Consider the following 57114-nt stretch of genomic DNA (forward strand, 5'->3'; position numbering starts at 1 on the left):
GCATCCGCTGTTCGTCGTCGGGTGACTCGATCCACGCGCGCCAGGCCGCCATCGCCGGTCCGCCCGGCAGGTAGACGGGTGCGGGCGGAACGCCGTCGAGCAGGCCGGTCGCCACCGACGAAGACCCATGCAGGGCGTGGTGGGTCGCCAGTTCCCAGCGGTATTCGAAGGTCAGGCCGGAATCGACGCCCATGCCGCTGGCGACCATCAGTTCGAGCATCGCCACCCACGCCTCGGTGTCGCCCTGGGCGAAGTGCAGCGCCGCCGAGCCCTCGACGATGTGGCCGGCTACCCACTCGGAGCCGTTCCGGGCGGCCAGCGCGCGGGCCTCGGCCAGGTGCGCGGCCGCGGCGGCGAGGTCGCCGCGGAGCGCCTCGCACTTGATCAGCCAGGAGGTGACCTCGGCCTGCACGTCCGGACGGCCGGCCTGCACGGCCAGGTCGCGGGCTTCCAGCATCTCGGCCTGACCGCGCACCAGGTTGCCGGCCCAGGCGTCGCCGAGACCGATCATCGCGAGCAGGCGGGCCCGGGCGGCCGGGTCGAAACTCAGGCGATCGACGTAGCCGGCGTACTTCCGTCGGGCCTCGTGCGGGCGGATCAGCGTCAGCGTCACGAAGATCGCGCACTCGAGGTAGAGCGGGTCCTCGTGCAGGCCCAGGGTGTCGAAGAGGTCCAGCGCGTGTTCCAGGTGCGCCTGAGCCGACGGAGAGCCCGCACGGGAGAGGGCAACCCCGGAAACCACCGACACCAGGAACGGCTCCTGGTCGACAAAACGGGACATTTCAACAACCAGCGGCTGCAGGTCCGTAGCCCCGGAATTGCGGGTCAGAACCAGGAAGGCCTGGAACAACAGGCGCGGGTCGGACGACTGAAGCGCGGACGAGACCAACGCCTCAGCTTCAAGATCGCTGGACACGTACGAACTCTAGGTACTAGGGATTTCCCCGGTGTATCGACCAAGCGGTGATCAACAAACTTTGAGCTGTCAAACATGTCGACCGAAAGCCGGAGCGATGACTGTCGACAGTGCACTGCCTTTGCCGTACGCGATCACCGGGCTGGCCACCCTCATCGGACGAGTACTGACGATCAACGAATGGGCGGAGGCCGCCAAGATCCCGGCGCGCACCGGGGGACTCATGAGCGGCGAACTGGTCGAGCGAGTGCTCGGTATCCAGGGCAAAAGCTGGGATCCGTGGACCTTCGCCGACCTGGGACGGATCGCCGAGGTCGGGCGGGAGGCCTTACTCTCGGCCGACCTGGAACCGCGGGACATCGACGCGATGATCTTGGTGACCTGCTCGCCGTACGAAATCATGCTGGACCAGGACGCCTTCCGGATGGCCCGGGAATTGCAGCTGCCGGACGACGTCGTGCCGATCCAGATCGGCGCGGGTTGCGCGGGTCTTGCCCGCGCGGCCGCGCTTGCTGCCCGAATGAACTCACGGAACGCGCTGATCGTCACCTACAACGCGCCGTCCCGGATCACCGGCGATCTGGAGGGCGGCGTCAACCCGATCTACCTGCGCAACTACGCGCATCCGCTGGGCAAGAGCCTGTGGGCGTCGGCCGGAATCTTCTCGGACGGCGCGGCGGCCCTGGTGCTGAGCCGCAACGACGACGATCGGGGGTTGGTGCTCTACTCCCGGGACTCGCAGTCGTTCGGCGACGAGCCCGGTTTTACGGATCCGCTGATCCACCACTTCGGCGGCGGTTCCCGGCATCCTTACGGCACGCCGAAGGCCGCGGAATTGGCCTGCTATGGCATGAATGGTCCGGCGGTGAAGCGCTACTACACGCAGGGCATGATGCTGAACCACGCCGCGCTCAACCACGCCCTGCCGGGCTACGTGGATCGCGTGAAACGGATCTACACGCATCAGGCCAGCCCCGCGCTGGTGGAGTCGTTCGCCCGGCTCGCCGAACTGCCGGCCGACAAGGCCCCGACCAACGCCCGCCGTTTCGGCAACCTGGTCAGTGCCAGCACGGCCAAGATGCTGCACGACGACCTCTACGCGGGCGACGTAGCCAACGGCGACCTGATCTGCGTCTCGGTGGTCGGCTCGGGCCCGGAACGCGGCGCCTACGTGCTCCCGCTGAACACCGCCAAGATCGTCCAACCGGCCACCGGAGAAGCCTGACCGAGGGGCGCCGTCGAGGGGGCGGCGAAGGTGTTGCATCGGCACGGCCTGGGGGGACGCGCCGGTGCAACACCACACCAAACCCATATAAATACGAGGCAGCGATCAGTCCCCGCCTACCTGCGCAAGGAGGGCGGCCCTTCAGGCCGCAGCGCGACTTTCGCGTGAAGCGATGGCCCAAAGGCCCAGACCGCCAGGCCGGCCAGGGACACGCCGGCGGCCAGCACGCAGGCGCCGGTCCAGCCGTAGCGGTGATGCAGCAGGCCGGTGGCCGCCGAGGACAGGGCGCCGCAGGTGAAGACCGTGGTCATGAAGACCGTGTTGATGCGGGCTCGGGCGTCCGCCCGCAACGCGTAGATCTCGTGCTGGCTCATCACCTGGTGGGCCTGCACCGCGAAGTCGAGCAGGAAGCCGGCCACCGCCAGCACCACGATCGAGCCGTGCCCGACGGCGGCCAGCCCGGCCATCAGGGCGGCGAGCAGCAGGGCGCCGCCGCTGGCCGGTACGCCGTACCCCCGGTCGGCCAACTTTCCGGCCAACGGCGCGGCGGTCGCTCCGCCCGCCCCGACCAGCGCGAAGATCGCGATCTGGGCCTGGCCGAAGCCGTGTTCGCCGATCAGCTCGTAGGCGATGGCGGTCCAGAAGGCGCTGAACGCGCCGAACAGCAGACCCTGGCAGAGCGCCCGCCGGCGCAGCGTCGGCTCGGTGCGGACCAGATCCCACACGGTACGCAGCAGTGAGCCGTACCCGGCGGTGTGTGACGGCTGCCGAACCGGGATCATCCGCCGCAGAACGACCGCCAACCCGACCATCAAGGCGGCCGAGATGAAGTAGATCGCCCGCCAGCCGAACAGGTCGGCCACGAAGCTGGACACCGTGCGGGCCAGCAGGATCCCGAGCAGCAGGCCGCCCATCACTTTGCCGACCAGGGCGCCGCGCTGATCTTCCGGGGCCAGATGCGCCGCCAGCGGAACGAGGATCTGGGCGACCACCGAGGTCACCCCGACCAGGACCGAAACGACCAGGAACAGCGAGTACGCCGGCGAGACCGCGGCCAGGAGCAGGGCGGTCGCCGTCCCGGCCAGCAGGCGGGTGGTGAGCTTGCGGTTCTCGGCCAGGTCACCGAGCGGCAGCAGGAAGAGCAGGCCCAGCGCGTACCCGATCTGGGTGAGGGTGACCACGATCGTCGCCGCGCCCTGGCTCACGCCGAAGGCGTCGGCGATCAGGTCGAGCAGGGGCTGCGAGTAGTACAGGTTGGCCACGGTCAAGCCGCAGGCCAGGGCCAGCACTACAACAAGGGAACGGCGCACTCACGCCAGTCAACCCGCTCGCGGCACCCGCCGCGCGGGTCAGTGAGCCAACTCTCCCGGGCGGTGCGTGGTGACGAACCGGGCGATGTACGCGTCGAGGCTGTTCTGCGGGCGCCAGCCCAACTCGCCGGCCCGGGTGGTGTCGGCCTGGCCGCGCACCCGCTCGCCGCGCAGCGCCGGCACCAGCTCATAGTCGACGCCGAAGAGCTTCGCGACCTCGATGACCGGCCACTCGTGGCCCATGCCGAGCAGGTAGCCGTCGCCGCTGCCCTTCTGGGCGACCAGCACGATGCCCCGGACGATGTCGTCGACGTGGGTGAAGTCGCGGGTCTGTGTACCGGGCGACACCACCGGCAACGGCTCACCGCGCAGGTAGTGGTCCTCGAAGATGCCGATCACCGTGGCGTAGCGGCCGGCCGTGATCTGGCCCGGCCCGTACACGTTGTAGAAGTAGGTGATCGCGTAGTCCAGCCCGTACCAGGACGAGTAGTTCCGGATGTACTCGATGTTCTTGGCCTTGGTCCACGCGTACGGGTTGAGGTTCTCGTCCTGCCCGTCGTTGCCGAACTTCGAGCTGGAACCCGCGTAGATCAGCTTCGACCCGTTGGCCGAGGCGAACTTGACCACCTCTTTGGTGCCCAGCAGGTTGAATTCCCAGGTCAGATCGTGGTCGTCGAAGGACTGCACGATCCGGGAGTATTCGCCGAGGTGGAAGACGATCTCGGGGCTGGGCAGCCCGCGCTCGGCCCAGGTCTTGGCCAGGTCGACGGTGGAGCCCTCGATGTAGGTCACCCGGGGGTCGTTGACGTGATTTTCCGGGACACCGGTGAAGTAGTTGTCGAGCGACACGATCGCGGCGGCGGGATAGTCGGTGAGCAGGGCCCGGATGAGATTGGTCCCGACAAATCCGGCACCACCGGTCACCAGCAGTGTTTGGCTCACAAACGTCCTCCGAGTCCCGAGTTCAGCGGCCCAGGCTACCAACAGAATGCGGCCCCACCCGAATTCAACGAGTGGGGCCGCAATCGGATGATTTACCAGGTGGAGGGGGCCGGGGGCGCCACTACCGGGGGACGGTCGTTGCAGGTGATGGTGTTCGGAATCATCCACGGGGCGAGCCAGCCGCCGTCGTTGCCGCCCAGGTCGGCGACCTTGAACTCGGAGCCGGCCGGGGTGAAGTTGAACGATCCGCAGTTGTTGACGCCGACCGCGCCGACGTTGCGGGCGTCGACGTTCTCGAAGGTGGCCGACCCCGCGACCCGGGCACTCAGCACACTCGTACCCGTACCGTCGACCTTGATGTTTTTGAAGTGGGTGTTGGTGATCGAGTAGAGGTCCTTGACCGGCCAGTCGGCCACCAGCATGACCGCGTTGTACGTGTTGTCCAGGAAGTTGTCGCCGACCACCTGGATGTCCGCGTCGATGTTCCTCTCCAGCGCGTAGAGCCAGATCGCGCCGAGTCCGATGTTCCAGTTCAGCTCGTAGGTGCCGGCCCGGACCGTGGTGTTGTCGGTGAACCAGAGGTGCCCGGCGAACGGCTGGGCCCCGAAACGGGAACCGGCGTGCAGGGCGCTGCCCTCTCGGATCGGGTCGGCGATCAGGTTGCCGGAGACCGTGATGTCGGTGCCGCCGTAGATCGCGATGCCGTTGGCCAGCACCGGCGTCTGCACGGTGTTGTGGTCGAACGTGTTGTTGGCGTTGGTCGTGCCCTCGGCCCACATGGCCAGAGCGTCGTCGCCGGTGTTGCGCAGGAAGTTGTTGCGGGCGACCGAGTTGGTGACCCCGGTGTGGAAGTTGAGGCCGTCGGCGATCTGGTCGACGATCACGTTGTTGGTGACGCGGACGTTCGACATCGGACCGTCGAACCACAGACCCACCTTGGTGTGGTGGATGTAGAGGCCGTCGATCGTCGAGTCGGTCATCGCGCCGCCGATGCCGTTGACCTGGTCGGTGTCGATCCGCTCGCGAACGTCACCCTCGATCGCGAAGCCGCTCAGGTGCACGTTGCGCGAACCGCCGTCGGCGACGTACTTACCGTAGAAACCGACGCCCGAATGGACCGAGTTGTCCGGTGCCGGCGCAGGCAGCGCAATCGAGCGGCCCTTGATGATCGTGTACCAGTTACCGGCTCCCTCGATCGTCACGTCGTCGACGACGATGTGCCGGTTGACCTGGAAGACACCCGGCGGGACGTAGACCTTCAAATGCGTCTTGCGGGCGAAGGCGATCGCCTTGTCGAAGGCCGGCGCCGAGTCCCGCCGCCCGGTCGGGTCGGCCCCGAACAGCAGCACGTTCGCGGCCAGCAGGTTGATCTTCGGAGCGCCCACCAGCTCGGAGTCGAGCAGGTCGATCACGGTCCAGGCGGCGGCCGACGACGCGGTCAGCCGGACCTTCTCCCCCGCCTGGTAGGTCGCGCCGAGCAGCAGCCGCTGCTCGTCGTAGAAGTGGCTGGGCCGGAACGGCTTGGTGATCGCCGGCGTCGGCGAGGTCGCGGCCGGCACGCAGGCGCACTCGGTGATCCACCAGTCCGGGTGCAGCAGGTCCGCGGCCGGGTCGTTGCTGAACGGATATTGGTTGTAGAGCCACGAGTACTGCGAGGTCAGCGACAGGGTCCGGGTGGTGTTGCGGACCTTCACGGCCAGCGGCGCGGTGATCCCGCCACCGTTCGGCGCGTCCGGAATGCTGTACCGCACGGTGATCGCGTTGGCCGCCTTGGGCAGCGTGAACTCGACCCACTGGCCGGGCGCGAGCTTGACCGCGGTGCGGCCGGACGCCTCGGCGGGCAGCGTGTAGGCGGTGCGGTCGGGGCCGATGACGGTGCCGTTGGTGGCGGCGTTCTCGGCTTCCTGCTCCTGGAAGGCCACGCTCGCACCGCGCCCGGCGACAAGCGCCGGGTCGATGGCCGCGCGGGTGACTTTCGCTTGCGCTTTTTCCGAGGCGTACGCGGTGCCGGTCGCGCCGACCGCAATGGCGAGGCCGGCCGCCACTGCGGCGGCCAACCGAGATCTCTCCAGAAACATGGACGGAGCTCTTTCTCGAGGGGAGCGACCCTCCAAGCGGGACGGACGCCGGGAGGTGCAGTGACCATAGAATCGCTGTGACGCAGTCCACAAGGTTCGGTCGCATATTTTCGGGAGATTGTTCGGTGGTTACATGAGGCCATCGTTTTCTTGCGGGCTGGCTGCCGCGATCCTGGTGCTTTCACTCAGCGCTTGCAGCAATCACCCGCTTCGGTGGGAACCGGTCGATCTACCCGGATCCGGCGGCGCCGACCTGCGCGATGCCGCCGACTGCGACGGCCGGTGGTGGGTGGCCGGCGGCCTGCGCGCGGCCGACGGCAGCACCCGGCCGGCCGCCTGGACCGGCACCGACGCGGGCTGGCAGCCGGTCCCGTTCGACCCGTTGCCGACGAGCTACTACGGCCCGCGACAGGTGATCACCAGCGTGGCCTGTGCGAACGGGCGGGTCGCAATGGTCGGCGCGGTGCCCGGCGGCGCCCACGGCAACCCCCGGGTCAGCACCTGGCGGCTCGCCGGCGACCGGATGGTGGAGAACCCGGCGCCGTTCGAGACGTACGGCGGGGACACCGCGGTCGACGTCGGCCCGATCGCGGCCGGACCGGCCGGTTTCGCCATCGCCGGCAACCGGACCAGCGGCGCCGCCGCCTGGCTGTCCCCCGACGGCCGCACCTTCACCCTGCACGAGAACGACTCCGGGCTGGCCGGCGACACCGCCGCCCGCGACTCGATCACCCTGCCGGACGGCCGGTGGGCGGTGTTCGGTGGTGTCGGTGGGAAGGCTGCCGCGTTTCTTCCCCAAGATCAGGGTTGGACCCGTGAATACCCACCGGCCGAGGACGGGGTCACCGAGATCCAACGGGTGGTCCGGCAGGGCGACGAGGTGGTCGCGGCCGGCATCCACGACACCGAGTTCCAGATCTGGCACCGGCGCGGCGGCACCTGGACGGCCGGCGAGACGTTCGGCGGGGACCCGGCCGGCGTCCGGTCGCTGGCCATCGCGGGCGGGCGGCCGGTGCTGGTCGGCGGCGGGCTGTGGATCGACGGGAAGAGCACCACCGCGCCCGGCACCCCGGTCGCGGTGGCCGGTCGTGGCGACGTGCTGCTGCTGGTCGCGACCGACCGGATCTGGCGGGCAAAACTCTGACTCTTGGCGTTTTCGTCAGATCTTCCGGTCACCGACCGATTGCAAGCGGTGTGAAACCATCGGCACCCTCGGACGGCACCCAGCTGGTGCACGTGGGCCGTCAGCCGATCTTCGACGTCCACGGCGACGTCGTCGCCTATGAGCTGCTGTTCCGCGGCAGCATGGACGCCGTTGCGGCCGGCCGGCAGGACACCTACGCGACAAGCACGGTAATGGTGAACGCGTTCACCGAGTTCGGCATCCGCGAGGTCGCCGGCGACCGGCTCTGCTTCATCAACCTGACCCGGGAGTTCCTGGTCGGCAACATCGCGCTGCCGTTCGGCCCGGAACAGGTCGTCCTCGAGGTCCTGGAGACCGTGCAGATGGACGCCGAGGTGGTCGCCGGGATCACCGCGCTCAGCAACGCCGGCTACCGGATCGCGCTCGACGACTTCGTCTGGGGATCCGGCCACGAGGTGCTGTTCGGCCTGGCCTCATACGTGAAGCTGGACCTGCTCGACGGCGACCTGTCCCGCCTCGACGAGGTGGTCGACGCCTGCCGCGAGTACCCCAACATCCAGATCGTGGCCGAGCGCCTGGAGACCGAGGAGCAGCTGGCCATCGCCGAGAAGTACGGCATGGAACTGCGCCAGGGCTATGCGCTCAGCCACCCCCAGGTGCTCACCGTGGCCAGCCTGTCCCCGTCCCGGCTGCGCCGGCTGGAGCTGGTCGGCGCGCTCAGCGACAGCGACCCGGACCTGCACAAGATCGTCAACATCATCGCCAGCGACCCGCCGCTGTCCCTGCGGGTGCTGCGGGCCAGCAACTCGGTCGCGGCCGGGCACGCCAACCGGGTCTCCTCGGTGCGCCAGGCCGTGGTCATGGTCGGCCTGCCGCACATCCGGCAGTGGGCGCTGCTGATGGCGCTGGACGACGCGTCCAACACCACCGAGGAGCACATGCTGGCCGTGCTCACCCGGGCCCGGCTCTGCGAGAACATCGCCACCTGGTTCGGTGCCTCGTCGGACGGCGCGTTCATGGCCGGCGTGATCAGCGGCGTGGCCCACCTGCTGGAGATCCCCCCGGAGTCGATGTCCGAGCAGTTCCCGCTGGCGCCCGCGATCGTGGCCGCGCTGACCGAGGGCACCGGCCGGCTGGGCCGGGTGCTGCGCGCGGTGGACGCCTACGAGAAGGGCGAGTTCGGCACGTTCGACCTGGCCGGCCAGTACATGGACGCGGTCCGCTGGTCGACCCGGGCGCTGGCCCAGTCCAACCGGCTGGCTGCCGCCTAGAGCTCGGCCGCCCGGGCCAGCAGGGCCCGGCGCTCGACCTCCGAGGGCGCCACCGCGGCCGCCTCGCGGAACAGGTCAGCGGCCCGGTCCCGGTCGCCGGCCTTGGCGGTCAGGTCGGCCTCGATGGCGACCGCCGGGTAGCCCTCGAAGCCGGCCAGCAGCGCCAGACCCGACTGCGGGCCGAACGCGTAGCCGTGCGCCACCGCCCGGTTCAGCTCGACCATCGGCGTGGGCTGGATCCGGGCCAGTTGGTCGTACCAGCCGGCGATGGACCGCCAGTCGCTGCCGGCCGCGCCATGACCGGCCGCGATGTGAGCCTGGATGGCGTACGGGCCGGTTACCGGCGTGCGTTCCAGCAACGCCCGCCCCTCCGCGATCGACTCGTGATCCCAGCGGGACCGGTCCTGCCGATCCAGCGGCACCAGGTCACCGACCGCGTCCCGGCGCGCGTGCCGCCGCGAGTGCTGCAGCAGGAACAGCGCCAGCAGCGCGGCCACCTCCGGCTCGGCCGGCATCAGCCCGGTCAGCAGCCGGGCCAGCCGGATCGCCTCGTCCGCGAACGCCGGTTCGCCGTCCGCGTCGTACCCCCGGGTGAAGAGCAGGTAGAGGACGGCCAGGACCCCGGGCAGGCGCTCGGTGAGCGCCACGCCCGAGGGCACCCGGTACGGGATCCGCGCCTCGGTGATCTTCGACTTGGCCCGGGTGATCCGCCGGGTCATGGCCGACTCGCTGACCAGGAAGACCCGGGCGATGTCCGCGGTCGGCACTCCCCCGACGGTCCGCAGGGTCAGGGCGACCCGGGCCTCGAGCGCGAGCGCGGGATGGCAGCAGGTGAAGATCAGCCGGAGCCGGTCGTCCTCGATCTCGTGCTGCTCACCGGGGTGGAAGAGCATCGCGACCTCCCGGAGCTTGGCCTGTTCGACGGAGGAGCGGCGAAGCACGTCGACGGCCCGGTTCCGGGCGACCGTCATCAGCCAGCCGCCCGGGTTGTCGGGTGTTCCGTCGCGCGGCCACCGCTCCAGGGCGGCCGCCATCGCCTCCTGGGCGCAGTCCTCGGCCAGGTTCCAGTCCCCGGTCAGCCGGATCAGGGTGGCCACGATCCGGCCGTAGGAGTCGGGGAGATCCGTCATCCGTGGTACGGGCGGAGCTCGAGCCGGCCGTTGTAGGCCATCGGGTGCGCGGCGGCCACCGCGATCGCCTCGTCGAGGTCGGCGCACTCCAGGATGTCGAAGCCCACGATGACCTCCTTGGTCTCGGCGAACGGCCCGTCGCTGAGCAGAACCTCACCGCCGCGGACCCGGACCGTGGTGGCCGACGACGGGCTCACCAACTGGTTGCCGGCGACCCGGCGGCCGGACGCGTCGTTCTCGGCGACCCACGTGAAGATGTCCGGGACGATCGACTCGTCGGTCTCCGGCTCGGTGTCGGTGCAGACGAACATCATGTACTTCATCGCTGTCCTCTTCCCTCAGGTTGACTTCCACCCAGGTGACGAACGGCCGGACCCGATCCGGACAGCCGGTCGAAAAAACTTTTAGAAAGGTGCGTTGAACGGCGTGATCACCTGCACGGCCGCCGGGTGCGACCGGACCGGGCCGGGCAGCGCGCCCTGCGCCCGCAGGATGGCCAGGCCCGCGTTCCGTACGTCGGCGCGCAGGTCATGATGCAGGACCGCGGAGAGTTTGTGTGCCCGCAGCAGCGCGGCATTGGTGTCGTCGAGGCCGTGCGCGACGAAGACGTCGTAGATGCGGTGCTGCTCGGCGTAGGCGTCGACGACCCGGGCAGCATTCCCGGCCGGCGCGTAGACCGCCCGGATAGCCGGGTTGCCGGCCAGCACCTGGTCGACCGCCGCCGCCTCGATCAACCGGCGGGCGGTCATCGCGGCCCGGAAGCCGGCCACCCGTTCCTCTTCGCCATCGTCGCCGGCGCCGCGCACCACAAGCACCTCCCCGGCCCGGTCGGCGAGCCACTGGCCGACCAGGTAGGCGGCGGTGGCCCCGGCATCGGCCTGGTCGATGCCGGCGAACGCGACCCGCTTGCTGTCCGGCAGGTCGGTGCCGAGGGTGACCACCGGCACCTCGGCCCGGCCGATCGCCTCGACGATCTCCGGGGTGTCCGGCGCGGTCAGGAGCACGCCCTGCGACCTGGCCCGGGTCAGCACGTCCACGGCGGCGGCCACCGGGTGGAAGCGGGGACTGAGCACCACCGGGAGCTCGGTCTCGAGGACCAGCCGGACAGCGTCAGCCGTGTTCTCCGGGACGACGACGTCGATCGGGAAGCCTTCTTGTCCCAGGGCCGCGATCGCCCGGTGGACCTCGCGGGCCGTGCTCTCCCGCACCCCGCCGCGCTGATGCAGCACGCGATCCACGGTGGCCTCGCTGAGGCCGGCCCGGGCGGCGATCTCGCGAATCCGGTACGGGTGCTTCACGCCGTACAGGATGAGGGGTTTTTGAGGTTTTATGGAAGGTCTTTGATGCTTACGAGTGCGACTTGGGGCTGAGGTCGTCCACCAGAGTGACGATCCGGCGGTACTCGGTCTGGATCGCGGCGAGGACCAGATGGCGCTGGGTATCCGGCAGGTGCGGGTTGTCCAGCAGCTGGTCAAGGCCCTCGCCGAGGCCCGCGAGGGGCGCGCGGAGGGTCTCCGCGGCCTCCTTGGCGAAGTGCTCGGTCGCCTCCTGGGCCGCGTCGCTGGCGAGTTGCTCGCGGTCGGGGATGTTCATCCGGTCCAGCGCCTCGTTGAGCGCCAGGCCGAGGTCGGCGACCTCGGGCGGACTGGTGACCACCGGCAACCGCTGGGTCGGGGCGTCCGGCGAGATCGCCTGCGCGCCCTGGGCGAGCTTGACCAGCGGCCGCATCACGAGGCCGCCGACGAACCAGGTGCCGACCGCGGCGATGATCGCGGCCAGGACCACAATGAGATCAATCATCCTGACATTTCCGTCATGTTGATCCTCCACATCTCGGAGGTCGATCAAGACCTGCAGCTGTACGCCGGTCTTGAGCGTTTCGGCCCATGAGCGCCAATGTGAACCGTCTTCAGCGGTAACGGTGGAATAGCCGTCCTTGACCGGGTCCGAGAACTTGGTCTTGGCGCCGACCAACGCCTTCTGTCCGGAACCGTCCAGCAGGCGCACCGCGAAGGTGCCGTCGGTGGGCAGCGAGCCGGACTTCGTCGCGGTCGTGCGCACCTGCGCCGCGCGGGTCGCGAGAGTCGCGTCCACCGCGTCGCGATCGCGATGATCGGCGTACAGAACGATCGCCAGACCGGCCAGCGCCACCACCAGGGCGACGACCGCCGTGATGGCTAGCGTCAGTTGTACGCGAATGGTCCTGGGCCGGAAAACCCGAGGTAGCGGCTCTGGCACGTCCCTACCTACCGTCGAAATACGTGGGGGGCGGCTAAGAATCGCAGGCTCGGGTTACGCTGTAAAGGCCCGGCCGAGAGGCGCTGCAACGGACCCAAGCTCATCTGTGGGGTCCGCCACGCTCGGCCGCCGGCTTGCTGACGCAAGGGCGCCTCCTGAGAGGGAGGAGCCCTCTTCGTGTCCGAAAAACTGCAGGTCGTCGATGGCCTTGAGTTCGCAGTCGCCGACCTCACGCTGGCCGAAGCCGGTCGCCACCAGCTCCGCCTGGCGGAGTACGAAATGCCCGGCCTCATGTCGATCCGCGAGGAGTTCCGCGAGTCGCAGCCGCTCAAGGGTGCCCGGATCGCCGGCTCGCTGCACATGACCGTGCAGACCGCCGTGCTGATCGAGACGCTTGTCGCCCTCGGCGCCCAGGTCCGCTGGGTCTCCTGCAACATCTTCTCGACCCAGGACGAGGCGGCCGCCGCGGTCGTCGTCGGCACCGGCTCGGTCGACAAGCCGGCCGGTGTCCCGGTCTTCGCCTGGAAGGGCGAGACGCTGGACGAGTACTGGTGGGCCACCATGCGCCTGCTCGAGTTCGGCGACGGCCTCGGCCCCAACATGATCCTGGACGACGGCGGCGACGCCACCCTCCTGGTGCACAAGGGCGTCGAGTTCGAGGCGGCCGGTGCCGTCCCGCAGCCCGGCGAGGGCGACAGCCACGAGTACACGATCATCCTCGAGACGCTGCGTGCCTCGCTGGCCGACGACCCGCAGCGGTTCACCAAGATCGCCGCCGAGATCCGCGGCGTCACCGAGGAGACCACCACCGGTGTGGCCCGGCTCTACAAGCTGGCCAAGGAGGGTGGCCTGCTCTTCCCGGCCATCAACGTGAACGACTCGGTCACCAAGAGCAAGTTCGACAACAAGTACGGCATCCGGCACTCGCTTGTCGACGGCCTCAACCGGGCCACCGACGTGATGCTGGGCGGCAAGCTCGCGCTGGTCTGCGGTTACGGCGACGTCGGCAAGGGCGCGGCCGAGACGCTGCGCGGCCAGGGTGCCCGCGTCGTGGTCACCGAGATCGACCCGATCTGCGCGCTGCAGGCCGCGATGGACGGCATGCAGGTCGCCCGGATCGAGGACGTGCTCGGCGACGTCGACATCTTCGTCACCACCACCGGCGGCACCGACATCATCACCGCCGAGCACCTGGCCGGGATGAAGCACAACGCGATCGTCGGCAACGTCGGGCACTTCGACGACGAGATCGACATGGCCGGCCTCGCCAAGGTGCCGGGCGTTAAGAAGATCGAGATCAAGCCGCAGGTGCACGAGTGGGCGTTCCCCGACGGCCACTCGGTCATCGTGCTGTCCGAGGGTCGCCTGATGAACCTCGGCAACGCGACCGGTCACCCGTCGTTCGTCATGTCGAACTCGTTCTCCAACCAGGTCATCGCGCAGATCGAGCTGTGGACCAAGCCCGGTGAGTACGACAAGCAGGTCTACGTGCTGCCGAAGCACCTGGACGAGAAGGTGGCCCGGCTGCACCTGGACGCCCTGGGCGTCAAGCTGACCACGCTCTCCAAGAAGCAGGCGGAGTACCTGGGCGTCGACGTCGACGGCCCGTACAAGCCGGAGCACTACCGCTACTGATCTTTCTAGGTTTGTGACGGGCCGCGCTGTATGGCGCGGCCCGTCATAGAAAGATGGAGCAGGTGCACCATCTCGAGGAAATCCTGCTCTATGTCCTGATAACCGTGGCCGTCATCGTGGCGACCCGGTGGGTTTCCCGCCGGACCGGGCTTCCCTCGGCCGCGCTGCTCACCATCGTCGGCATCGTCTATGCCTTCCTGCCCGGGGAGAACATTCCGCTCAACCCGGAACTGATCCTCACCCTGGTGATCCCGCCGCTGCTCTACAACGCGGCGCTGGACTCCTCCCTGCTCGACATCCGGCACAACCTGCGCATCGTGATCAGCCTCTCGGTGCTGCTGGTGCTGGCCACCGCGATGCTTGTCGGCGTCGGTTTCCACCTCTGGGTGGCCGGGGCGACGCTCGCCGCCGGGGTGGCCCTGGGTGCCGCGATCGCCCCACCCGACCCGGTGGCCGCGCTCGCGGTCGGGCGCCGAGCCGGTCTGCCCGGCAACCTGATCACCCTGATCCAGGGCGAGGGCCTGCTCAACGACGCGACCGCGCTGACCATCCTGGCCGTCGCCATCGATTCGGTGGACGGCGTCGGGTTCTCCTTCCCGGTCGCGATCGGCCGGTTCGCGATGTCGGCGGCCGGCGGGGTGGTGGCCGGCGTGATCGTCGCCTACGCGGTGCGGCTGCTGCGCAACCTGCGCGAGGACCCGATCAGCGCCAACTCGATCTCGCTGGCCACCCCGTTCGCGGCCTACCTGCTCGCCGAGAGCGTGCACGTCTCCGGTGTGCTGGCGGTGGTGGTGGCCGGCCTGATCATCGGGCACAACGCGCCCCGGCACTCCACCGGCGCGAGCCGGCTGCAGACCAGCGCGGTCTGGCGGCTCGTCGACTTCGTCCTGGAAGGCTTCGTCTTCCTGCTCATCGGTCAACAGTTGCCGGAGGTCGTGGACCACCTGCACGAGTACGAGACCAGCACCATCGTGATCGCGGTGTCCGTCTCGGTCGGTGCCGTCCTGCTCCTGCGCCCGTTCTGGCTGGTGGTCACCCAGCTGCTGCCCAGCCGGATGCACGCCCGGCTCGGCGGCTCGTCGGACGGGCGTGAGGACAAGGCCCTCGACAAGCGCGAAGTGGTGGCGCTCAGCTGGGCCGGCACCCGCGGCGTCATCTCCCTCGCGGCGATCTTCACCCTGCACGAGAACGTGCCGGACCGCGACCTGTTGCAGTTCTGCGCCTTCGTGGTCGTGCTGGTCACGCTGCTCGGGCAGGGGCTCACCTTCGCGCCGCTGGTGCGCTGGCTCGGCCTGCGCGCCAACAAGGCCGACCTGGCCCGGGAGCGCAACGAAGCCCGGTCGGCGGCGGTGCAGGCCGCGATCGACCGGCTCGACGAGATCAAGCAGGAGGAGCACGACCACATCGAGGACAAGGCCATCGAGAGCATGCGCAAGCAGCTGACGATCCGGCTCGAGCGGTACCGCCGGCGGCTCGACCTGATCGAACGGTCCGAGTCGGATGAGGTGCCGGTGTCCCCGCAGTACGAAGCCGCGCTCGTGGTGCGCCGCGAGGTGATCGACGCACAGCGCGAGGAGCTGCTGCGATGGCGGGACGCCGGCAACCTCACCGACGAGGGCTTGCGGGTGCTGGAGCGCGAGCTCGACCACGAGGAACGGCTCGCCGAACGTTCCTGACGTTTCCTAGTCGGGCAGGTTGCGCCGCCGCAGGCCGAACAGGCCGGCGGCGGCCAGCGCCGCCGCGACCACCAGCAGGGTGATCACCGGCGTCGCCGAGACGGTGCCGCCGGTGAGGTGCGGGACATGGGTGAACGGCGAGATGTCCAGCAGCCACTGGCTCGCCTGCAACGTCTGCCCCACCAGCAACACCAGCACGCAGATCACCGGGGCCGCCCAGGCGACCAGGGACAGCCGCGGCAGCAGCCCGAACAGCAGCACGGTCAGGCCGGCGAGCACCCAGACCGCGGGCAACTGCAGCATGGTGCCGCCGAGGATCCGGCCGAAGTTGCCGTCGGTGGCGACCAGGCCGGAGACCAGGCCCTCGGCGAACAGGGCCAGGGCCGGGCCGAGCAGCGCGAACAGCAGGTGGCTGGCGGCCCAGGCGAACCGGGAGACCGATGTGGTCAGCACCGCCTCGGCGTGCCCGGCAGTCTCCTCGTCGCGCAGCCGCAGGGTGGCCTGCACGCCGTAGCAGGCCGCGATCAGCCCGACCGTCCCGGCGATGCCGGCGAAGTAGCTGTCCAGCAGTTGGCCGGCGCCGTTGCCGCCGGCCAGCCGGTCGAAGATGTCGGTCAGGCCCTGGTTGGACTCGGCGATGTCCAGGACGCTGCCGCCGACCCCGCCGAAGATCAGGCCGAGCAGAGCGAACCCGGCCGTCCAGCCCAGCAGCAGGCCGCGGTGCAGTCGCCAGGCCAGCCCGAGCGGGTGACCCAGCCCGGCCGGCGCATTGGCCGGGCCCAGGCGCGACGCGACCAGTCCGTCGCCCAGGTCACGGACCTTGCGCAGCTCGACCGCGACGTTGGTGGCGATCGCGGCGGCCAGCACCGACATCACCACCGGCCACCAGTTCACCGGCCCGTACGGGAAGATGTGCGTCACCCAGCCGAGCGGCGAGACCCAGGACAGCCAGGTCAGGCCGCCGTCGCCGATCGCCGAGATGTCGCCGCCGACCCGCAACGCGTACGCCACACCGAGCACCACCACCGCGATCGACCGGGCCGAGCGGGCGCTGCTGGTGAGCTGGGCGGTGATGGCGGCCACGGCCGCGAACATCAGGCCGCTGACGGTGAGCTCGGCGCCGAACGCCAGCGAGCCGCCGGTGTTACCGGTCTTTCCGGCCATCGAGACGAACGTGAGCAGTCCGATCAGCACGCTCGCGGTCGCCGTGACGATAAGCGCGGCGGCCAGCTGCGCGTGCCGGCCGACCACCGTCGCGCCGAGCAGCTCGGTGCGACCGGCCTCCTCGTCGGCGCGGGTGTGCCGGATGACCGTGAGCAGCGCGGCCAGGCCGATCACCATCGGCACGAAGCCGACCCGCCAGCTGGTCAGCACCGCGAGCGAGTCGCCCTGGAGCAGTCCGTACAGGGCCACGAGCCCGGCGTTGTCGGTGCTGACCGAGGCGAACTGGATGCGCTCGGCGTCGGTCGGGAACAGGCCCTCGAAGGAGGCGTAGGTGCCGACGCCGAGCAGGCCGAACAGCAGGATCCAGAGCGGCAGGACGATCCGGTCGCGGCGCAGGATCAGCCGGATGAGCTTGGCGGTGCCGGTCACTTCTCGTCACTCCGCTGGTACTGCCTCAGGAACAGCTCCTCGAGCGACGGCGGCTGGCTGACCAGGCTGCGCACGCCCACCTTGACCAGGGTCTGCAGGGCCGGTTCGAGCGCGTCGGTGTCCACATCGAAGCGGACCTTGCCGTTGTCGGTGCGGAAGTCGTGTATGCCCGGCATGGTAGCCAGCCCGTCCGGCGGGCCGGACAGCTCGGCCTGGATCGAGGTACGGGTCAGGTGGCGCAGGTCGGCCAGGCTGCCGGTCTCCACCGTCCGGCCCTCCCGGATGATGGTGAGCCGGTCACAGAGCGCCTCGACCTCGGCGAGAATGTGACTGGAGAGCAGCACGGTGCGGTCACCCCGCCGTTTCTCCTGCAGGATCACCTCGCGGAAGACCTCCTCCATCAGCGGGTCGAGGCCGCTGGTCGGCTCGTCCAGGATGAGCAGCTCCACATCGGACGCCAGCGCCGCGACCAGGGCGACCTTCTGCCGGTTGCCCTTCGAGTAGGTGCGGCCCTTCTTGCGTGGATCGAGCTCGAACCGGTCGAGCAGCTCCTTCTTGCGGGCCGGGTCGAGACCGCCACGCAGCCGGCCGAGCAGGTCGATCACCTCGCCGCCGGTCAGACTCGGCCACAACGTGACGTCGCCCGGCACGTACGCCAAGCGTTTGTGCAGTTCGGTGGCCTGCGCCCACGGGTCGCCGCCGAGCAGGCTCGCCCGGCCGCCGTCGTGCCGCATCAGCCCGAGCAGGATGCGAATGGTGGTGGTCTTCCCGGCGCCGTTCGGGCCCAGGAAGCCGTGCACCTCTCCGGTGCGTACCTTGAGGTCGAGCCCGTCCAGGGCGGCGACCTGGCCGAATCGCTTGATCAATCCCTCGGCATCGATGGCCTCGGTCATGGTTACTCCTCGGGGGTCTGAAAACGGACAATTGCCCCGCGCAACTGCTCCGCCTGCTCCGGGGTGACGAGTGGATGCGAAAAGATGTCCAAGGAAGCGGACAGCATGCGGCCCCAGCCCTCGGGCTCGGCGGTGTTGACGCCGAGGACGCGCGACAGCTGGTCACCCATGGTGAACATGGACATCTTCATGACGCAGAGGACCGCGGAGTAGGCCCGCGGGTCAGCCACCTTCAGATCGGTGCTGCGCACCCACTGCTCGCCATAATCGACAAGCCGGTCGAAGAGGACCTGGGCAGTGGGTGAGCCGTCCACCAGCGATCGGATCAGGTAGCGCTGCATGCGCAGCCACTCCGGCTCGATCCGGTTGAGGGACGGGAACTCCATGAACCGGGTCTGGACGCCGGTGAGCTCGCTGACCACGAACTCGTCGCAGGCGTCGCGCAGACCCTCCTTGGAACCGAAGTGGTGCCGCAGCAGCCCGGAGGAGACGCCGGCCTTCAGCGCGATGTCGCGGATGGTGGCACCGTCGATGCCGCGATCGGCGAAGAGCTCGATCGCGGCATCCCGGATGCGGGCTCGCGCGGTCAGATCATGCGGGCTACTCACGCGTGTAGCGTACTACACGGGTGTGTAGCGTCAATCCTGCGTAGCGGAGTTGATCGATGCGGCCTTGACCGCGCCACTGCCCAGATTCCAGCGTTGCAGCAGGTCGGTGTACGCCCCGGTGCTGATCACCCGGTCCAGCGCACCCTTCACCGCGTCGCGAAGCTGACTGTTGCCCTTGGCGAACGGGATGCCGATCAGCCCCGGCTCGTACTGGGCGGCCGACGCCAGCTCGTAGTAGTTGCTGGTCCGGGTGTCGGTGGTGAGGTAGGTGGCGGCCGGGAAGTCGTTGAGCACCGCGACCGCCCGCCCGGTCCGCAACTGCAGCAGCGCGTCCGCATTCGTCGTGTATTCGTTGATCTCCATCGGCCGGTCGCCGCAGCCGCTCTGCGACCGGTGCAGCAGATCGGCCTGGATGGTGCCCTTCTCGATCGCCACCACGTTGCCGCACAGGTTGGTCAGGTCGGCGATCTCGTGCGGGTTGCCGCGCTGCACGATGATCGTCGAGCCGGCCGCGAAGTAGTCGACGAAGTCGGCCTTCTTCTCCCGCTCGGCGGTGTCGGTCATCGCCGACAACACCCCCTCGTAGGTGCCGTCGGCCACCTTGTCCAGGGCGGTCTGGAACGGGCCGGTGACGATCTGGACCTTGATGCCGAGAACCTGGCCGATCGCGTCGGCAAGATCAGGTTCAAAGCCGATGATCGTACGGCCGTCGGCCGCGAACGACTCCATCGGCGCGTAACTGGCATCGGTGACGAAGCGGATGTACCCGCGATCGCGCACCGCCTGCGGCAACGAGTCGTGCAGCGCCTGGTCGAACGTCACCGTGCCGGTGCTGCCGGCCGTGCTGTCCTTCTTGTCGCCACAGCCCGCGAGGAGCGTGAGGGCGAGCGCCGAGACCATCAGCTTCTTCATCGGATCGCTTCCTCCGGCATCGGTACGGATATCTGCGCCCACGGCATCGGCCGTGAGTAGTAATAGCCCTGCGCTTCGTCGCAGCCCGCCGCCGCGAGCCAGGCCGCGATCTCCGCGGTCTCCACACCCTCGGCGGTCGCCCGACAGCCGAGCCCCTGCGACAACGCGATCACCGCGTGCACGATCGCCTGGTTCTCCGCCTCGTCGAGCACCGTCGCCACGAACGTCCGGTCGATCTTCAACTCGACCAGCGGCACCCCGCGCAGCCGTTCCAGGCTGGTGTAGCCGGTGCCGAAGTCGTCCACCGAGAAACCGACCCCGCGGTCGGCGAGCCGCCGGATCGCGGCCAGCGCGGTCACCTTGTCGTCGACCATCGCGGTCTCGGTGATCTCGATGATCAGCCGGTCCGGGGCGGTGCCGAACTCGGCCAGCAGCGACTCCACCATCCCCGCGAAATCGGCCGACTGGACGTTGCGGGCCGACACGTTCACCGACACCGTCCAGTCCCGGCCGGCCGCCGTCCACGCCGCCTGATCGGCCAGCGCCCGGCGCAGCACCCAGGCGGTCAGCGGCTCGATCAGGCCGGACTGCTCGGCCGCCGGGAGGAACTCCGACGGCGGCAACAGCCCGCGCTCCGGGTGCTGCCAGCGCACCAGCGCCTCCACCCCGCAGATCGAGCCGTCGCCCAGCCTGATCTTCGGCTGGTAGAACAGCACCAGTTCGTCACGCTCCAGGGCGTGCCGCAGTTCGGCCTGCACCATCAGCCACTGCGTCGGGTGGCTGGTGCGCTCGCCGGTGTAGACGACGATGTCGGCGGTGCCGCGCTTGCCCTGATACATGGCCGCGTCGGCGTGCCGCAGCAGCTCCTCCACGTCGTTGCCGTGCTCCGGGAAGAACGCGATGCCGAAACTCGCCTCGATGCTCAACGGCACCCCGTCCAGGACCACCTCACCGGTCACCGAGGTGCGCAGGGACTCGAGCATCTCGCGTACCTCATCGGCACCCAGCCCCGGCAGAATCAGAGCAAATTCGTCGCCGCCCAGCCGGGCCACGGTGTCCTGCGGCCGCAGGCCGCCCCGCAACCGCGCGGTGATCACCCGCAGCAACTCGTCGCCGGCGTGGTGGCCCAGGGTGTCGTTGACCTCCTTGAACCGGTTGAGGTCGACCACCACGACGGCGCCACCCTTTTCGTCTTTCAGGGCGGCCGTGGCCTGCTGCCGGAACGCTTCCCGGTTCGGCAGCCCGGTGAGCGCGTCGTGCAGCGCCTCGTGCTCCTGCCGCGCGGCGTACCGGCGCAGCGACCGGGTCGTCGACCAGGAGATCAGGCCGAGCGCCAGGTAGAGCAGGCCCAGACCGCCACCGAGCCGCCAGTAGGTGACCACCATCTGCTCGTGCAGCCGCTGGGCGATCTTGTCGTACGGCAGATAAAGCTCGAGAACCCCGATCGCCTCACCGGAGGCCCGCGCGAACACCGGTTGCAACACCCGGATGATCTGCCCACCGGCCGCCGAGTCATCCGCCACCATGGTGGCCACCGCCGACCCGACGGTCGCCGACCGGAACGCCGAATCCGACACCGGCACCCCACCCGAGGTGGACCCGTCATCCGAGTAGACGACCTGCCCGGCGAAGTTACGCAGCCGCATCCGCAGCACCGACCCGTGATAGAGCGCCAGGTCGGTGGCCTTGGCCAGCGATTCCCGTTGATCCTCGGTAAGCCCACGGGCCAGATCGGCGTCATCGAGCGCCGGCGCCACCGCCATCTCGGCGATCACCGCGGCTTGCGCCATACCTTGGTCCTGCCCCTGCTTGGTGGCGTCGTCGTGCACGCCGTTGAGCAGCAACGTGGCCAACGCCCCAAGCGGCAACAGACTGACCACGAGATATTGCGCGAACAGCCGCGACCCAGACCCCCGCGACCAGACCCCGCCGCCCGCCGCCCACCTCCGCGTCCCCACACGGCCGCTCTATCGTCTCGGTTGCCATTCGGTTGAGAAAAAGTTCCCAACAACCCCCGCGTTCGGGAATCCCCCTTTCTCCGCCGCCAGCGGAAACCCCGAATAACCCGAACACCCAGCGGCCGCCGAGCGGAAAAGTTTGCCAAAAACGGCCGGTTTTACTGAATCAGTAAAACCGGCCGTTTCAGAAAAACCCCAGCTCAGAGTAGCGGCCTAGGCCAGCGCGGTGAGTAGGTCTCGGGCCAACAGCGACGTTGACAGGGCCACCGTCACCGGATCGCCGATTCCCTCCTCTGCACGCCCGGCCATCATCGGCACGAGTGCCTGCGGGCCGGGCGCGGCCAGCTCAGCTATCTCCTCAAGTGCGTGCGCTGTGGTCGACGCACTGATCGGATCGGCCAGAAGACGGCGAAAACTCTCCGCCAGCGGCTCGGTCTCCAGCGCGACCAGGATGCGGTACATATCGTGCGCGTCTTTGTCGACAAGACGACGAGGTGTGTCGATCCGCTCGGCGATCTTGTAAGTCTTCGCGACCAGGAGCGCGGCGGGCCCAGCCACCCTGGCCTCGAAGGAACGCGGGTCGGCCGGATCGAGCGCGTTGACCTTCTCCACCGTGCTGTCGACCAGGGTTGCTTCCAGGCCGCGAGCACGGCGCATGGCCCGGCGATCGTGCGGCGGCACACGCGCACCACGAGCGTTGGGCCCACCGGCCCCGGCGAAGGATTCCGGGACCATGAGATCGACCGGAATGCCGTCCACGTTCACCCATGCTCCGGGCTGCCCGTGGCGTGGATCCGGCACGAAGCCGGCGGCCCTCATCGCCGCTTCCACGCGCGGATCCTCACCCAGTGTCCGCGGATCTATCGCCAGGTCGCTGTCCTTGGTCGCCTCGGCGAGAGCCACCTGGGCTCGGCCCGTTCGCAGGTAGACGGCCTGGGCACCGATGACGACCACCGCGGCGCGGTGCTCCGCCAGGGCTTCGAGCGCGTCCAGCATGACGGATCGCGATCTGACCAGCAGGTCTGCGGGACGGCTACCCGGCCCGCCAGGAATCCTCATTGTTCTTCATCCATTCCATGAGTTCCTCGGCCTCCTGCGGGTTGCGGCCCGGCCCGGTCATCAGATCCACGACGACCTGGGAGGGGGCCGCAAGCCGGAGGCCAGCGGTATTCGTGACCGTTCGAACGAACGGAACGTCGATCTCGGGCTCGGCCAGCAGCACGTTGGCGCCGGCATCGGCCGCGCGCAGCCCCCAGTCGGCGGCGGCCGACTCGGCGTCTGCGGTGTAGATCGCCGCGGCCCGCGCCGGTGCGTACTCCGCCCATTCGGCCGCGGCAACCGTCCCGGTGATCGCGTAGTCCACCGGCCCGGTCTGCGCGATGCGTTTCAGCAGAGCCTCGAGACCACGGGGGGCGATCCATCGAGTGACCCGGCTGTCACCGACGAAGCTGTAGTCCTCGCTCCACCTGCGCAGGACCTTCTCCCAGCTCGGGACCGCTATCCGCCCGCGCTCTTCGCGCGTGGCCAGGTCTTCCCGTTCGAGGAAGTCGATGACCCGGTAGCCGGTCCCGGTGGACACGCCGGCCCCTCGGACCAACTCGCGAATTGTCCATTCGCCGGGGATGTCAGCGATCGCCCGCACGATCCGGGCGGCCGGTGCGCCCTTGAGCGTGCCGCGTGGCCTGCCCCGCCCACGCCACGGATCCGCATCCGCGCCACGGTCACCGAGGTACAGGCCCGGTGCCGACAGCTCGACACGGATGTTGCCGGTGGCGTCGACGAACGACACACCGCTCTCGGTGAGCGCGCTTCGCACCTGAGGGGACAGGTAGCGGGCGACCAGGACGCCGTAGCCGTTGTCCACCTGCCCGACATAGGCGGCTATTTGCCGGACAACGCCCGGCACGTCCCGGACCTCCGCCACGTTCTTCGCCTCGATTATCAGCACGGCGGACCGGCCATCCGGAGCAGCGAGGTCGAAAGCGGCGTCCACTCCCCTGTCCACGGCCGCGTCGATGGTGGCCGGCCGTAGCGACCAGCCGGCCGGGAGCCGGGCAGCCAGGGCCTCGGATGCCCGGCGAACCAGCTCGACGCTGCTGGTCGGTGGGTTGAGTTCGATGGTCATCGGCACACCCGTTCGGGAAAATGGCGTTCTCCGCTGACAGCGGAATACCAGAATAACCCGAACACCCATGCCCGACCGCGAAGTTCCTGAGGGCGCGCAATACCCCGACGACCGCGGCGCCCGTGTAGTCATGGGTCAACTTTACATACGACCGGGTCGATAAGTCGAGACGGGTCGCGTGATGGGGGAGTTTACGAACGCCGAAAACTCCCGGGTTCTCGGCAACTTGCCTGGTAGGCCTAGCGACCCAGCGACATTCGGCGACTGCGGAGTCGGAGGATGATCGCGGCGAGCACGGCTGCCAGCAGAGAACCCAGCAGGACGCCCAGCTTGGCGTGTTGGTCGGCGGGGGTGCCGGGGCCGTAGGCGAGCTCGCCTATCAGCATGGAGACCGTGAAGCCGACGCCGCCGAGCATTGCCAGGCCGAGCACGTCCCACCAGGCCAGCTCGGGCGCCAACCCGGCGGGGGTCAAACGATGCACCAACCAGGTCGCTCCGGTGATGCCGATGGTCTTGCCGGCTACCAGGCCGACGATCACGCCGACCGTGACCGGGTCGGTCAGGGCCTCGCCCAGCCCGCCCGTGATCGTGACTCCGGCCGCGAAGAAGGCGAACACCGGCACCGCGACCGCCGACGACAGCGGCCGCCAGCGATGTTCGAAGCGTTCGGCCAGGTCGGCCGGGACGGTGAAGGCGAGCAGCACCCCGGCCACCGTGGCATGCACCCCCGAGGCGTGCACGAACGCCCAGGTCAGGGCGGCCAGCGGCAGCAGCAGCCACCACGAACGCACCCGGCGCTGCACCGCCATACCGAAGCCGGCCAGCGGGAACAGCGCCAGCAGCAGCGGCACCGCGTGCAGGGTCGAGGTGTAGAAGATCGCGATGAGCAGGATGGCCAGCAGGTCGTCGACCACGGCCAGGGTGAGCAGGAAGGTGCGCAGCGCGGGTGGCAGGTTGCGGCCGACCACGGCCAGCACGGCCAGCGCGAACGCGATGTCCGTCGCGGTCGGGATGGCCCAGCCGCGGGAGGCGCCGTTGATCGCCGTGAAGAGCAGGGCCGGGACGATCATGCCGCCCACCGCGGCCGCCACCGGCAGGGCCGCTCGCCGCGGGTCGCGCAGCTCGCCCACTACCAACTCGCGTTTGAGTTCGAGCCCGGCCACGAAGAAGAAGATCGCGAGCAATCCGTCGGACGCCCACCCGGACAGCGACAATCCCGCGACCGATATGCCCGAAATGTCAAAGTAGGACGAGCGCAGCGGGGAATTCGCCCACGTCAGGGCAAGGATCGTCGCGGCGAGCATGAGCACGCCGGCGAAGGTTTCTGAGCGTAAAAGCCGCAAACCGGGCCTCTCTCGTACGACGTAAACCGACCGCCGACCAGACTTCCCGGCACACCTGGACAAATTCTATCCAGCCCACCATTACCGGCGCATCCTGATGCGGGGGACGAGCGTTAGCCCGGCGTGCGTATCTCAAAGCATGTTCGCCGCATCGCCGTCGGCGGCGCGGTGGCTCTCGCAGTCTGCGCCGTCGCGCAGCCCGCCGACGCGGCGGTCGGTCAGACCGCCCGGATGACGCCCTCCTTCAACGGCTCGGTGTACGCGATCGCCTACCGCGGCGACACCGTGTACGTCGGCGGCTCCTTCACCAGCACCACCGTGGGTGGTCGCACCGTCTCCCGGGAACGCCTCGCCGCGTTCGACACCGACTCCGGCCGCCTCCTCGACTGGCAGCCCCGCGCCGACGGCATCGTCCGCGCGCTCGCCATCTCCGACAGCTCGGTCTTCGCCGCCGGCGACTTCGGCCAGGTCTCCGGTCGCACCCGCGACTCGCTGGCCAAGATCGATGCCGACTCCGGCGCCGTCAGCTCCTTCCAGCACGGCATCGAGGGCAGCCCGCGGGCGCTCGCCGTCGGCAACGGCCGGCTCTACCTGGCCGGCACGATCAGCCGGGTGGACCGGCAGGACCGCGAGCGGCTGGCCGCGTTCTCGCTGGACAGCGGCGAACTCGACGACGACTGGACGCCCAGCGCGGACAACACCGTCTACTCGCTGGCCTACCGCAACTCCAAGGTCTACCTGGGTGGCAGCTTCCACCGCGCCGACGACAGCGCCACGCTGCGCCTCGCCGCGGTCGACGCCACCTACGGCGAGCTCGACCGACGCTTCCGCCCGTCGGTTCCGGCCGTGGTCTACTCGATCGCGGTCGACGACAACGGGGTGTACGCGGCGATGGGTGGACAGGGTGGCCGGGCCGCCTCGTTCAGCACCACCGGCCGTACCCGTTGGACCCGGGTCTTCGACGGTGACGCCCAGGCCGTCGCGGTTCTGGACGGCACCGCCTACGTCGGCGGGCATTTCGACCGGGCCTGCACCAGCGACGAAACCGGTGCGCACGGCACCTGCACGGAGGGCTCGGAAACTCGGGTCAAGCTGGCCGCGGTGCGCAGTGACGGCTCGCTGAGCGACTGGGCGCCGCAGGCCAACGGCATCGTCGGGGTCCGCACCATCGGGGTCGACGCGCAGCACGGCACGGTCGCGGTCGGTGGTGACTTCACCACCATCGGCGGCCGAACCCAGAGGCGATTCGCGTCGTTCGACTGATGCGACGCGCCCTCCTCAGCGCGGTGGCGCTGGCGACCGTCGGCCTGGCCGGCCCGTCCGCCTCCGCGACCACCGTCCCCGGCACGACCGCTGCCGCCAACTATGTGGTCCGCTACACCTTCGACGGCCACACTCCGCTGGCCGACGTCACCGGGCACGGGCACGACCTGAGTCCGGTGGCCCGGTACGGCGGGGCGTTCAACCTGGTCGCCCACGCCGGCGGCAGCGCCCTGACGTTCCCGCGCCCCTGCCAGATCGAGCCCTGCCCGCGGATCGCGCTGCGCACGGTCACCTCGGACGAGCTCAACCCGGGCCCGCGCAACATCCGGTTCGGAGCGTCGGTGCAGCTGGCTCCCAACGAGACGACCAAGGGCGAGAACGTCCTGCAGAAGGGCTACTCCGCCCGGGGAAGCCAGTACAAGCTGCAGATCGACGGTGCGGCCGGCCGCCCCAGTTGCGTGCTGGTGGACGACCTGAGCCCGGAGATCAACGTGGCGATGGGAATGGTGTCCGTCGCCGACAACCGCTGGCACACCCTGGAGTGCCGGCGATCCGGCTCGTCGCTGACGATCCTGGTCGACGGCAAGCGCGCGGGCCGGACCACGATCCCGCCCGACCTGTCGATAACCAACTGGATCCCGCTGAGCGTCGGCGGCAAGGGGTCGTACACCGACAACGACCAGTTCCAAGGCACCCTGGACGAGGTCTGGGTGCAGATCGATCAGTAGGGCAGCGACCGCTTGCTGATCACCTGCACCTGGCCGAACCAGGTGGCGATGTCGACCCGCACCTCGGGCGTGCCCGGCACCCGCGGCACCGGCGCGAGCCGCAGGTCGTGACTGGAGAAGACGACGGCACCGGTCAGGTCGACCTCGACGCCCTCGGGCACGATGACGGTCACCTGACCGAACATGCACAGGCCACCGATCTCGATCGTGCTCTCGCTGGTCAGCACCTCGCGCAGGTCGAGCTCGGTGGCCCCGAAAAAGGTGCGCAGCCACAGCCGCGGCGACCGCAGCCGCCAGCGCCCCCGCCGCTTGCTCTCGCTGAAGATGGTGGTGACGCTGTCGATGCTCTGCGCCGACCCGACGATCGGCGTGACGGCCAGACCCGAGGTGGCTTTCTCCAGTTCCTGCCCACTCTCGGCGGCCCAGACCGCCCCGACCCGCACGCTGAATTCCTCAAGCGTCAGCCGCCCGTCGCCACAGGCGCGTTGCAGCAGCTCGGCCGCGCGCTCACGCTCGTTGTCGGACGGCGGCAGAGGTACAGGTGTGGTCACGGGACGACCTTAGTCCGAAGCGAACCCGTTGATTACCCCGTGAGGATCACGTGCAGGTTTCGGGGGCCGTGGACGCCCTCGACGCGGTTCAGTTCGATGTCGCTGGTGGCTGACGGGCCGCTGATCCAGGTCAGCGGGCGGGTCGGGTCGAGTCGCGCCACCGCCTCCGGCACCGAGGCCACCACCTGGTCGGCTCGCAGCACGCAGATGTGCAGGTCGGGAAGCAGCGAGATGATCCGCCGGCCCTGGTCGGGCGAGGCGTCCAGCACGATCGTCCCGGTCTCGACGACCGCTACGGCCGCGGCCGTCACCACTCCGTCGGCGGCCGCGATCCGCTCCGCCGAGAGGCCGTCGTCGACCAGCCCGACGACGCCGTCCGGCAGCCATTCCAACGGCAGACCCGGGGGTACGACGACGGTCCCGGCGCCGAGAATGTCGGCGATCGCCGCCCGCACCGCCGCCGCGCCAGCACTCGCAGCCCGCTCACCGCCCGAGCCGCCGCCCGCTGCACCCTCCGCCTCAACGCCGTCGAGCGGCCGCGCGTCTGCGACACCGGCCTGCGGCCCACTGCCCTCGACCCCGCCGCCGATCACCGGCTCGATACCGGATTTTTCGGGATTAAGCCGGTGCACCACGGCCTTGTAGTCGACCAGTCGCTCGACCAGCAGGTCCAGGTCGACCTCGGCGGGGCCGCGCCGGTAGTCCCGCGGGATCTCCGGCGACTCGGCGCCGGACGCGAGGGCCGCGCGAATCCGGTCGAGGATGATGTTCTTCGAGCTCATCGGTTCCGCCACCAATCGCGGAACGTCTCCTTCGGCGGTGCGGGCAGGTCGCGGCTCGCCGACCAGCCGTTCAGCGGCGGCGGCAGACCCCGGCCGCGCCGGCCGGCGATCCGGGAGAGCTTGGCGGCCCGCTGCGCGGACCGATAAAGGCGGGGATGGTCCATCGTGTACGCGGCGGCCGCCATCACCGCCGCCTCGGTGCGCGGGTGTGGGGCCTGATTGCGCAGGTGGACCAGGATCGACGGGATGTCGATCTTCACCGGGCAGGCGTCGAAGCAGGCACCGCACAGCGACGACGCGTACGGCAGCGAAGCGTTGTCCTCGACCCCGGTGAGCTGCGGCGACAGGATCGCGCCGATCGGGCCGGGATAGACCGAGCCGTACGCGTGCCCGCCGGTGCGCTCGTAGACCGGGCACACGTTCAGGCAGGCCGAGCACCGGATGCAGTGCAGCGCCTGCCGCCCCACCTCGTCCGCCAGCACCGCGGTGCGGCCGTTGTCGAGCAGCACGAGATGGAAGTTCTGCGGGCCGTCGCCGGGCGTCACCCCGGTCCACATCGACGTGTACGGGTTCATCCGCTCGCCGGTCGAGGCCCGCGGCAGCAGTTGCAGGAACACCTCAAGGTCCTGCCAGGTGGGCACCAGCTTCTCGATGCCCATCACGGTGATCAGGGTTTCCGGCAGGGTCAGGCACATCCGCCCGTTCCCCTCGGACTCGACCACGGCCAGGGTCCCGGTGTCGGCGATCGCGAAGTTGGCTCCGGAGACGGCGACCGTCGTACTCATGAAGGTTTCCCGGAGATAGCGCCGGGCCGCCCCGGCCAGCACCGGCGGGTCGTCGGTCAGCTTGGGATCGACGCCGGGCATGGCCCGCAGGAAGATCTCCCGGATCTCCGACCGGTTCCGGTGGATGGCCGGCACCAGGATGTGGCTGGGTTTGTCGTTCCCCAACTGCACGATCAGCTCGGCGAGATCGGTCTCGACCGGGGTGATCCCGGCCGCCTCGAGCGCCTCGTTGAGCCCGATCTCCTGGGTGGCCATCGACTTCACCTTGATGACCCGCTGCGAGCCGGTCGCCCGGACCAGGTCGGTGACGATCTGGTTGGCCTCGTTGGCGTCGGCCGCCCAGTGCACCACTCCGCCGGCCGCGGTGACCTTCTCCTCCAGCTGTTCGAGCAGTTCCGGTAGGCGAGCCATGGTGGAAGCCTTGAGCGCCGACCCGGCCGACCGCAGTTCCTGCCAGTCCGGCAGTTCGGCGATGACCCGGCCGGACTTGCCGCGGATCGTGGTGGTCGCGTGCTGCAGGTTCCGGCGCAGCTGGGAGTCGCCGAGCGCGGTCCGGGCGGCGGCCGGGAACGACTCGTCGCCCCGCAGGTGGCCGACGCCGCGTGGCGCGTGGACCGGCATCCCCAGGAATGTGCTCATCAGGCCTCCGTCGATGCCAGGATCTCGGCGAGGTGCACGGTTCGCACTCCGGTCTGCAGCCGGGACAGGCCGCCGCCGATGTGCATCAGGCAGGAGGCGTCGCCGGCCGTGCAGACGTCGGCGCCGGTGTCCAGCACGTGGCGCATCTTGTCGGCGAGCATCGCGGTCGACGTGTCGGCGTTCTTGACCGAGAACGTGCCGCCGAAGCCGCAGCACTGCTCGGCCGCCGGCAGTTCGACCAGGTCGAGGCCGCGCACGTTGCGCAGTAGCCGCTCCGGCTTGTCGCCGACCCGCAGCACCCGCAGCGAGTGGCAGGTGGGGTGGTAGGTCACCCGATGCGGGTAGTACGCCCCGACGTCCTCGACGCCGAGCACGTCGACCAGCAGTTCGGACAGCTCATAGGTGCGGGCGGCGACGGCCGAGGCGCGGGCGGCGAGACCCGCGTCAGAGCCGGCCACCATCGCGTGCTGATGCCGCACCGACCCGACGCAACTGCCGGACGGCGCAACCACCACGTCGTACGGTTCGAAGGTGCGCACGTGCCGTTTGACCAGCGGCAACGCGTCCTTCTGATAACCCGTGTTGATGTGCATCTGGCCGCAGCACGTCTGCTCCTGCGGGAACACGACCTCGTGGCCGAGCCGCTCCAAGAGCAGCACGGTCGCCTTGGCCGCGGCCGGGAACATGGTGTCGGCCAAGCACGTCACGAACAACGCGATCCGCACCCCACCGCCTCCTTAACCGGAGATCCGTTTGGCCGCCGCTCGCCACGCGGCCGGGTCGCCGCCCGGCTCGTAGCGCACGATCTGCTGAGTCTCCCGCAGAACGGCGCGAAGCGCTGCCAGCTCGCCGCCGATCACTCCGGCGGCGCGCGCCTGAACGAGGAGATTACCGAGTGCGGTCGCCTCCACCGGACCGGCCAGCACCGGCAGGCCGCACGCGTCCGCGGTGAGCTGGCAGAGCAGCTCGTTGCGGGCGCCGCCGCCGACGACGTGCACGGCGTCGACCGCGCGCCCGGCCAGTTCCTGGGCCTGTTCGACCGCTCGCCGGTGGGCCACCGCGAGACTGTCCAGAATGCACCGGGTCAGCACGGCCGGGTCGGCCTCCCGGGAGATGCCGGCGGCCGCGGCGAGGCGCCCGATCATGTCGCCCGGGGGCAGAAAGACCGGATCGTCCAAATCAACGACATGCTTCAGCGCCGGCTCTCCGGCCGCTCGCGCCAACAGCCCGGAAATATCGGATATCTCCCACTCGCGCATGGCCTCCTGCAACGGCCACAGGCCCATCACGTTCCGCAGGTAGCGGATGGTGCCGTCGACGCCGCCCTCGTTGGTGAAGTTTGCCCGCCGGGACTCCTCGGACAGCACCGGCTGATCGAGTTCCAGCCCGACCAGCGACCACGTTCCGCAGGAGATATAGGCGAATCGCTCGCCGGCCGCCGGCACGCCCACGACCGCCGAGGCGGTGTCATGCGAGCCGACCGCCACCACCGGCGTACCGGCAAAGGCGCCGATTTTCGCGCCGGGTGACCGAATCTCCGGAAAGAGCGAAGGCCGAAGGCCGAGTTCGGAAATCAACGACGAAGACCACTCCCGGGTACGCACATCGAGCAGTCCCGTGGTCGACGCATTGGTGTATTCCGCCCCGAGCTCCCCGGTCAGCCAATAGGCCAGCAGGTCGGGAATGAGCAGAAGCCGCTGCGCCGCCTCGTATTGCGGCGTGCCCTGGGCCGCGATGAGCTGGTAGATCGTGTTGAACGGCAGCTTCTGCAGCCCGGCGACCGCGTAGAGCCGATCGTCCGGCACCGCCACCGAAACCCGGTCGGTTCGGCCGTCGCGGTAATGCACCGGATTGCCGAGCAGCGCCCCCGAACCGTCGACAAATCCATAGTCGACGGCCCACGAGTCGATGCCGATGCTGTCCACCGGCCCGGCTTTCCGCAGCCCTTCGAGCGCCCCGCGATAGAGGCGCAGGATGTCCCAGTAAAGCGTGCCGCCCGCGCGCACCGGCTCATTGCCGAACCGGTGCGCCTCGGACAGTTCGATGCGGGTTGGCCCGACCCGGCCGACGATGACGCGCCCGCTGGACGCGCCGAGGTCGACCGCGGCGAACGCGTTCATCTCAGGAAAGCAGCCGCCACCCCGGCGTCGACCGGGATGTGCAGGCCGGTGGTGTGAGTCAGATCGCCGCCGGTCAGCGCGAAGACCGCGTTGGCCACGTGCTCCGGCAGCACCTCGCGCTTGAGCAGGGTGCGCTGCGCGTAGTACTCGCCGAGCTTCTCCTCGGGCACGCCGTACACGGCGGCGCGCTTCGCGCCCCAGCCGCCCGCGAAGATCCCGGAGCCACGGACGACGCCGTCGGGGTTGATGCCATTGACGCGTACGCCGTAAGCGCCCAGCTCCGCCGCCAGCAACCGCACCTGATGGGCCTGGTCGGCCTTGGTGGCGCCGTAGGCGACGTTGTTCGGCCCCGCGAAGATCGAGTTCTTGCTGGAGATGTAGATGACGTCCCCGCCCATGCCCTGCGGGATCATCACCCGGGCGGCCTCCCGGGAGACCAGGAACGAGCCCTTCGCCATCACGTCGTGCTGCAGGTCCCAGTCGGCCTCGGTGGTCTCCAGCAGCGGCTTGGAGATGGACAGCCCGGCGTTGTTGACCACCAGGTCTACCCCGCCGAAGGCGAGCACTGATTTTTCTACAGAAGCAGCGATCGCGGCCGCACTGGTTACATCGGCTTCGACCGCAATGGCCACGTCGCTGCCGCCGATCTCCCCCGCCACCGTCCTGGCGGCGTCGAAGTCGCGGTCGGCCACGATCACGCAGGCGCCCTCGGCCGCGAGCCGCAGCGCGATCGCCCGCCCGATCCCCGACCCGCCGCCGGTCACATAGGCGATCCGGGTGGCCAGCGGCTTCGGCTTCGGCATCCGCTGGAGCTTGGCCTCCTCGAGCGCCCAGTACTCGATCCGGAACTTCTCCGACTCGCCGATCGGCGCGTAGGTCGACACCGACTCGGCCCCGCGCATCACGTTGATGGCGTTGACGTAGAACTCGCCGGCCACCCGCGCGGTCTGCTTGTTGGCCCCGAACGAGAACATGCCCACGCCCGGCACCAGCACGATCGCCGGGTCGGCCCCGCGCATCGCCGGCGAGCCCGCGTCGGCGTTGCGCTCGTAGTAGCCGCGGTAGTCGTCCCGGTAAGCCGCGTGCAGCTCCTTGAGCCGGGCCGCCACCTCGTCCAGCGGCGCGTCCGGCGCGGTGTCCACCACCAGCGGCTTCACCTTGGTGCGCAGGAAATGGTCGGGGCAGGAGGTGCCGAGCGCGGCCAGCTCGGGCAGCCGGGCGCTGTTCACGAAGTCGAGCACCACCTCGGCGTCGGTGTAGTGCCCGACCTGCGCCCGGTCGGTGGAGGCGAGCCCGCGCAGGATCGGGAACAGCTCGGCCGCCCGGGTGCGGCGAGCCGCCTCGTCGAGGGTCTGGTGCACGGCCGCGCCGAACGGCTCCGGCCGGCCGTGCGCGGCCAGGTAGTCGGCGGCCAGCGCGATGATCTCGCGCGAGTTGGCCTCGGCCTCGGCGCTTGTCGCGCCCCAGGCGGTGATCCCGTGCCCGCCCAGGATGACCCCGATGGCCTGCGGGTTGGCCCGCTGCACCGCGGCGATGTCGAGCCCGAGCTGGAAGCCCGGCCGCCGCCACGGCACCCACAGCACCCGGTCGCCGAAGATCTCCTTGGTCAGGGCCGGCCCGTCGGCGGCGGTGGCGATCGCGATGCCGGAGTCGGGGTGCAGGTGGTCGACGTGCGCGACGTCGACCAGGCCGTGCATGGCCGTGTCGATGCTCGGCGCGGCCCCGCCCCGCCCGTGCAGGCAGAAGTCGAACGCGGCGACCATCTCGTCCTCGCGCTCGACGCCCGGGTAGACCCCGGCGAGCGCGCGCAGCCGGTCGAGCCGCAGCACCGCGAGACCCTTCTCGGTCAGTGTGCCGAGGTCGCCACCGGACCCCTTGACCCAGAGCAGCTCGGCCGGCTCGCCGGTGACCGGGTCGGTCTCGGTGCCCTTGGCCGAGGTGTTGCCCCCGGCGTAGTTGGTGTTGCGCGCATCGGCACCGAGCCGGTTGCTGCGCTCCAGAAGCTCACGCACTGCGGGGTTAGTCATGGCGTCCTTCAAGATCTCATGAAACGTTTCACACGTTGCAGGCAGATTACGGCGACGGCCGTTCACGGTCAAGATGCCGGTCCTGGGGTTACCGCTCGGTAAGTCCATCCGACACCCCGATGATCTCGGCGACCGATCGCCCGACCCCCTCCGGGGTCGATCGCCCAGAGGATGTCGATCTTCGGCCTGACCTGCGCCGATTCCGTATTACTTTCAGCTGCAATTAATTTTGCCGTGGCAAGGTGGTCGCCGATCAAGGAGGAAACGTGGCGAACATCGAGACGTCCCTGAAGGAAGCCATGACGATCGAGGGCGCCATCGGCGTCGCGCTCGTCGACCACACCAGCGGCCTGACCCTCGGCACCCTGGGTGGCGGGACCACCATGGACATGAACATCGCGGCCGCCGGCAACACCGACGTGGTCCGCGCCAAGCTGCGCACCCTCGACATGCTCGGCTTCACCGACGGCATCGAGGACATCCTCATCACGCTGGACTCGCAGTACCACCTGATTCGGCTGATCAACGGCAGCGCTGGGCTCTTTCTCTACCTGTCGCTCAGCAAGAACCGGGCCAACCTCGGTCTCGCCCGGCACCAACTGCGAAAGATCGAGGCGGAACTCGAGGTATGACCATGCTCGGCTCCGAACCCATCCTCGATGAGCTGGCGAGCCTGCGACATCAGGTGACCGGGGTGAGCGGCAGCGTCGTCGGCGGGGTGGACGGGTTGCTGATCCTGCACGACACGCTGCCGGGCGTCGAGCCGAACGACATCGCGGCACTGGCGGCCGGCGCGTGCGGCATCAGCCGCACCACCGGCTCCGTCCTCCAGCAGGGCCCGTTCCGCGAGGTGACGATCGGCAACCAGAACGGCTACCTCTCGGTCTACGCGATCGGCGACCTGGCCCTGCTGGCCGTGATCGGCGACGCCGGCCTGAACATCGCCCGCCTGCACCTGGCCGCCCGCCCGGTAACCCACCGGCTGGCCGCGCTGCTGACGTTCGACCCGGCCCACCCGTTCGACCGACGCTAAAGGCCGCAATCAAAATCCTTTAGCGGTACGGGCGGCGACGCCCACAACCGCAATTCACACCCGACCGCCGGCACCCCGCGGCCGAGGTGCGACACCGGCGCGTGCCGCGACTCTCGCGCAATGAGACCCCACCCCGCCCGGCGGCCGAAGGGCCGCCGGCGTGGGGCCGGGCCCGCCCGCAGCGGGCGCGCGGAGGGTGAGTCGCAGCGGCCGGGACCGAGTGCCACGGGACTGAGCCGGCCCGTACGCAAAAAGGTTGTCTAGCGTGCGCGGGAGGACGCCCGGGCGACCAACTCGGGGGTGAAGAAGAGCTGCTGGTGCTCGTGGTCGGGGTTGGTCGCCTCGTCGAGCACCAGCTGCGCCGCGGCCCGGCCCAGCTCCTGGCGCGGCTGACGCACCGAGGTCAGCGGGACCGCGGCCGCGGCCGCGAACTCGATGTCGTCGAAGCCGACGATCGCCAGGTCGTCCGGAACCCGCAGGCCGGCCCCGATGCCCTGCTGCAACAGGCCCAGCGCGAGCAGGTCGTTGGCGCAGAAGGCGGCGGTCGGGCGCCGGCGGGCGGGCAGCCCGGCCAGGCGCTCGCCGGCCGAGCGGCCCTCGGCCACGGTCAGCGCGTCGGTAGGCAGGAAGATCAGGTCGTCGGCGGGCAGGCCGAGCTCGGCCCACACCTCGCGGGCGCCCTGCAGGCGCTCGCGCACCTGGCCGATCGACTCAGGACCGCCGATGAACGCCACTCGGGCATGCCCCTGCTCGACCAGGTGCTCGATCGCCACCCGGCCGCCGTGCACGTCGTCGACCGCGACCGAGCAGCAGCTCTCGTCGTCGCGCCGGCGGTCGACGATCACCAGCGGAACACCCCGGCGGGTCAGGTCGTAGAGGTAGGGCGCCTCGGAGTTCACCGGGGTGATCAGGATGCCCTGGACGCGCTGCTGCAGCAGGCGGTCGAGGTGCGCCTCCTCGCGCTCGGCGCGGCTGTTGCTGTTGCAGATGAACAGCGAGAGATCGGCATCTTCCGCGGCCAGCTCGATGCCCTGGGCCACGTCGTGGAAGAACGGGTTGGTGCCGTCCAGCATCACGTAGGCCAGGGTGCGGCTGGTGCCGGCGCGCAACTGCCGGGCCGACTCGTTGCGCACAAAACCGAGCTCGGCCATCGCCCGCTCGACCCGCTCCCGGGTGCGGGCGCTGACCACTTCGGGACGGTTCATCACGTTGGAGACCGTGCCGAGCGAAACGCCGGCGGCCGCGGCCACGTCCTTCACGGACGGTGTCCTGCTGTTGAGCACCGCCAGACCTCCCGTTGAAACGTTGAAGCAGGATCCTACGGTACCTGCCACCTGCGCAACGGCCGTGTTTCCGCCGCGTTTCCACCCAACGCTTGACATGTGTGATTGGCGCCACCTACGTTTGTGAAACATTTCAACCCCACGACCGGGAGGTGGCTCGTGGCGGAGGCAGCGGCTCTGCTCGAGGTCCACGACGTGACGAAATCCTTCGGCGCGGTTGCGGCAGTGCAGGGCGTCAGCTTCCCGCTGTACGGCGGTGAGGCCCACGCCCTCGTCGGGGAAAATGGCGCCGGCAAGTCCACGATCGTGAAGATGCTGGCCGGCGTGCACCGCCCCGACACCGGCACGCTTCGCATCGAGCACACCGACGTCGACTTCACCGGCCCGGCCGACGCCAAGGCCGCCGGGATCGCGGTGATCTATCAGGAGCCCACCCTCTTCCCCGACCTGTCGGTGGCGGAAAACATCGCGATGGGCAACCAGCCCCTGACCCGCCTGCGCCAGATCGACCGCCCGGCCACGCACGCGAACGCCGAGCGGCTGTTCCAGCGGCTGGGCGTGCACCTCGACCCGACCCGCCCGGCCCGCGGCCTGTCGATCGCCGACCAGCAGCTCGTCGAGATCGCCAAGGCGCTGTCCAGCGAGGCCCGCATCCTGATCATGGACGAACCGACCGCCGCGCTCTCCGCGGTGGAGGTCGCCCGGCTGTTCGCGGTGGTCCGGTCACTGCGCGACGAGGGCGCGGCGATCCTGTTCATCTCGCACCGGTTCGAGGAGATCACCGAGCTCTGCCAGCGGGTGACGATCATGCGGGACGGCAAGCACGTCGCCACCGAGCTGGTCGCCGACCTCACCGTCGACGACATGATCCGCCGGATGGTCGGCCGCGATCTGAGCGCGCTCTTCCCCAAGCAGGAGGTTGCGCCGGGCGAGGTGATGCTCGAAGTTTCCGGTCTCACCCGCGAGGGTGTCTTCCGGGACATCTCGTTCACCGTCCGGGCCGGCGAGATCGTCGCGCTGGCCGGCCTGGTCGGCGCCGGCCGGTCCGAGGTCGTGCAGGCGGTCTTCGGCGTCGACCCCTACGACTCGGGCACGGTCCGGGTGCGCGGCCGAAGCTTGAAGCGGGGCTCGCCGCGCGCCGCGATGGCGGCCGGCCTCGCGCTCGTGCCCGAGGACCGCCGCCAGCAGGGCCTGGTCATGGAGCTGTCGATCGAGCGCAACGTGACGCTCCCCCGGGCTCGCAAGCTGGCCCGGCTCGGCCTGCTGTTCGGCGGCGCCGAGCGGAAGGCGGCGCTGACCTGGACCCAGAAACTGCAGACCAAGCTGGGCAGCCTCGCCGACCCGGTCGGCACCCTCTCCGGTGGCAACCAGCAGAAGGTCGTGCTGGCCAAGTGGCTCTCCACCAGCCCGCAGCTGCTGATCGTCGACGAGCCGACCCGCGGCATCGACGTCGGCACCAAGGCCGAGGTGCACCGGCTGATGTCGTCGCTGGCCGCCGACGGTCTCGCGGTGGTGATGGTCTCGTCCGAGTTGCCCGAGGTGCTGGGCATGGCCGACCGGGTCGTCGTCCTGCGCGAGGGCCGGGTGGCCGCTGTCCTGGATCGCGCCGAAGCCACCGAAGAGTCGGTCATGTACGCCGCTATGGGTCAGGGGGCGGCATGAACCTCCTGAAGACCCGTGAGCTGGGGATCGTGCTCGCGCTGGCGGCCCTGGTTCTCTTCACGACGATCAGTAATCCACGCTTCCTGTCCGGGCAGAGCATCCGCGACAACCTGCTGAACACCGCGATCCTGGCGGTGATGGCCGCCGGCCAGGCGGTCGTCGTGATCACCCGGAACATCGACCTGAGCGTGGGTTCGGTGCTCGGCATCTCGGCTTTCGCGGTCGCCACCATGATGAGCGACCACCCGGGCCTGCCGATGATCGTCGCCATCCTCGTCGGCCTGGTCGTCGGCGCCGCGGCGGGCCTGCTCAACGGCGTGCTGGTCCGCTACGGCAAGGTCCCGGCCCTGGTGGTGACCCTGGGCACGCTGTACATGTACCGCGGCATCACCTACTCGTGGGCCGGCGGCTCGCAGGTCAACGCGGACGAGCTGCCCCCGCACTTCCTCAACTTCGCCAACGACAACCTGCTCGGCGTTCCGTGGCTGGTGCTGATCGCGCTGGTCGTGGTGGGCGGCACCAGCTGGGTGATGCGCAACTACCGGGTCGGCCGCGAGCTGTACGCGATGGGTTCCAGCCCGCAGGCCGCCGAGCTGGCCGGCATCAAGGTGGCCCGCAACCTGCTCGGCGCGTTCGTCCTCAGTGGTGCCCTGGCCGGCCTGGCCGGAGTGCTGTTCGCGGCCCGGTTCGGCACGGTCGACGCGTCGGCCGGCACCGGCTACGAGCTGAACGTGGTGGCCGCGGTCGTGGTCGGCGGGGTGGCCGTGTTCGGCGGCAGCGGCACGGTCTGGGGCGCCGGGCTCGGCGCGCTGTTGCTCACCGTGATCAGCAGCGCCCTGGCGGTGCTCGACATCAACCAGTTCTGGCAGCAGGCCATCGTCGGCGCCCTGATCGTCCTGGCCATCGGCGCCGACCGGCTGGTCGCCGTGCGGATCGCCCGCTCGCTGCGAAAGAGGGACGCCCATGTCTAGGAAGTTGGCGAGCTGGGACACGGCGATCATCCTGCTCACCGTGCTGGTGCTGATCATCGCGTCGCTGGCCGTGGACAACTTCGGGACCAGCCGGAACTTCACCTTCATGGTGCTCGACCTGCTGCCGATCATCCTGGTCGCGCTGCCGATGACGTTCATCATCGTGACCGGCGAGATCGACCTGTCGGTGGCCAGCACCCTGGGCCTGACCAGCTCGCTGATGGGCTGGTTCTGGAACCACGGCCTCTCGATCGAGACGATCATCCCGCTCTGCATCGTGATCGGTGCGGTCGCCGGCGCGTTCAACGGCTTCCTGATCACCGGGCTGGGCCTGCCCTCGCTGGCGGTGACGATCGGCACCCTCGCGCTCTACCGCGGCCTGGCCCTGGTGGTGCTGGGCGACAGCGCGGTGGCCGACTTCCCGTTCAACTACACGGGTTGGGTCACCGGAACGCTGAGCTGGCTTCCTTGGCTTGACGGAGCCGTACCCAACGTCTTGATCTTGATTGTGGTCTTGGCCTTGATCTTCGGGGTCATCCTGCATGCCACCCCGATCGGCCGATCGCTTTACGCGATCGGCGCGAACGCCCAGGCCGCGCATTTCGCCGGCATCCGGGTGGCCCGGACCAAATTCTGGCTGTACGTCGTAAGCGGCGCCGTCGCCGGCCTGGTCGGCGTGTTGTGGACGCTGCGCTACTCCAGTGCCCGGGCCGACAACGGCGCCGGACTCGAACTCGCCGTGGTCGCGGCCGTCCTGCTGGGCGGCGTCTCGATCTTCGGCGGAAAGGGCAGCCTGCCCGGCGTCCTCGCCGGCGTGGTGCTGCTGACCGCGCTGCAGAACGCGCTGCGCCTGGAGGACGTCTCCGGGCAGGCGCTGAACATCGTCACGGGCGCTCTGCTCGTGCTGTCCGTCCTTCTCCCCAATGTCATCAGCTCGATCCGCGGCAACTGGCAGCGCCGCAAACTCCGCCAGTCCGCCGCTTCGTAAAGGAGCCAGCATGTCGCGACACCGCTTGGCCGCTGTCTTCACGGCGACGCTCCTGGTCGCTGCCGGTTGTGGTGGCACCACCAAGGACAACCAATCGAGCTCCACCGACACCCAGACGTCCGCCGCCGCCGACCCGAACGCGAAGCTCAAAGAGGGCCTGAAGATCGCGTACCTGCCCAAGCAGCTCAACAACCCCTACTCCGACGTCGAGACCAGCGGCGGCGAAGAGGCGGTCAAGGAGCTCAAGGGCGAGTACAAGAAGGTCGGCCCGAACGACGCGTCCGCCTCGTCGCAGGTCTCCTACATCAACACCCTGATCCAGCAGCAGCAGGACGTGATCGTGGTCGCGGCGAACGACCCCAACGCGGTCTGCCCGTCGCTGAATCAGGCCCGGGCCGCGAAGATCAAGGTCGTCACGTTCGACTCGGACGCCAACAAGACCTGCCGGGACGCGTTCATCAACCAGGCCACCACCGAGGGCATCGGCCAGTCCCTGGCCAAGATGGCGCTCGAACAGGCCGGTGGTTCCGGTGACATCGCGGTGCTGTCCGCGACGCCGAACGCCACGAACCAGAACGCCTGGATCGAGGTGATGAAGACCGAGCTGGCCAAGCCCGAGTACTCGAAGCTGAAGCTGGTCAAGATCGCGTACGGCAACGACGACGACCAGAAGTCGTTCCAGGAGGCCCAGGGCCTGCTGCAGTCGTACCCGAACCTGAAGGTCATCGTCGCCCCGACCACGGTCGGCATCGCGGCCGCCGCCCGCTACATCTCGTCGTCGTCCTACAAGGGCAAGGTGCAGGTCACCGGCCTGGGCCTGCCGAACCAGATGCGCCAGTACGTCAAGGACGGCACGGTCAAGAAGTTCGCACTGTGGAACCCGGCCGACATCGGTTACCTCGCCGCGTACGCCGGTGCCGCGCTTGCGTCCGGGCAGATCACCGGGGCCGAGGGCGACAAGTTCACCGCCGGCAAACTCGGCCCGTACACGATCGGCAAGGACGGCGAGATCGTGCTCGGCCCGCCGACCGAATTCACCACTGACAACATCGACAAGTTCAACTTCTGAGGCCTCTGACCATGCCTCGTTACTGCTTCCAGCTTCAGATCCGCCCTGATCGGATCGAGGAGTACGTGGAGCGGCACCGGTCCGTGTGGCCCGAGATGCAGGACGCACTTCGGGCCACCGGCTGGCGCAACTACTCCCTCTTCCTCCGCCCCGACGGGCTGCTGATCGGTTACGTGGAGGCGGACGACCTCGCGGCGTCCCAGGCGGCAATGGAGGCGCTGGACGTCAACACCCGGTGGCAGGCCGAGATGGCCGAGTTCTTCGCCGGCACCACGCCGGCCGAGGGCTTCCCGCAGCTCACCGAGGTGTTCCACCTCAACGAAAACCAAGAAGAGATGTGACAAACCATGGCTGACCTCGCCGCAGTCAAGCGTGCGCTCACCGCGCAGCGCATCGAGACGCCATCCTGGGCGTACGGAAACTCGGGCACCCGATTCAAGGTGTTCACCCAGCCCGGTGTGCCCCGCAACCCGGAGGAGAAGATCGCCGACGCGGCGGCCGTGCACCGGTTCACCGGGGTCGCGCCGACGGTCGCGCTGCACATCCCCTGGGACAAGGTCGACGACTACGCCGCCCTCACCCGGTACGCCACCGACCTGGGCGTCGGCATCGGTGCGATCAACACCAACGTCTTCCAGGACGACGACTACAAGCTCGGCTCGGTCACCAACCCCGATGCCGGCGTGCGGCGAAAGGCCACCGATCACCTCCTCGAGGCGATCGACATCATGGATCGCACCGGCTCGCAGGACCTGAAGCTGTGGTTCTCCGACGGCATCAACTACCCCGGCCAGGACGACCTGCGCACCCGGCAGGACCGGCTGGCCACGGCGCTGCGCGAGACGTACGACCGGCTCGGCCCCGACCAGCGCATCCTGCTCGAGTACAAGCTGTTCGAGCCGGCCTTCTACGCGACGGATGTGCCGGACTGGGGCACCTCGTACGCCCATTGCATCGAATTGGGTGAGCGGGCGACGGTCTGCATCGACACCGGCCACCACGCGCCCGGCACCAACATCGAGTTCATCGTCGCGTTCCTGCTGCGCCAGGGCCGGTTGGGGGCCTTCGACTTCAACAGCCGCTTCTACGCCGACGACGACCTGATGGTGGGCGCCGCCGACCCTTTCCAGCTGTTCCGGATCATGTACGAGATCGTCCGGGCCGGCGCGCTCGACCCGTCGTACGGCATCGCTTTCATGCTCGACCAGTGCCACAACATCGAGCGCAAGATTCCCGCGATCATCCGCTCGGTGATGAACGTGCAGGAGGCCACCGCGAAGGCCCTGCTGGTCGACCGGGACGCGCTGTTCGCCGCGCAGCAGTCCGGCGACGTGCTGGAGTCGAACGCGGTCTTCATGGACGCCTACAACACCGACGTGCGCCCGCTGCTGGCCGAGGTGCGCACCGACGCCGGCCTGGACCCCGACCCGATCGCCGCCTACAAGCGCAGCGGTTACGACGAGAAGATCATCGCCGACCGGGTGGGCGGCAACCAGGCGGGTTGGGGTGCGTAAAAGCTAAGCCGCCACCGCCGGTAACCGATTCTTGCGGCCGTCCCCGACAACGAGGAGCGACCGATGGATCAGATGTTGGACAAGGCCTATACCGTGACCAGCAATCTTTTCGGTCCGGAGTCGGGCATCCCGTGGTGGGCCTGGATGGCCGTACTGCTGTGCGTCTTCTGGAAGGTAGCCATCCCGGAACAGAAGACCGCCCAGCAGCGAGCCGCCGAACGGGACGAACAGATGCTCGCCGAACTTTTCGCCGGCGAAGGCGGAAAGAAGGGCAAAAAGAAGAAGTGACCCCCGCCGCCCCGAGGATGCCCCCCGCATCCTCGGGGCGAGGTCTTTCTACAGCTCGGCCAGGCTCTTGATGCCGGCCGCCTTGGTCAGCTGGGCCCGCACGTCCGGGCAGGTCTTCAGCGCCTGCTCGTCGACCACGCTGCCGTCGAGCTGGTCCAGGTGGTCGTCGTACAGGTTGGCGATGCTGATGGACAGCTGGGCCATCGCGCCCACCTCGGAGCCGACCGCGATGATCCGCGGCGCTTCTTTCTTGAGGTGCGCGCAGAGCGCCTCCGCCGAGATCGGCGCTTCTTGGGCGGCTGCCGCTGGGGCCGCTTCCTGATCGGCCGACGCCTTGCATCCGGTCAGCGCGAGTGCCGCCGCCAGACCTACGCACACCAGAACCGGTCGAACCCGCATCCGTCCACCTCGTCTGCTCCTGAAGGCGATCAGCCGCCTTCAGAGGTCAAGCTCACCAGCCAACGCCAAAGATCAGCCAAAGGAGGACACTGACCGCAAGATCGGCCCGGCGAGTGTGATGGAAGGCAGTGTCGTGGCGGAGTTGCTGTCAGGCCGGGACACCGAGCTCGCACAGTTGCACGACCTGCTGGCCGGACTGCCCGATCGGGGCGGCGCGCTCGTCGTCCGGGGCGGGGCCGGGGTGGGCAAGTCGGCCCTGCTCACCGCGGCCGCCGCGCGAGCGACGGCAACCGGCGTGCAGGTGCTCCGGACCAGCGGGGTGCAGAGCGAGTTCGACGTTCCGTACAGCGGATTGCCGGCCTCGCTGGGCCTGTTGGCGGAGGAAGCGACCACGCCGTACCAGGTGGCGCTGGCCATGGTCGGCAAGCTGGCCGCCGGTCCGCCGATCCTGCTGGTCATCGATGACGCCCAGTGGCTGGATCGGTCCAGCTGGGACGTGTTGATCTTCGCTGGCCGGCGGCTGGACGCGGACGCCGTGGTGATGCTGCTGGGCGTGCGGGACGGCGAGGAGGTCGACGCGCGACTGGCCCGTACCGGGCTGCGCGAGCTGGCGGTGGGTCCGCTGGCCGAGGCGGACGCGGCGGGGCTGCTGGACGCGCGGGCTCCGGCACTCGTCGCGGATCTTCGAGCCCGGGTGCTGGCCGAGGCGGCCGGCAACCCGCTGGGGCTGCTGGAGCTGGCCGGGGTCGCGGCCCGGCTCGGGGAACAGGGGCTGCTGCCCGGCTGGCTGCCGCTGTCCACCCGGCTGGAGCGGGCCTTCGGCGACCTGGTCGCCGGCCTGCCCGCCCGCACCCGGTCGTTGTTGCTGGTGGCGGCGTTCAACGACAGCGACGGACTGGACGAGATGCTGGGCGCCGGCCCGGCGGTGGAGGTGGCCGACGCCGCCGTGGACGACGTGCAACCGGCGATCTCGGCCGGCGTCCTGGAGGTCGACGACGCTCGGCGGGTGCGGTTCCGCCACCCGCTCCTGCGGTCGGCGGTGCGGCAGTCGTCGAGCCTGTCGCAGCGGGCCCGCGCCCACGCCGCGCTGGCCGGGGTGGTCGGCGACCCCGACCGCCGGGTGTGGCATCGCGCGGCGGCAACCTTCGACCGGGACGAAGACCTGGCCGGGCAGTTGGTCGAGCTGGCCCGGCGGGCCCTGCGCCGGGGCGCCGCGGCCACCGCGATGGCAGCCTGGGAACGGGCCGCCCAGCTGACCGAGCCAGGGCCGGACCGGGCCGCCCGGCTGGTGTCGGCGGCCTGGGCCGCCTCCGAGACCCACGATCAGCCCACCCTGGTACGCCTGCTGGCAACCGCCGAGGAGCAGGAGATGCGGGCCACCGATCGCACCCAGGCGGCCTGGCTGCGCGAGGTCTACGGCAGCCTCAGCTGGTCCGGCTCGTCCCGGCTGCTGGCCTCGGTGGAGATCGCTGAGCAGGCCGCCCGGGACGGCGACCCGGAGCTGGCCCTGGACATGTTGGTCCAGGTCAGCTTCCGCAGTGCGTGGTCCAACCCCGACGACACCATCCGGCAGGCGTTCGTGGCCGCCGCCGAGCGCCTCGACCGGCCACCGCTGGAGCCACGACTGGTGGCCGTACTGGCCATCGTCGAGCCGATCGAGCGCGGCGAGCTGGTGCTGGCCCGGCTGGCCGAGCTGAGCACCCGGATCGGCCTCGACCCCGGCCACCTGCACGAGCTGGGCACCGGGGCCGGCACGGTCGGTGCGCTCGACCTGGCCGCGCTGTTCCTGGCCGGCTCGGTCGAGGCCCTGCGGGATCAGGGCCGGCTGGTCCTGCTGGCCCAGGCGCTGGTGACGCAGGCTTGGAACGCCGCCTGGATGGGCGACACCGTGCTGGGCCTGACCGCGGCGACCGAGGCCGGGGTGCTGGCCACCGAGACCGGTCAACCGCTGTGGGCGCTGGTGGCCGGCCTGGCCCAGGCGCACGTCGCCGCCCTGCGCGGTGACCCGGCCACCACGAAGACCCTGACCGAGCAGGGCGAACGGGTGTTGATGTCGGTCGGAGCGCATCCCCAGCTGTCGCTGGTCATGCAGGTCCGGGGCGTGGCCGCGCTGGGCACCGGCCGCTACGAGGAGGCCTTCGATCACCTGAGCCGGATCTTCGACCCGGCCGATATCGCCTACCACCCGTACGTCCGGTTCGTCAGCCTGGCGCCACTTGTCGACGCCGCCGTCCACTGCGGACGCCACGACGCCGTACGCGTGGTGGTCGAGGAGATGAAGCCGATCGCGGCCCGGTCCGGCTCGCCGGCCCTGCGGGTCGGCCTGGCCTATGCCGCGGCGATGTTGGCCGCAGACGACGAGGCCGAGGAGCTGTTCCGGTCGGCGTTGAGCGGCGACCCGCCCGGCTGGCCGTTCGAGCGGGCCCGGCTCCAGCTCGGTTTCGGCGCCTGGCTGCGCCGGCAGCGGCGAAAGGCCGATTCGCGCGCGCACCTGCGCGCCGCGATGGCCGCGTTCGATGCCGTGGGCGCCGGCCCGTGGGCCGAATTCGCCCGGCGTGAGCTGCGCGCGTCCGGCGAGACCGTGCGCCGGGCCGACGACGCCCGGGACCGGTTGACCCCGCAGGAGGTCCAGATCGCCCAGCTGGCGGCGCAGGGGCTGAGCAACCGGGAGATCGGCGGCCGGCTGTTCCTCTCACCCCGAACGGTAAGCACCCACCTCTACCGCATCTACCCGAAGCTCGGGGTGAGCTCGCGAGCCGAGCTGGCCAGCCTTTACGTCAACTGACGTACGCGGGCGAAGCGCCCGGCCCCGCAGGCTGAGTGCATGATCCGAGCGCAACGCAACGGCAGCACCCCGACCGTGCTGCTCGTCCACGGGGCGTTCACGTCCAGCGCGTGCTGGGCCGCCGTGATCGACGCCGGACGCGGCTTCCACCTGGAGATGCTCGCGGTCCCGAACCCGTTGCGCAGCCTGGCCGGCGACGCCGAATACGTGGCCGGGATGGCCGGCACCCATGACGGCCCGGTGCTGCTTGTCGGTCACGGCTACGGCGGCGCGGTCATCACTGTCGCGGGCACCCGGGCCGGGAACGTCGTCGGCCTGGTCTACATCGCCGGGTTCGCCCTGGCCGTCGGCGAGAGCTGCACCGACCTGCTGCGCCAGGAGCCGGCCGCGGTGGCCGAGGCCCTGGAACCGGTCGATCTGCCGGTCGGCGGCCGGCGCAGCCTCGAGATCCAGCTGCGGCGGGAGTCCTTCGCCGCGCTCTACGCGGCCGACCTGCCGGTGGCCGTGGCGGAGTCCGCAGCGGCCAGCCAATACCCGATCGCGGCCGCCGCGATGGAGGAACGACCCCGGTCGGTGGCCTGGTCCGAGCTGCCCAGCTGGTACCTCGTCGCGACCGCCGATCGCCTGCTCAGCCCTCGATCCCAACGCCGGATGGCGACCCGGGCGGGTGCCGTTACCGCCGAGGTGAACGCCTCGCACGCGATCGTCCAGTCGGCGCCGACGGCCGTCGCCGAGTTCATCCAGCACGCCCTTTGATTGGAGCCCGTCATGTTCCGCTTCCGCCGACGATCAATTGCCGTCGCCGCCCTGGCGACGCTCGCCGTCCTGCTGCCCGGGACGTTCGCGTTCGCCTCGACCCGCACTCCGGCCGCCCCGAAACCCACGATCGTGCTGGTGCACGGCGCGTGGGCGGACGCGTCCAGCTGGGCGCCGGTCACCGCGCTGTTGCAGCGGGACGGCTACACCGTGCTGTCTCCGCCGAACCCGCTCCGCGGCCTGGCCGGGGACGCCGCCTACCTCGCCGCGTTCCTGAAGCAGCGCACCACCGGCCCGGTCGTCCTGGCCGGCCACTCCTACGGCGGCGCGGTCATCACCAACGCGGCCCTGTCCGATCCGGACGTCAAGGCCCTGGTCTACGTCGACGCGTTCGTCCCGGACCAGGGCGACACCATCCTCGGCCTGCTCGGCGGGGGCGGCGACCCGACCACCCTGTTCGACTTCGTCTCCTTTCCGAACGGCGACACCGACCTCTACATCAAGTCCGCCGTCTTCCGCTCGGTCTTCGCGGGCGACCTGTCGGCACCGGTCGCGGCCGGGCTGGCGGCCGGTCAGCGACCGATCACCCTGGCCGCGCTGACCGAGCCGTCCGGCGCACCGGCCTGGAAAAGCCTGCCCAGCTGGTACGTGCTGGGCACCCAGGACAACATCCTGCCCCCGGCCGTGCAGCAGACCATGGCGCAGCGAGCCGGCAGCCACATCGTCCGGACCCCGGCGTCGCACCTGTCGATGCTGTCGCACCCCGCGACGGTGACCCGGACCATCCTGACCGCAGTGCGGGCAAGCGCTTCCTGACCGGCCCGGCGGCTCGGCCCCGTGGGCCGGGCCGCCGAATCAGGATTCGGCCGGTCCTAGCCGTCGGCCTGGAGTCGACGAGCTGCGGCTATCCGATCTGCCGGGAGGCCGGTGGCGCCCAAGGCGTGTTCGAGCAGCCCATTGCGGTAGCCCGCGTGGGGAAGCATCGGGGCCAGCTCCAGGAGAAGGTCCAGGTCAGCGTGTGAATTCTCGGCTCGTGCTCGGTACGCGGCGCCTGCCGCTCTGAGCGTGACGTCCCCGGGTTCGTGCTCGAGGCCCTGGCGGACCAGTTCGGCGGCGGTGGTGAAGTCGCCGTCCTCCGCCACCAGGTCGGCCAGATCGAGGTAGAGCGACCAGTTCGCCGGATCCAGTTCGATCGCTCGGCGGAAAGCTTCCCCGGCCTGCCGCCGCTCGCCGATACGACGCCAGGTGCCGGCCCGGACGACCTCGGTGAACATCACCCGCTCGACAGAGTCGGCCCGGTCGCACAGGGCAAACGATTCATCGGTAAGGCCGCAAACCCGCAGCAGGATCGCCATCCGAGCCATCGGGTCGGCCGCCGGATCGAGATCGCACACCACGTCGATCAGCCGGAACCACGGTCGCAGCCGCTCCCGCGCCTCGTCGTTGTCGAGCTCGGGGTTGTAGTCGGTGATGTTCAGGACCGCGTCCGTGAGGCCGGCGGCAGTCACGGCGCCCGAGAATCGTTCTTCGCTGAACCAGGGCGCGGACGCCCAGGCGACAGTGGGGCGGTATCCGGTCACCGAACCCAGCCGCTGCACGGCCCGATCCATGTCGCCGTCGAGGAAATCCAGGTAAGCACCGGCCACGAACTGCCACAGTTCGCGTGGCGCTCGCACCGCGGCCGCGACCTCGTCGGGTGACTCCCGACGGAGTTCAGCGAGTTGCTCGTACGGTTCGAGATCGTCCGGCCGCCCGGTGATTGCCTGGCCCAGGAACATCACGGCCCCGCCCGGCGAGCCGCCGCAGTGAGCCAGAACCTGGGCGATGGCCAACGAGGCGGAGGTCTGCACGTGGCGGAAGACTACTCACCTTCAGTGGCCGGCTCGAGCATGGCGGCTGATCAGCTCGCTATGGTCGGCGGCATGACGACGCCGAGCCCGTATGAGGGGCTGAACGACAAGCAGGTGACGACCCTTCGGTTTATGGAGCAGATGACCGGCATGCGGGTGGTGCCCGGTCCTCCTCCGTCCGGGTCGCCGGTTGCCCGGCTCGTTGAGCTGACCGACGCGCTGCAGGCCGGTCGGATCACGCCGGAGGCGTGCCACGAGGGGATCAAGGCGATCATGATCGAGGGTTTGACGCCGGCCGAGCTGGCCGAGCTGAACCTGTGAACGATCCGGCGCCGCCCCTCGTGGTGAGGGACGGCGCCGGTGGTTACGTCAGGCGGCGGCCTGGGGTGGGGGTTCGGCGGCGCCGGTCATGATGGCTACCGCTTCGGACATGGAGTGGGACTTCGGGGTTATCACCGTGGCTCGGCGGCCTAGGCGCTGGATGTGGATGCGGTCGGCTACCTCGAAGACGTGCGGCATGTTGTGGCTGATCAGGATTACCGGGAGGCCTCGGTCTCGGACGTCGCGGATCAGCTGCAGGACCCGGTTGCCCTCCTTGACGCCCAGGGCCGCGGTCGGCTCGTCGAGGATTACCACCTTGCTGCCGAACGCGGCCGAACGCGCGACCGCCACGGCCTGGCGCTGGCCGCCGGAGAGTGACTCGACGGCCTGGCCGATGTTCTGCAGGGTGGCCACGCCGAGTTCGCTCATGTGCCGTTTTGCTTCGGCGCGCATGTGGCTGCGGTCGAGCATCCGGAACACCGAGCCGAGCACGCCGGGCTTGCGTTCCTCGCGGCCGAGGAACAGGTTGTCGGCGATGTCCAGGCCGGGGGCTACCGCCAGGGTCTGGTAGACGGTTTCGATGCCGGCGGCGCGCGCGTCCATCGGCGTACGGAAATGGACCTGTTTTCCGTCCAGGAAGATTTCGCCCTGGTCCGGGATCAGGGCGCCGGAGAGCGCCTTGATCAGGCTGGATTTGCCGGCGCCGTTGTCGCCGATGACCGCGAGGATCTCGCCGGGATAGAGCTCGAGGTCGCTGCCGTCGATCGCGACCACCCGGCCGTAGCGTTTGGTGAGGCCACGGGCCTGCAAGACCGGCTCGGTCATGTCTTCACCTTCCTGATCCACTGGTCCAGCGACACCGCGACCAGCACTAGCAGGCCGATCGCGAAGCCCTGCCAGACGACCTCTACGCCGCCCAGCTGCAGGCCGTTGCGGAAGACGCCGACGATCAAGGCGCCGATCAGGGTGCCGATGACGCTGCCCCGGCCGCCGAAGAGGCTGGTGCCGCCGAGGACCACTGCGGTGATCGAGTCGAGGTTGTATTCGACGCCCACGTTCGGGCTGGCCGAGGCGAGCCGGCCGATCAGGATCCAGCCGCCGACCGCGTAGAGCAGGCCGGCCACCGTGTAGACCGAGAACAGCACCCGGCTGGTCTGGATGCCGGCCAGCCGGGCCGACTCGGCGTCGTCGCCGGTCGCGTAGACGTGTTTGCCCCAGGCGGTGCGGCCCAGTGCGTAGAAGAAGTAGGCGAACAGCAGCAGCATGATGATCGAGCCGTAGGTGAGCCGGAAGTTCCCGATCGGGATCGAGTTGCCGGTCCAGGTCATCAGGCCGGGCATGTCGGTGCCGCGCACGGTTTCGCTGTTGCTGACCACCGAGTTCAGGGAGAAGAAGATGGTCAGCGTGCCGAGGGTGACGATGAACGGGGGCAGCTTTATCCGGGTGACCAGGAAGCCGTTTATCGCGCCCATCGCGGTGCCGCAGGCGAGCCCGAGCACCAGCGCGATGATCCCGGGCATCCCGGCCTTGGTGCAGAACGTCGCCATCAGGATCGAGGAGAAGACCGCGATGGCTCCGGCCGACAGGTCGATGCCGGCGGTCAGGATGATCAGCGTCTGCCCGAGGGCGAGTACGGCGATGACCGTGACCTGCTGAAGTACGAGGGAGAGGTTGGTCGCGGTCAGGAACCGGCCGTTGACGATCGAGAACGCGATGATCGCGACGATCAGGACAGCCAGTGGCCCGAGGACCGGGTTGGCGTGCAGGGCGTGTTGCAGGCGCAGGCCGAGCGAGTCGTTCCGGCGCACGTCGAAGTCAGTAGCGGAGGCAGTGGCCATGCGTGTTCACCCCCAACAGTTCTGCTTGCCCCACGCGGAGTCCTTGGCCTCCACGCCGGCCTGCGGGTCGTCGGTGATCAGTTGGGTTCCGGTGTCGAAGAAGTCCTTGCCCGGCGTCACCTGCGGCTTGGTGCCGTCCTTGGCGTACGCCGCGATGGCGTCGATGCCGAGCTGGGCCATCTTCAGCGGGAACTGCATCGAGGTGGCGCCGATGACGCCCTTGGACACGTTGTCCACGCCGGGGCAGCCGCCGTCGATCGAGACGATGACCGTGTCCTTGTCCCGCCCGGCCGACTTGAGCGCCTGGTAGGCGCCGGCCGCCGCGGGTTCGTTGATGGTGTAGACCAGGTTGATCGTCGGATCCTTCTGGAGCAGGTTTTCCATCGCGGTCCGGCCGCCGTCCTCGGCGCCGTCGGTGACGTCGTGCCCGGCGATCCTCGGGTCGTTCTCGTCGCCGATCTTGTTGGAGTCGCCGACCTGGATGCCGAAGCCGTCCAGGAATCCCTGGTCCCGCTTGACGTCCACGGAGACCTGGTTGGCGTTGAGGTCGAGCATGGCGATCTTGGCCTGCTTGCCGTCCTTCTCGAACTTCGCCTTGGCCCACTGCCCGATCAGCTTGCCGGCCTGGTAGTTGTCGGTGGCGAAGGTGGCGTCGGCCGCGTCCGGTGGGTCGACCGGGGTGTCCAGGGCGATCACCAGCATTTTCTGCTCGTGGGCCTTGTCGATCGAGGGCACGATCGCCTTGGAGTCGTTCGGGGTGATCAGGAAGCCCTTGGCGCCGAACGACATCAGGTTCTCGATCGCCTGCACCTGGGCCTCGTTGTCGCCGTCCTGTTTGCCGGCGAAGCTCTGCAGTTCGACTCCCTGCGCCTTCGCCGCGTCCTGCGCACCCTTCCGCATCTGTACGAAGAACGGGTTCGTGTCGGTCTTGGTGATCAGTCCGACGACCTCTTCGCCGGAACCGCGGTTACAGGCGGCTGCTCCGCCGAGAGCCAGCAGCAGCACGCAGATCGCGGCTGAGGATTTGGTGGGATCCCGCATACCTCCTCCAAATCGATTGAGCGTTATCGCTGCCTCAGTCAACGGCCGTGTTCACAACATGTCAACGATGTGTTTCGATTACGTAGCGCTCGGTGTTTTGGAGGTCGGCATGGCCCTTCAGTTGCGGACCCGTACGATCGGCGTTCTTCTGGAAAATCCGGCTTTGCATCGTGCCGTGGCGGATGAGTGTCGTGCTCGGGGCTTCCACGTGCTCGCCGGTCAGCTCGACGGGCTGATCACCGACGGCCCCGATCCGGGCGGCCTGCCGGTGGTGTTCGTGGATCGCACCGGGGACGGCGACTCGGTGGTGTCGACCAATGTGGCCGGTGCCGCGGCGGCGGTGCGCCATCTCGTTTCGCACGGGCACACCCGGATCGCGTACCTCGGTGGGATGCGGACTCTGAGCACCCAGGGGGAGCGGCATCGGGGTTATCTGCGGGCGATCGGCCGGCGGGCCGGCCCGGAGGTCCATGACCTGCACGACGAGACGGCGGCGGAACGGGCCACGATCGCGGTTCTGCGCGGGCCACAGGCGCCGACGGCGATTTTCGCGGCCCAGTCGGCGATCACGATCGGCGTGGTGCGGGCGCTACGGCGTACGGAAAAGGTCGTTGCCCTTGTGGGTTTTGATTTTCCCGGCGCTGACCTGCTGGAACCGGCGGTCACCGTGGTGGCGCAGGACCCGGTCCGGATGGGCCGAACGGCCGTCGATGCGCTGGTTGAGCGCATCGACGGCTTCGACGGTCCGCCGCGCGAGATCAGGATCCCGACAACGCTGATCCCGCGCGGCAGCGGTGAGCTATCGATTTAAGGGAAGTTGGTCACCGTGCGCGGGACCACCGCGTCGGCCGTGGCCGCGTCGCCGATGTTGTTGACGACGTGGTCGATCGTGCCGGAGGCGAGCGAGATGGTGAAGATGTTGTGCAGCTTCACCCCGCTGTTCACCGGCGCCTGGAACCCGTTGGCCGAGTGCACGGCCGGGTTGTTCTGGAAGAAGGCGTAACTTCCCATGCCCCAGGCCTCGTGGCTGGTCACGCTGTCGGCGACCTTGTAGGCCGGGTAACCGGTGCCGTCACTGCGCCACGCGGCGTTCGACGGCGGGTCGTACGGCTGCTCGTTCTGCAGGAAGTACGTGCGGCCGCCGTTGCCGTTCCAGAGCACCTCGGTCTTCTGGTAGTGCTCGACGAACAGGCCGTACGCGGTGACGTTCTGACCGTTGACGATCAGGCCGGTGTCGGCGGTGTTGACCGTCCAGCCGTAGGTGCCGGCGTTGCCGTGGTCGGCCCGCCAGGCCCAGATGTGGTCGATGATCACGTTGCTGCTGTTGACCAGCAGGCTGTTGGTGGCCTTGCCGGCGACGTAGCCACCGATCCGGAAGAACACGTCCTGGATGGTCGTGGGGTTGGCGGCGTGGCTTGTCGACGAGGGGTTCGGTCCGACCACCAGCAGGTTCGGCGAGTTGGTCGTGCCGGCGTCGAACAGCACCCCGGCGATCTTCACACCGTCCACATCGGCCACCTGCATCGCGGTGACGCCGTTGTCCGGGATGATCGTCGCGTAGCCGAGGCCGAGGACGACGGTGTTGGCGCGGGTCACGTTGATTGTCTGATTAACGTGGTAAATCCCGGGCTGGAAGATCAGGTTGAGGCCCTGAGCAAGGGCCTGGTTGATCGTCGCGGCCGAGTCGCCGGGCTTGGCCACGTAGAACTGGCTCAATGGGAGCGACGTACCGGGTGTGTTGCCGTTGGTCCACGTCGGACCTGTCACATTTGTCTGCAAATTGGGGACGAAGACCGCATACGCCCCGCCGGTCTGGTACAGGTACGGCTTCTCCCGGATCACCGGCGCCGACCCGATCGTGGTGTACGGCGGGTTCGGGAAGCTGGTCGCCGGAGCGCCCTGCACCCCCACGAACACCTGGTTCCACACCGCGTTCGAGTTCGACCCGATCTGGCTGTTCCGGGTGAACCACTGCTGCTGCGAGTACTGCCCCTCGACCCCGCTGATCCGCGAGTCGGCGATGTAGCCGCCGGACGCCCAGCCGTAGCCGTTGGGGGCCAGGTTCACGCCGCCGTGGATGTCCATCCGCCGGAACGGCGCCGCCTGCGACACCGCCCACCGGTCGTCACCGGACACCGGGTACAGCGACAGGTTCTCCACCGACCGCCAGAAGTTCTGGGTGGCGTTGCCCTGGAACCAGCCGGCGTCCACGGTGATGTCACCGTTGATCCGGGTGTCCTGCGGGTTCTGCCCGAGGCCGACCACCGAGGTGTAGAAGCCGACCTGGATGTTCAGGCCGCTGTAGGTGCCCGGCTTGAACGCCAGCACGTAGCGCTGGGTGCCGAACTGGTTCGACTCCTGCTGCCGGAAGATCGTGTCGGCCTGGCTCTGGATCGTCGCGGCCGACTGGCTCGGGTCGAAAACGATCACGTTGGCGCCGAGCGAGCCACCCGCCGGGACGCTCGGCCCGGTGGTGGGCGGCGTCGTGGTCGGGGGTGTGGTCGGGGTGCCGCCGTAAACCTTGAACTCCCAGAGCGAGTAGCCGTAGCCGGTGGTGCGCTGGGTGCCGTACATCCGGACGTAGCGCCCGGTGCCGCTCACCGTCAGCGACTGGTTGCCGCCGGTCGAGGTGGTGGTCGAGTAGATCGAGGTCCAGGTCGACGCGTTGTCGGAGACCTGGATCTGGAATGCCTTCCCGGCCGCGGTCTCCCAGTTCAACTCGACCCGGCTGATCGCCTGCGAGCTGCCGAGGTCGACCTGCAGCCACTGCGGGTCGGAGAACGCCGACGCCCAGCGGGTGCCGAGGTTGCCGTCGACGGCCTCGGAGGCCAGGTAGGCACCGGCGGCCTCGGTGGACGACGCGGTGGCCGGCTTGCCTTGCGAGAGAAGGGTTTCGGCGGCGCTGGCGCCGACGGTGGTGAACGCGGCGTACCCGGCGACGACGGCGGCCACCAGGCCGCCGATCGCACCGAGGCGCCAGGGGGAGCGTCTCCGCGGAGGTGCGGAGCTACTGGGGATGGTCATTGCTTCTCCTAGGGCGGGGAATTGCAAGGGGGACTGCTTGCACCCTCGGGGAGGCGGAACTCTCCACATTTACGGGGAGAGCGCTCCCCCGCCACTGAAGCTAGGTAGGCGTCCATCACCCTGTCCAGACTTCGTCACGGTTCCGGAACCAATCGATAACCATGCCGTACTTGCGGATGTCACAACCGTGCCGAACCCGGAGTTGGCCGAACGAGAGAAACAGCAGGTCAGAGGGATTTAACAAGGTTTGGTTCAAGTCTTGCGACGGTTGGCCGCACCCTCGATAACAGAGACCCCGGAACCGGTTCCGGCGCTGATCAGGAAAAACCCCATCGCGGTCAATCCCGGCGATTAGCTTCAGGAAGCGCTTCCCGAGAATCGTACGGCGTAGCAACAGTCCCGTGGTTCAGCGGCGGGCCAGGCGGCCCGTCCGGGCCGTCGCGGGCCGCCGGCCATATCGTGAAACCGTGCGCTTGACCCTGACCACCGACACCCACCTGCCCAAGCGGGCCCGCGATCTCCCCACCCCGCTGTGGCAGGCAATCGACGCCGCCGACGTGGTGATCCACGCCGGCGACTGGGTGGACGTGGCGACCCTGGACGCGATCTCGGCCCGCGCCACCCGGCTGATCGCGTGCTACGGCAACAACGACGGCCCGGCCCTGCGAGCCCGCCTGCCCGAAATCGCCCGGGCCGACCTGGACGGTCTACGCCTGGCCGTGATCCACGAGACTGGCCAGTCAACCGGCCGCACCGAGCGCTGCGCGACCCAGTTCCCCGACACCGACCTGCTGGTCTTCGGCCACTCCCACATCCCGTGGGACACCACGGCCACCACCGGCCTGCGCCTGCTGAACCCCGGTTCCCCCACCGACCGCCGCCGCCAGCCCTTCGCCACCTTCATGACCGCGCAGGTCACCGGAGGCCTCCTGACCGAGCTGACCCTCCACCAACTGCCACCCCGCTGAGCGGACCGCGGGTTTGCCACTCACGCAGAATGAAGGGCGAGGGCCAGCGTTAGCTGGGCCCCCGCCCGGCCTCGGCGTGAGCGACGGTCTGCACCCACCACCGAGCTACGACAAATGGCGCTTGAATTGGTCTTCGTGTTTGTCAGCCCAGGTCGACGCTGGGGTAGAGCGGGAACGGGGCCAGCAGCTCGGTGGCCTGCTTGCTGATTCGGTCGGCCAGGGCCGGGTCCAGGTTGTACTTGGCCTTGGAGTTCTCGGCTGACGTGGTGTTGGTCAGAACCGTGTGGATCAGGTCGGCGATCTGGTCCATCTCGGCTACACCCAGGCCGCGGGAGGTCAGCGCGGGGGTGCCGATGCGGATGCCGGAGGTGTACCAGGCGCCGTTCGGGTCCTGCGGGATCGCGTTGCGGTTGGTTACCACGCCCGAGTCGAGCAGGGCCTGCTCGGCCTGGCGGCCGGTCAGGCCGAACGGGTGCACGTCGAGCAGCACCAGGTGGTTGTCGGTGCCGCCGCTGACCAGCTGGACGCCGCGCTTCAGCAGGCCCTCGGCCAGCGCCTGGCTGTTCGTGACGATCTGCTGGGCGTAGTCGGCGAACTCGGGGCGGCGGGCCTCGGCGAACGCGATCGCCTTGGCCGCCATCACGTGGCTGAGCGGGCCGCCGAGGACCATCGGGCAACCCCGATCCACCTGGTCGGCCAGCTCGGGCTGGGCCAGGACCGCGCCGCCGCGCGGGCCGCGCAGGCTCTTGTGGGTGGTGGTGGTGACGATGTGGGCGTGCTCGACCGGGTTGTAGTCGCCGGTGAAGACCTTGCCCGCGACCAGGCCGGCGAAGTGCGCCATGTCGACCATGAAGGTCGCGCCGACCTCGTCGGCGATCTCGCGCATGGTCGCGAAGTTCACCTTGCGGGGGTACGCCGAGTAGCCGCCCACGATGATCAGCGGCTTGAACTCGCGAGCCGTCTCGCGGAGGGCCGCGTAGTCGATCTGGCCGGTGGTCCGGTCCACGCCGTACGACCGCTGGTCGAACATTTTGCCGGAAATGTTCGGCCGGAAACCGTGCGTCAGGTGACCGCCGGCGTCCAGCGACATGCCCAGCATGCGCTGGTTGCCGAAGGCCTGCCGGAGCTCGGCCCACTCGGCGTCGTTCAGGTCGTTGATCTGCCGCTTCTCGAACTTCTTGAGCGCCGGAACCTCGACCCGGTCGGCCAGGATGGCCCAGTAGGCGACCAGGTTGGCGTCGATGCCGGAGTGCGGCTGCACGTACGCGTAAGGCGCGTTGAACAGGGCTTTCGCGTGCTCGACGGCGACCGACTCGACGGTGTCGACGTTCTGGCAGCCGGCGTAGAAGCGGCGGCCGATGGTGCCCTCGGCGTACTTGTCGGAGAGCCAGTTGCCCATCGCCAGCAGCACGGCCGGCGAGGCGTAGTTCTC

52 protein-coding genes and 1 riboswitch (2 of these 53 running past the window's edge) are annotated in these 57114 nt (G+C 69.3%); of the genes, 22 read left to right on the forward strand and 30 right to left on the reverse strand.

The window, feature by feature from the left end; genetic code table 11:
• Positions 1-916 carry the 5' portion of a helix-turn-helix transcriptional regulator gene (locus Ate02nite_RS11765; protein ID WP_203803802.1) on the reverse strand. 446 nt of this gene lie to the left of the window's left edge, so 916 of the gene's 1362 nt are visible here — the first part of the coding sequence; the start codon lies at positions 914-916; its stop codon lies beyond the left edge, outside the window.
• A gap of 97 nt (positions 917-1013) precedes the next feature.
• On the opposite strand from Ate02nite_RS11765, the gene Ate02nite_RS11770 reads away from it, so the two are divergent.
• Positions 1014-2141 (forward strand): 3-oxoacyl-[acyl-carrier-protein] synthase III C-terminal domain-containing protein, encoded by a 1128-nt coding sequence (locus tag Ate02nite_RS11770; RefSeq protein ID WP_203803804.1) that lies wholly within the window; start codon positions 1014-1016, stop codon positions 2139-2141.
• A 116-nt stretch (positions 2142-2257) separates the two neighbouring features.
• Here the strand turns inward: Ate02nite_RS11770 and Ate02nite_RS11775 are convergent, their stop codons facing one another.
• From Ate02nite_RS11775 to Ate02nite_RS11785, 3 genes are all read right to left on the reverse strand, one after another.
• Positions 2258-3451 (reverse strand): MFS transporter, encoded by a 1194-nt coding sequence (locus tag Ate02nite_RS11775; protein WP_239147320.1) that lies wholly within the window; start codon positions 3449-3451, stop codon positions 2258-2260.
• Between the two features lie 39 nt (positions 3452-3490).
• Complete coding sequence (locus Ate02nite_RS11780) at positions 3491-4393, reverse strand: NAD-dependent epimerase/dehydratase family protein (protein ID WP_239147321.1); 903 nt, start codon at positions 4391-4393, stop codon at positions 3491-3493.
• Positions 4394-4485: 92 nt separating this feature from the next.
• Positions 4486-6471: a glycosyl hydrolase family 28-related protein gene (locus tag Ate02nite_RS11785; protein WP_203803806.1), complete on the reverse strand. Its 1986-nt coding sequence runs from the start codon at positions 6469-6471 to the stop codon at positions 4486-4488.
• 133 nt (positions 6472-6604) lie between these two features.
• Between Ate02nite_RS11785 and Ate02nite_RS11790 the strand changes: the two genes are divergently transcribed.
• Positions 6605-7615 carry a hypothetical protein gene (locus tag Ate02nite_RS11790; protein WP_203803807.1) on the forward strand — a complete coding sequence of 337 codons (1011 nt, stop codon included), beginning with the start codon at positions 6605-6607 and terminating at the stop codon, positions 7613-7615.
• A 50-nt stretch (positions 7616-7665) separates the two neighbouring features.
• Positions 7666-8886 (forward strand): EAL and HDOD domain-containing protein, encoded by a 1221-nt coding sequence (locus Ate02nite_RS11795; RefSeq protein ID WP_239147322.1) that lies wholly within the window; start codon positions 7666-7668, stop codon positions 8884-8886.
• Here Ate02nite_RS11795 and Ate02nite_RS11800 read toward each other — a convergent pair.
• From Ate02nite_RS11800 to Ate02nite_RS11815, 4 genes are all read right to left on the reverse strand, one after another.
• On the reverse strand, positions 8883-10016 hold the full coding sequence (locus tag Ate02nite_RS11800; protein WP_203803815.1) for an RNA polymerase sigma factor: 1134 nt from the start codon (positions 10014-10016) through the stop codon (positions 8883-8885). The genes Ate02nite_RS11795 and Ate02nite_RS11800 overlap by 4 nt on opposite strands.
• Positions 10013-10339: a YciI family protein gene (locus tag Ate02nite_RS11805; protein WP_203803817.1), complete on the reverse strand. Its 327-nt coding sequence runs from the start codon at positions 10337-10339 to the stop codon at positions 10013-10015. The genes Ate02nite_RS11800 and Ate02nite_RS11805 overlap by 4 nt, the downstream gene beginning before the upstream one ends.
• An 81-nt stretch (positions 10340-10420) precedes the next feature.
• The gene (locus Ate02nite_RS11810) at positions 10421-11314 is read right to left on the reverse strand and encodes a LacI family DNA-binding transcriptional regulator (RefSeq protein ID WP_203803819.1); all 894 of its coding nucleotides are present in this window, start codon (positions 11312-11314) and stop codon (positions 10421-10423) included.
• 49 nt (positions 11315-11363) lie between these two features.
• Positions 11364-12254 carry a HAMP domain-containing protein gene (locus Ate02nite_RS11815; protein ID WP_203803821.1) on the reverse strand — a complete coding sequence of 297 codons (891 nt, stop codon included), beginning with the start codon at positions 12252-12254 and terminating at the stop codon, positions 11364-11366.
• Positions 12255-12323: 69 nt separating this feature from the next.
• A riboswitch (S-adenosyl-L-homocysteine riboswitch) is annotated at positions 12324-12415 on the forward strand.
• A 16-nt stretch (positions 12416-12431) separates the two neighbouring features.
• On the opposite strand from Ate02nite_RS11815, the gene ahcY reads away from it, so the two are divergent.
• Both ahcY and Ate02nite_RS11825 read left to right on the forward strand, forming a co-directional pair.
• Positions 12432-13889: an adenosylhomocysteinase gene (ahcY, locus tag Ate02nite_RS11820; protein WP_203803824.1), complete on the forward strand. Its 1458-nt coding sequence runs from the start codon at positions 12432-12434 to the stop codon at positions 13887-13889.
• A gap of 53 nt (positions 13890-13942) precedes the next feature.
• Positions 13943-15565: a Na+/H+ antiporter gene (locus Ate02nite_RS11825; RefSeq protein WP_203803827.1), complete on the forward strand. Its 1623-nt coding sequence runs from the start codon at positions 13943-13945 to the stop codon at positions 15563-15565.
• Positions 15566-15571: 6 nt separating this feature from the next.
• Here Ate02nite_RS11825 and Ate02nite_RS11830 read toward each other — a convergent pair whose 3' ends face one another.
• From Ate02nite_RS11830 to nhaA, 8 genes are all read right to left on the reverse strand, one after another.
• Positions 15572-17158: an ABC transporter permease gene (locus Ate02nite_RS11830; protein WP_203803829.1), complete on the reverse strand. Its 1587-nt coding sequence runs from the start codon at positions 17156-17158 to the stop codon at positions 15572-15574.
• The gene (locus Ate02nite_RS11835) at positions 17155-18051 is read right to left on the reverse strand and encodes an ABC transporter ATP-binding protein (RefSeq protein ID WP_203803832.1); all 897 of its coding nucleotides are present in this window, start codon (positions 18049-18051) and stop codon (positions 17155-17157) included. Before Ate02nite_RS11835 ends, Ate02nite_RS11830 begins: the two co-directional genes overlap by 4 nt.
• A 2-nt stretch (positions 18052-18053) precedes the next feature.
• Complete coding sequence (locus Ate02nite_RS11840) at positions 18054-18659, reverse strand: TetR/AcrR family transcriptional regulator (protein WP_203803834.1); 606 nt, start codon at positions 18657-18659, stop codon at positions 18054-18056.
• A gap of 30 nt (positions 18660-18689) precedes the next feature.
• Positions 18690-19571, reverse strand: coding sequence for an ABC transporter substrate-binding protein (locus Ate02nite_RS11845; protein WP_203803837.1), 882 nt, complete (start codon positions 19569-19571; stop codon positions 18690-18692).
• Positions 19568-21424 (reverse strand): putative bifunctional diguanylate cyclase/phosphodiesterase, encoded by a 1857-nt coding sequence (locus tag Ate02nite_RS11850; RefSeq protein WP_239147323.1) that lies wholly within the window; start codon positions 21422-21424, stop codon positions 19568-19570. Before Ate02nite_RS11850 ends, Ate02nite_RS11845 begins: the two co-directional genes overlap by 4 nt.
• A 318-nt stretch (positions 21425-21742) precedes the next feature.
• Positions 21743-22525 (reverse strand): hypothetical protein, encoded by a 783-nt coding sequence (locus Ate02nite_RS11855; protein WP_203803842.1) that lies wholly within the window; start codon positions 22523-22525, stop codon positions 21743-21745.
• 37 nt (positions 22526-22562) lie between these two features.
• Entirely contained in the window at positions 22563-23654 is a 1092-nt protein-coding gene (locus Ate02nite_RS11860; protein ID WP_203803844.1) for a hypothetical protein, read from the reverse strand.
• 239 nt (positions 23655-23893) lie between these two features.
• Positions 23894-24997, reverse strand: a complete 1104-nt coding sequence (gene nhaA, locus Ate02nite_RS11865; protein ID WP_275422853.1) for a Na+/H+ antiporter NhaA — start codon at positions 24995-24997, stop codon at positions 23894-23896.
• Between the two features lie 123 nt (positions 24998-25120).
• Between nhaA and Ate02nite_RS11870 the strand changes: the two genes are divergently transcribed.
• Both Ate02nite_RS11870 and Ate02nite_RS11875 read left to right on the forward strand, forming a co-directional pair.
• Positions 25121-26260, forward strand: a complete 1140-nt coding sequence (locus Ate02nite_RS11870) for a PQQ-binding-like beta-propeller repeat protein (protein ID WP_203803853.1) — start codon at positions 25121-25123, stop codon at positions 26258-26260.
• The gene (locus Ate02nite_RS11875) at positions 26260-26988 is read left to right on the forward strand and encodes a LamG-like jellyroll fold domain-containing protein (protein WP_203803856.1); all 729 of its coding nucleotides are present in this window, start codon (positions 26260-26262) and stop codon (positions 26986-26988) included. The genes Ate02nite_RS11870 and Ate02nite_RS11875 overlap by 1 nt, the downstream gene beginning before the upstream one ends.
• On the opposite strand, the gene Ate02nite_RS11880 is transcribed toward Ate02nite_RS11875, so the two are convergent.
• From Ate02nite_RS11880 to Ate02nite_RS11905, 6 genes are read right to left on the reverse strand one after another with little or no spacing between them, the layout of a single operon-like run.
• Entirely contained in the window at positions 26982-27539 is a 558-nt protein-coding gene (locus tag Ate02nite_RS11880; protein ID WP_203803858.1) for a DUF1707 SHOCT-like domain-containing protein, read from the reverse strand. The two genes, Ate02nite_RS11875 and Ate02nite_RS11880, sit on opposite strands and share 7 nt — an antisense overlap.
• Before the next feature lie 32 nt (positions 27540-27571).
• On the reverse strand, positions 27572-28321 hold the full coding sequence (locus Ate02nite_RS11885; protein WP_239147324.1) for a LutC/YkgG family protein: 750 nt from the start codon (positions 28319-28321) through the stop codon (positions 27572-27574).
• Complete coding sequence (locus Ate02nite_RS11890; RefSeq protein ID WP_203803860.1) at positions 28318-29745, reverse strand: lactate utilization protein B; 1428 nt, start codon at positions 29743-29745, stop codon at positions 28318-28320. The genes Ate02nite_RS11885 and Ate02nite_RS11890 overlap by 4 nt, the downstream gene beginning before the upstream one ends.
• Positions 29745-30470: a (Fe-S)-binding protein gene (locus Ate02nite_RS11895; RefSeq protein ID WP_203803862.1), complete on the reverse strand. Its 726-nt coding sequence runs from the start codon at positions 30468-30470 to the stop codon at positions 29745-29747. Before Ate02nite_RS11895 ends, Ate02nite_RS11890 begins: the two co-directional genes overlap by 1 nt.
• 12 nt (positions 30471-30482) lie before the next feature.
• Positions 30483-31865 (reverse strand): rhamnulokinase, encoded by a 1383-nt coding sequence (locus Ate02nite_RS11900; protein WP_203803864.1) that lies wholly within the window; start codon positions 31863-31865, stop codon positions 30483-30485.
• Positions 31862-33892: a bifunctional aldolase/short-chain dehydrogenase gene (locus Ate02nite_RS11905; RefSeq protein ID WP_203803866.1), complete on the reverse strand. Its 2031-nt coding sequence runs from the start codon at positions 33890-33892 to the stop codon at positions 31862-31864. Before Ate02nite_RS11905 ends, Ate02nite_RS11900 begins: the two co-directional genes overlap by 4 nt.
• A gap of 266 nt (positions 33893-34158) precedes the next feature.
• On the opposite strand from Ate02nite_RS11905, the gene Ate02nite_RS11910 reads away from it, so the two are divergent.
• Positions 34159-34524 carry a hypothetical protein gene (locus Ate02nite_RS11910; RefSeq protein WP_203803869.1) on the forward strand — a complete coding sequence of 122 codons (366 nt, stop codon included), beginning with the start codon at positions 34159-34161 and terminating at the stop codon, positions 34522-34524.
• A gap of 2 nt (positions 34525-34526) precedes the next feature.
• Positions 34527-34925, forward strand: a complete 399-nt coding sequence (locus tag Ate02nite_RS11915) for a roadblock/LC7 domain-containing protein (protein ID WP_239147325.1) — start codon at positions 34527-34529, stop codon at positions 34923-34925.
• A 260-nt stretch (positions 34926-35185) separates the two neighbouring features.
• Here the strand turns inward: Ate02nite_RS11915 and Ate02nite_RS11920 are convergent, their stop codons facing one another.
• The gene (locus Ate02nite_RS11920) at positions 35186-36184 is read right to left on the reverse strand and encodes a LacI family DNA-binding transcriptional regulator (RefSeq protein WP_239147326.1); all 999 of its coding nucleotides are present in this window, start codon (positions 36182-36184) and stop codon (positions 35186-35188) included.
• A 183-nt stretch (positions 36185-36367) separates the two neighbouring features.
• Between Ate02nite_RS11920 and Ate02nite_RS11925 the strand changes: the two genes are divergently transcribed.
• The 7 genes from Ate02nite_RS11925 to Ate02nite_RS11955 all read left to right on the forward strand — a co-directional run bounded on the left by Ate02nite_RS11925 (position 36368) and on the right by Ate02nite_RS11955 (position 42700).
• A complete protein-coding gene (locus Ate02nite_RS11925; protein ID WP_203803887.1) occupies positions 36368-37870 on the forward strand; it encodes a sugar ABC transporter ATP-binding protein in 1503 nt (500 codons plus the stop codon).
• Positions 37867-38841 carry an ABC transporter permease gene (locus Ate02nite_RS11930; RefSeq protein WP_203803889.1) on the forward strand — a complete coding sequence of 325 codons (975 nt, stop codon included), beginning with the start codon at positions 37867-37869 and terminating at the stop codon, positions 38839-38841. The genes Ate02nite_RS11925 and Ate02nite_RS11930 overlap by 4 nt, the downstream gene beginning before the upstream one ends.
• Positions 38834-39829 carry an ABC transporter permease gene (locus Ate02nite_RS11935; RefSeq protein WP_203803891.1) on the forward strand — a complete coding sequence of 332 codons (996 nt, stop codon included), beginning with the start codon at positions 38834-38836 and terminating at the stop codon, positions 39827-39829. The genes Ate02nite_RS11930 and Ate02nite_RS11935 overlap by 8 nt, the downstream gene beginning before the upstream one ends.
• A 10-nt stretch (positions 39830-39839) precedes the next feature.
• A complete protein-coding gene (gene rhaS, locus Ate02nite_RS11940) occupies positions 39840-40898 on the forward strand; it encodes a rhamnose ABC transporter substrate-binding protein (RefSeq protein ID WP_203803894.1) in 1059 nt (352 codons plus the stop codon).
• Between the two features lie 11 nt (positions 40899-40909).
• The gene (locus Ate02nite_RS11945) at positions 40910-41239 is read left to right on the forward strand and encodes an L-rhamnose mutarotase (protein WP_203803896.1); all 330 of its coding nucleotides are present in this window, start codon (positions 40910-40912) and stop codon (positions 41237-41239) included.
• Between the two features lie 6 nt (positions 41240-41245).
• Entirely contained in the window at positions 41246-42412 is a 1167-nt protein-coding gene (gene rhaI / locus Ate02nite_RS11950) for an L-rhamnose isomerase (protein ID WP_203803899.1), read from the forward strand.
• A gap of 63 nt (positions 42413-42475) precedes the next feature.
• Positions 42476-42700, forward strand: a complete 225-nt coding sequence (locus Ate02nite_RS11955) for a hypothetical protein (RefSeq protein ID WP_203803902.1) — start codon at positions 42476-42478, stop codon at positions 42698-42700.
• 48 nt (positions 42701-42748) lie between these two features.
• Here the strand turns inward: Ate02nite_RS11955 and Ate02nite_RS11960 are convergent, their stop codons facing one another.
• Positions 42749-43099 carry a hypothetical protein gene (locus tag Ate02nite_RS11960; RefSeq protein WP_203803917.1) on the reverse strand — a complete coding sequence of 117 codons (351 nt, stop codon included), beginning with the start codon at positions 43097-43099 and terminating at the stop codon, positions 42749-42751.
• A gap of 133 nt (positions 43100-43232) precedes the next feature.
• On the opposite strand from Ate02nite_RS11960, the gene Ate02nite_RS11965 reads away from it, so the two are divergent.
• Genes Ate02nite_RS11965 through Ate02nite_RS11975 form a run of 3 tightly spaced genes read left to right on the forward strand, consistent with a single transcriptional unit; the run spans position 43233 to position 47456 of the window.
• The gene (locus tag Ate02nite_RS11965) at positions 43233-45884 is read left to right on the forward strand and encodes a helix-turn-helix transcriptional regulator (protein ID WP_203803926.1); all 2652 of its coding nucleotides are present in this window, start codon (positions 43233-43235) and stop codon (positions 45882-45884) included.
• A gap of 39 nt (positions 45885-45923) precedes the next feature.
• Positions 45924-46640, forward strand: coding sequence for an alpha/beta fold hydrolase (locus Ate02nite_RS11970; RefSeq protein WP_203803929.1), 717 nt, complete (start codon positions 45924-45926; stop codon positions 46638-46640).
• Positions 46641-46652: 12 nt separating this feature from the next.
• On the forward strand, positions 46653-47456 hold the full coding sequence (locus Ate02nite_RS11975; RefSeq protein WP_203803931.1) for an alpha/beta fold hydrolase: 804 nt from the start codon (positions 46653-46655) through the stop codon (positions 47454-47456).
• Between the two features lie 56 nt (positions 47457-47512).
• Here Ate02nite_RS11975 and Ate02nite_RS11980 read toward each other — a convergent pair whose 3' ends face one another.
• Positions 47513-48490: a tetratricopeptide repeat protein gene (locus tag Ate02nite_RS11980; RefSeq protein WP_203803933.1), complete on the reverse strand. Its 978-nt coding sequence runs from the start codon at positions 48488-48490 to the stop codon at positions 47513-47515.
• On the opposite strand from Ate02nite_RS11980, the gene Ate02nite_RS11985 reads away from it, so the two are divergent.
• Positions 48491-48811, forward strand: a complete 321-nt coding sequence (locus Ate02nite_RS11985) for a hypothetical protein (RefSeq protein ID WP_203803935.1) — start codon at positions 48491-48493, stop codon at positions 48809-48811.
• A 48-nt stretch (positions 48812-48859) separates the two neighbouring features.
• Here Ate02nite_RS11985 and Ate02nite_RS11990 read toward each other — a convergent pair whose 3' ends face one another.
• The 3 genes from Ate02nite_RS11990 to Ate02nite_RS12000 are packed head-to-tail and all read right to left on the reverse strand — an operon-like array spanning position 48860 to position 51690.
• On the reverse strand, positions 48860-49636 hold the full coding sequence (locus Ate02nite_RS11990; protein WP_203803937.1) for an ATP-binding cassette domain-containing protein: 777 nt from the start codon (positions 49634-49636) through the stop codon (positions 48860-48862).
• Positions 49633-50649 carry an ABC transporter permease gene (locus Ate02nite_RS11995; RefSeq protein ID WP_203803939.1) on the reverse strand — a complete coding sequence of 339 codons (1017 nt, stop codon included), beginning with the start codon at positions 50647-50649 and terminating at the stop codon, positions 49633-49635. Before Ate02nite_RS11995 ends, Ate02nite_RS11990 begins: the two co-directional genes overlap by 4 nt.
• Before the next feature lie 6 nt (positions 50650-50655).
• Positions 50656-51690, reverse strand: a complete 1035-nt coding sequence (locus Ate02nite_RS12000) for a sugar ABC transporter substrate-binding protein (protein ID WP_203803942.1) — start codon at positions 51688-51690, stop codon at positions 50656-50658.
• Here Ate02nite_RS12000 and Ate02nite_RS12005 point away from each other — a divergent pair.
• A complete protein-coding gene (locus Ate02nite_RS12005; RefSeq protein WP_239147327.1) occupies positions 51677-52501 on the forward strand; it encodes a substrate-binding domain-containing protein in 825 nt (274 codons plus the stop codon). The genes Ate02nite_RS12000 and Ate02nite_RS12005 overlap by 14 nt on opposite strands.
• On the opposite strand, the gene Ate02nite_RS12010 is transcribed toward Ate02nite_RS12005, so the two are convergent.
• Positions 52498-54714 (reverse strand): discoidin domain-containing protein, encoded by a 2217-nt coding sequence (locus Ate02nite_RS12010; RefSeq protein WP_203803945.1) that lies wholly within the window; start codon positions 54712-54714, stop codon positions 52498-52500. The two genes, Ate02nite_RS12005 and Ate02nite_RS12010, sit on opposite strands and share 4 nt — an antisense overlap.
• Positions 54715-55181: 467 nt before the next feature.
• Between Ate02nite_RS12010 and Ate02nite_RS12015 the strand changes: the two genes are divergently transcribed.
• Positions 55182-55682, forward strand: coding sequence for a metallophosphoesterase family protein (locus Ate02nite_RS12015; protein WP_203803949.1), 501 nt, complete (start codon positions 55182-55184; stop codon positions 55680-55682).
• A gap of 142 nt (positions 55683-55824) precedes the next feature.
• On the opposite strand, the gene Ate02nite_RS12020 is transcribed toward Ate02nite_RS12015, so the two are convergent.
• Positions 55825-57114: the 3' portion of a glycine hydroxymethyltransferase gene (locus tag Ate02nite_RS12020; RefSeq protein WP_203803952.1), read on the reverse strand. The gene runs 135 nt beyond the window's last position; only the last 1290 of its 1425 coding nucleotides appear in the window; the start codon falls outside the window, past its right edge; the stop codon is at positions 55825-55827.

The sequence above is a fragment of the Paractinoplanes tereljensis genome (genome assembly GCF_016862435.1).
GTDB classification, from domain to species: Bacteria; Actinomycetota; Actinomycetes; order Mycobacteriales; family Micromonosporaceae; genus Actinoplanes; species Actinoplanes tereljensis.

Coding starts and splice junctions, on each gene's coding strand:
- Ate02nite_RS11885 (WP_239147324.1), bottom strand. CDS start 28,321: ATGAGCTCGAAGAACATCATCCTCGACCGGATTCGCGCGGCCCTCGCG.
- Ate02nite_RS11800 (WP_203803815.1), bottom strand. CDS start 10,016: ATGACGGATCTCCCCGACTCCTACGGCCGGATCGTGGCCACCCTGATC.
- Ate02nite_RS11875 (WP_203803856.1), top strand. CDS start 26,260: ATGCGACGCGCCCTCCTCAGCGCGGTGGCGCTGGCGACCGTCGGCCTG.
- Ate02nite_RS11955 (WP_203803902.1), top strand. CDS start 42,476: ATGGATCAGATGTTGGACAAGGCCTATACCGTGACCAGCAATCTTTTC.
- Ate02nite_RS11890 (WP_203803860.1), bottom strand. CDS start 29,745: ATGAGCACATTCCTGGGGATGCCGGTCCACGCGCCACGCGGCGTCGGC.
- Ate02nite_RS11960 (WP_203803917.1), bottom strand. CDS start 43,099: ATGCGGGTTCGACCGGTTCTGGTGTGCGTAGGTCTGGCGGCGGCACTC.
- Ate02nite_RS11970 (WP_203803929.1), top strand. CDS start 45,924: ATGATCCGAGCGCAACGCAACGGCAGCACCCCGACCGTGCTGCTCGTC.
- Ate02nite_RS11990 (WP_203803937.1), bottom strand. CDS start 49,636: ATGACCGAGCCGGTCTTGCAGGCCCGTGGCCTCACCAAACGCTACGGC.
- Ate02nite_RS11935 (WP_203803891.1), top strand. CDS start 38,834: ATGTCTAGGAAGTTGGCGAGCTGGGACACGGCGATCATCCTGCTCACC.
- Ate02nite_RS11835 (WP_203803832.1), bottom strand. CDS start 18,051: ATGACCGAGGCCATCGATGCCGAGGGATTGATCAAGCGATTCGGCCAG.
- Ate02nite_RS11930 (WP_203803889.1), top strand. CDS start 37,867: ATGAACCTCCTGAAGACCCGTGAGCTGGGGATCGTGCTCGCGCTGGCG.
- Ate02nite_RS11975 (WP_203803931.1), top strand. CDS start 46,653: ATGTTCCGCTTCCGCCGACGATCAATTGCCGTCGCCGCCCTGGCGACG.
- Ate02nite_RS11995 (WP_203803939.1), bottom strand. CDS start 50,649: ATGGCCACTGCCTCCGCTACTGACTTCGACGTGCGCCGGAACGACTCG.
- Ate02nite_RS12000 (WP_203803942.1), bottom strand. CDS start 51,690: ATGCGGGATCCCACCAAATCCTCAGCCGCGATCTGCGTGCTGCTGCTG.
- rhaI (WP_203803899.1), top strand. CDS start 41,246: ATGGCTGACCTCGCCGCAGTCAAGCGTGCGCTCACCGCGCAGCGCATC.
- Ate02nite_RS11855 (WP_203803842.1), bottom strand. CDS start 22,525: ATGCTGGACGCGCTCGAAGCCCTGGCGGAGCACCGCGCCGCGGTGGTC.
- Ate02nite_RS11770 (WP_203803804.1), top strand. CDS start 1,014: ATGACTGTCGACAGTGCACTGCCTTTGCCGTACGCGATCACCGGGCTG.
- Ate02nite_RS11900 (WP_203803864.1), bottom strand. CDS start 31,865: ATGAACGCGTTCGCCGCGGTCGACCTCGGCGCGTCCAGCGGGCGCGTC.
- Ate02nite_RS11825 (WP_203803827.1), top strand. CDS start 13,943: ATGGAGCAGGTGCACCATCTCGAGGAAATCCTGCTCTATGTCCTGATA.
- Ate02nite_RS11805 (WP_203803817.1), bottom strand. CDS start 10,339: ATGAAGTACATGATGTTCGTCTGCACCGACACCGAGCCGGAGACCGAC.
- Ate02nite_RS11945 (WP_203803896.1), top strand. CDS start 40,910: ATGCCTCGTTACTGCTTCCAGCTTCAGATCCGCCCTGATCGGATCGAG.
- Ate02nite_RS11915 (WP_239147325.1), top strand. CDS start 34,527: ATGCTCGGCTCCGAACCCATCCTCGATGAGCTGGCGAGCCTGCGACAT.
- rhaS (WP_203803894.1), top strand. CDS start 39,840: ATGTCGCGACACCGCTTGGCCGCTGTCTTCACGGCGACGCTCCTGGTC.
- Ate02nite_RS12010 (WP_203803945.1), bottom strand. CDS start 54,714: ATGACCATCCCCAGTAGCTCCGCACCTCCGCGGAGACGCTCCCCCTGG.
- Ate02nite_RS11860 (WP_203803844.1), bottom strand. CDS start 23,654: ATGACCATCGAACTCAACCCACCGACCAGCAGCGTCGAGCTGGTTCGC.
- Ate02nite_RS11845 (WP_203803837.1), bottom strand. CDS start 19,571: ATGAAGAAGCTGATGGTCTCGGCGCTCGCCCTCACGCTCCTCGCGGGC.
- Ate02nite_RS11790 (WP_203803807.1), top strand. CDS start 6,605: ATGAGGCCATCGTTTTCTTGCGGGCTGGCTGCCGCGATCCTGGTGCTT.
- Ate02nite_RS11905 (WP_203803866.1), bottom strand. CDS start 33,892: ATGACTAACCCCGCAGTGCGTGAGCTTCTGGAGCGCAGCAACCGGCTC.
- Ate02nite_RS11785 (WP_203803806.1), bottom strand. CDS start 6,471: ATGTTTCTGGAGAGATCTCGGTTGGCCGCCGCAGTGGCGGCCGGCCTC.